Annotated in this window: 49 protein-coding genes and 3 pseudogenes (1 of these 52 only partly in view); 23 read left to right on the top strand and 29 right to left on the bottom strand. The window is 43.3% G+C overall.

Going from position 1 to position 57671, the window contains the following annotated elements; all coding sequences use genetic code 11:
- Positions 1–277: the 5' portion of an alpha/beta hydrolase fold domain-containing protein gene (locus ACLFKQ_RS15040; RefSeq protein ID WP_449000616.1), read on the bottom strand. It extends 902 nt beyond the left edge of the window; 277 of the gene's 1179 nt are visible here — the first part of the coding sequence; its start codon is at positions 275–277; the stop codon falls past the left edge of the window.
- Between the two features lie 86 nt (positions 278–363).
- Between ACLFKQ_RS15040 and ACLFKQ_RS15035 the strand changes: the two genes are divergently transcribed.
- Positions 364–1326 (top strand): SDR family NAD(P)-dependent oxidoreductase, encoded by a 963-nt coding sequence (locus ACLFKQ_RS15035; protein ID WP_449000615.1) that lies wholly within the window; start codon positions 364–366, stop codon positions 1324–1326.
- 169 nt (positions 1327–1495) lie between these two features.
- On the opposite strand, the gene ACLFKQ_RS15030 is transcribed toward ACLFKQ_RS15035, so the two are convergent.
- On the bottom strand, positions 1496–2278 hold the full coding sequence (locus ACLFKQ_RS15030; RefSeq protein WP_449000614.1) for a heparin lyase I family protein: 783 nt from the start codon (positions 2276–2278) through the stop codon (positions 1496–1498).
- Positions 2279–2417: 139 nt separating this feature from the next.
- Here ACLFKQ_RS15030 and ACLFKQ_RS15025 point away from each other — a divergent pair.
- From ACLFKQ_RS15025 to ACLFKQ_RS15015, 3 genes and pseudogenes are all read left to right on the top strand, one after another.
- Positions 2418–2797 (top strand): annotated as a pseudogene (locus ACLFKQ_RS15025) (IS1 family transposase); the annotation flags it as partial.
- 29 nt (positions 2798–2826) lie between these two features.
- On the top strand, positions 2827–3000 hold the full coding sequence (locus ACLFKQ_RS15020; protein WP_449000613.1) for a hypothetical protein: 174 nt from the start codon (positions 2827–2829) through the stop codon (positions 2998–3000).
- 346 nt (positions 3001–3346) lie between these two features.
- On the top strand, positions 3347–4333 hold the full coding sequence (locus tag ACLFKQ_RS15015; protein ID WP_449000612.1) for a WD40/YVTN/BNR-like repeat-containing protein: 987 nt from the start codon (positions 3347–3349) through the stop codon (positions 4331–4333).
- Between the two features lie 37 nt (positions 4334–4370).
- On the opposite strand, the gene ACLFKQ_RS15010 is transcribed toward ACLFKQ_RS15015, so the two are convergent.
- From ACLFKQ_RS15010 to ACLFKQ_RS15000, 3 genes are all read right to left on the bottom strand, one after another.
- The gene (locus tag ACLFKQ_RS15010; RefSeq protein WP_449000611.1) at positions 4371–4799 is read right to left on the bottom strand and encodes a hypothetical protein; all 429 of its coding nucleotides are present in this window, start codon (positions 4797–4799) and stop codon (positions 4371–4373) included.
- A gap of 157 nt (positions 4800–4956) precedes the next feature.
- Positions 4957–6885 (bottom strand): DNA topoisomerase (ATP-hydrolyzing) subunit B, encoded by a 1929-nt coding sequence (gene gyrB, locus ACLFKQ_RS15005; RefSeq protein WP_449000610.1) that lies wholly within the window; start codon positions 6883–6885, stop codon positions 4957–4959.
- A gap of 792 nt (positions 6886–7677) precedes the next feature.
- Positions 7678–7884 carry a hypothetical protein gene (locus tag ACLFKQ_RS15000; RefSeq protein WP_449000609.1) on the bottom strand — a complete coding sequence of 69 codons (207 nt, stop codon included), beginning with the start codon at positions 7882–7884 and terminating at the stop codon, positions 7678–7680.
- 119 nt (positions 7885–8003) lie between these two features.
- Between ACLFKQ_RS15000 and recJ the strand changes: the two genes are divergently transcribed.
- The 3 genes and pseudogenes from recJ to ACLFKQ_RS14985 all read left to right on the top strand — a co-directional run.
- Entirely contained in the window at positions 8004–10319 is a 2316-nt protein-coding gene (recJ, locus tag ACLFKQ_RS14995) for a single-stranded-DNA-specific exonuclease RecJ (protein ID WP_449000608.1), read from the top strand.
- A 554-nt stretch (positions 10320–10873) separates the two neighbouring features.
- A complete protein-coding gene (locus ACLFKQ_RS14990) occupies positions 10874–11116 on the top strand; it encodes a hypothetical protein (RefSeq protein WP_449000607.1) in 243 nt (80 codons plus the stop codon).
- Positions 11117–12112: 996 nt separating this feature from the next.
- Positions 12113–12757 (top strand): annotated as a pseudogene (locus tag ACLFKQ_RS14985) (efflux RND transporter permease subunit); the annotation flags it as partial.
- Positions 12758–12807: 50 nt separating this feature from the next.
- Here the strand turns inward: ACLFKQ_RS14985 and ACLFKQ_RS14980 are convergent.
- Positions 12808–13269 (bottom strand): SRPBCC family protein, encoded by a 462-nt coding sequence (locus ACLFKQ_RS14980; RefSeq protein ID WP_449000606.1) that lies wholly within the window; start codon positions 13267–13269, stop codon positions 12808–12810.
- Positions 13270–13291: 22 nt separating this feature from the next.
- Here ACLFKQ_RS14980 and ACLFKQ_RS14975 point away from each other — a divergent pair, with 22 nt between their 5' ends.
- The gene (locus ACLFKQ_RS14975) at positions 13292–13873 is read left to right on the top strand and encodes an Npun_F5749 family FMN-dependent PPOX-type flavoprotein (protein WP_449000605.1); all 582 of its coding nucleotides are present in this window, start codon (positions 13292–13294) and stop codon (positions 13871–13873) included.
- On the opposite strand, the gene cysE is transcribed toward ACLFKQ_RS14975, so the two are convergent.
- Positions 13870–14637, bottom strand: coding sequence for a serine O-acetyltransferase (cysE, locus tag ACLFKQ_RS14970; RefSeq protein ID WP_449001043.1), 768 nt, complete (start codon positions 14635–14637; stop codon positions 13870–13872). The two genes, ACLFKQ_RS14975 and cysE, sit on opposite strands and share 4 nt — an antisense overlap.
- A gap of 89 nt (positions 14638–14726) precedes the next feature.
- A complete protein-coding gene (locus ACLFKQ_RS14965) occupies positions 14727–15212 on the bottom strand; it encodes a hypothetical protein (protein ID WP_449000604.1) in 486 nt (161 codons plus the stop codon).
- Positions 15213–15455: 243 nt separating this feature from the next.
- On the opposite strand from ACLFKQ_RS14965, the gene ACLFKQ_RS14960 reads away from it, so the two are divergent.
- Positions 15456–15629: a hypothetical protein gene (locus ACLFKQ_RS14960; protein ID WP_449000603.1), complete on the top strand. Its 174-nt coding sequence runs from the start codon at positions 15456–15458 to the stop codon at positions 15627–15629.
- A 267-nt stretch (positions 15630–15896) separates the two neighbouring features.
- Here ACLFKQ_RS14960 and ACLFKQ_RS14955 read toward each other — a convergent pair whose 3' ends face one another.
- The 4 genes from ACLFKQ_RS14955 to ACLFKQ_RS14940 form a co-directional block, all read right to left on the bottom strand.
- Positions 15897–16826 carry a ChaN family lipoprotein gene (locus ACLFKQ_RS14955; protein WP_449000602.1) on the bottom strand — a complete coding sequence of 310 codons (930 nt, stop codon included), beginning with the start codon at positions 16824–16826 and terminating at the stop codon, positions 15897–15899.
- Complete coding sequence (locus ACLFKQ_RS14950) at positions 16804–18477, bottom strand: ABC transporter substrate-binding protein (RefSeq protein ID WP_449000601.1); 1674 nt, start codon at positions 18475–18477, stop codon at positions 16804–16806. The genes ACLFKQ_RS14955 and ACLFKQ_RS14950 overlap by 23 nt, the downstream gene beginning before the upstream one ends.
- A gap of 8 nt (positions 18478–18485) precedes the next feature.
- Entirely contained in the window at positions 18486–18755 is a 270-nt protein-coding gene (locus ACLFKQ_RS14945) for a hypothetical protein (RefSeq protein WP_449000600.1), read from the bottom strand.
- 216 nt (positions 18756–18971) lie between these two features.
- A complete protein-coding gene (locus ACLFKQ_RS14940) occupies positions 18972–19568 on the bottom strand; it encodes a hypothetical protein (RefSeq protein WP_449000599.1) in 597 nt (198 codons plus the stop codon).
- Positions 19569–19729: 161 nt separating this feature from the next.
- On the opposite strand from ACLFKQ_RS14940, the gene ileS reads away from it, so the two are divergent.
- The gene (gene ileS, locus ACLFKQ_RS14935; RefSeq protein WP_449000598.1) at positions 19730–22651 is read left to right on the top strand and encodes an isoleucine--tRNA ligase; all 2922 of its coding nucleotides are present in this window, start codon (positions 19730–19732) and stop codon (positions 22649–22651) included.
- A gap of 255 nt (positions 22652–22906) precedes the next feature.
- Positions 22907–23323 (top strand): CsbD family protein, encoded by a 417-nt coding sequence (locus ACLFKQ_RS14930; RefSeq protein WP_449000597.1) that lies wholly within the window; start codon positions 22907–22909, stop codon positions 23321–23323.
- Positions 23324–23619: 296 nt separating this feature from the next.
- Here ACLFKQ_RS14930 and ACLFKQ_RS14925 read toward each other — a convergent pair whose 3' ends face one another.
- Both ACLFKQ_RS14925 and ACLFKQ_RS14920 read right to left on the bottom strand, forming a co-directional pair.
- A complete protein-coding gene (locus tag ACLFKQ_RS14925; RefSeq protein WP_449000596.1) occupies positions 23620–23907 on the bottom strand; it encodes a TMEM165/GDT1 family protein in 288 nt (95 codons plus the stop codon).
- Between the two features lie 45 nt (positions 23908–23952).
- Positions 23953–24324, bottom strand: coding sequence for a TMEM165/GDT1 family protein (locus tag ACLFKQ_RS14920; protein ID WP_449000595.1), 372 nt, complete (start codon positions 24322–24324; stop codon positions 23953–23955).
- 548 nt (positions 24325–24872) lie between these two features.
- On the opposite strand from ACLFKQ_RS14920, the gene ACLFKQ_RS14915 reads away from it, so the two are divergent.
- Both ACLFKQ_RS14915 and ACLFKQ_RS14910 read left to right on the top strand, forming a co-directional pair.
- A complete protein-coding gene (locus tag ACLFKQ_RS14915; protein ID WP_449000594.1) occupies positions 24873–25820 on the top strand; it encodes a serine hydrolase in 948 nt (315 codons plus the stop codon).
- Positions 25821–25832: 12 nt separating this feature from the next.
- Positions 25833–26333, top strand: coding sequence for an N-acetyltransferase family protein (locus ACLFKQ_RS14910; RefSeq protein ID WP_449000593.1), 501 nt, complete (start codon positions 25833–25835; stop codon positions 26331–26333).
- A 360-nt stretch (positions 26334–26693) separates the two neighbouring features.
- Here ACLFKQ_RS14910 and ACLFKQ_RS14905 read toward each other — a convergent pair whose 3' ends face one another.
- Entirely contained in the window at positions 26694–29885 is a 3192-nt protein-coding gene (locus ACLFKQ_RS14905; protein ID WP_449000592.1) for an efflux RND transporter permease subunit, read from the bottom strand.
- Between the two features lie 114 nt (positions 29886–29999).
- Positions 30000–31436: an efflux RND transporter periplasmic adaptor subunit gene (locus ACLFKQ_RS14900; RefSeq protein WP_449000591.1), complete on the bottom strand. Its 1437-nt coding sequence runs from the start codon at positions 31434–31436 to the stop codon at positions 30000–30002.
- Positions 31437–31709: 273 nt separating this feature from the next.
- Between ACLFKQ_RS14900 and ACLFKQ_RS14895 the strand changes: the two genes are divergently transcribed.
- Positions 31710–32228, top strand: a complete 519-nt coding sequence (locus tag ACLFKQ_RS14895; RefSeq protein ID WP_449000590.1) for a MarR family winged helix-turn-helix transcriptional regulator — start codon at positions 31710–31712, stop codon at positions 32226–32228.
- Between the two features lie 165 nt (positions 32229–32393).
- On the opposite strand, the gene ACLFKQ_RS14890 is transcribed toward ACLFKQ_RS14895, so the two are convergent.
- Both ACLFKQ_RS14890 and ACLFKQ_RS14885 read right to left on the bottom strand, forming a co-directional pair.
- Positions 32394–32627, bottom strand: a complete 234-nt coding sequence (locus ACLFKQ_RS14890; RefSeq protein ID WP_449000589.1) for a hypothetical protein — start codon at positions 32625–32627, stop codon at positions 32394–32396.
- Between the two features lie 204 nt (positions 32628–32831).
- Positions 32832–33962: an LptF/LptG family permease gene (locus ACLFKQ_RS14885; protein ID WP_449000588.1), complete on the bottom strand. Its 1131-nt coding sequence runs from the start codon at positions 33960–33962 to the stop codon at positions 32832–32834.
- Positions 33963–34047: 85 nt separating this feature from the next.
- On the opposite strand from ACLFKQ_RS14885, the gene ACLFKQ_RS14880 reads away from it, so the two are divergent.
- Together ACLFKQ_RS14880 and ACLFKQ_RS14875 are read left to right on the top strand one after the other, a co-directional pair.
- Positions 34048–34296: a hypothetical protein gene (locus tag ACLFKQ_RS14880; RefSeq protein ID WP_449000587.1), complete on the top strand. Its 249-nt coding sequence runs from the start codon at positions 34048–34050 to the stop codon at positions 34294–34296.
- Positions 34297–34524: 228 nt separating this feature from the next.
- Positions 34525–35226, top strand: a complete 702-nt coding sequence (locus tag ACLFKQ_RS14875; protein WP_449000586.1) for a Uma2 family endonuclease — start codon at positions 34525–34527, stop codon at positions 35224–35226.
- Positions 35227–35296: 70 nt separating this feature from the next.
- Here the strand turns inward: ACLFKQ_RS14875 and ACLFKQ_RS14870 are convergent, their stop codons facing one another.
- The 5 genes from ACLFKQ_RS14870 to ACLFKQ_RS14850 all read right to left on the bottom strand — a co-directional run bounded on the left by ACLFKQ_RS14870 (position 35297) and on the right by ACLFKQ_RS14850 (position 38513).
- Entirely contained in the window at positions 35297–35713 is a 417-nt protein-coding gene (locus ACLFKQ_RS14870) for an ABC transporter substrate-binding protein (RefSeq protein ID WP_449001042.1), read from the bottom strand.
- Positions 35706–35882, bottom strand: coding sequence for a hypothetical protein (locus ACLFKQ_RS14865; RefSeq protein ID WP_449000585.1), 177 nt, complete (start codon positions 35880–35882; stop codon positions 35706–35708). Before ACLFKQ_RS14865 ends, ACLFKQ_RS14870 begins: the two co-directional genes overlap by 8 nt.
- A gap of 149 nt (positions 35883–36031) precedes the next feature.
- The gene (locus ACLFKQ_RS14860) at positions 36032–36190 is read right to left on the bottom strand and encodes a hypothetical protein (protein ID WP_449000584.1); all 159 of its coding nucleotides are present in this window, start codon (positions 36188–36190) and stop codon (positions 36032–36034) included.
- 251 nt (positions 36191–36441) lie between these two features.
- Complete coding sequence (locus tag ACLFKQ_RS14855; protein ID WP_449001041.1) at positions 36442–37476, bottom strand: DUF1611 domain-containing protein; 1035 nt, start codon at positions 37474–37476, stop codon at positions 36442–36444.
- Positions 37467–38513, bottom strand: a complete 1047-nt coding sequence (locus ACLFKQ_RS14850) for a dipeptide epimerase (protein ID WP_449000583.1) — start codon at positions 38511–38513, stop codon at positions 37467–37469. The genes ACLFKQ_RS14855 and ACLFKQ_RS14850 overlap by 10 nt, the downstream gene beginning before the upstream one ends.
- Positions 38514–38814: 301 nt before the next feature.
- Between ACLFKQ_RS14850 and ACLFKQ_RS14845 the strand changes: the two genes are divergently transcribed.
- On the top strand, positions 38815–39579 hold the full coding sequence (locus ACLFKQ_RS14845; RefSeq protein WP_449000582.1) for a YebC/PmpR family DNA-binding transcriptional regulator: 765 nt from the start codon (positions 38815–38817) through the stop codon (positions 39577–39579).
- A 350-nt stretch (positions 39580–39929) separates the two neighbouring features.
- On the opposite strand, the gene ACLFKQ_RS14840 is transcribed toward ACLFKQ_RS14845, so the two are convergent.
- Both ACLFKQ_RS14840 and ACLFKQ_RS14835 read right to left on the bottom strand, forming a co-directional pair.
- Positions 39930–40097 carry a hypothetical protein gene (locus tag ACLFKQ_RS14840; RefSeq protein WP_449000581.1) on the bottom strand — a complete coding sequence of 56 codons (168 nt, stop codon included), beginning with the start codon at positions 40095–40097 and terminating at the stop codon, positions 39930–39932.
- A 219-nt stretch (positions 40098–40316) separates the two neighbouring features.
- Positions 40317–41660, bottom strand: coding sequence for an IS701 family transposase (locus ACLFKQ_RS14835; RefSeq protein ID WP_449000580.1), 1344 nt, complete (start codon positions 41658–41660; stop codon positions 40317–40319).
- A gap of 338 nt (positions 41661–41998) precedes the next feature.
- Here ACLFKQ_RS14835 and ACLFKQ_RS14830 point away from each other — a divergent pair, with 338 nt between their 5' ends.
- Together ACLFKQ_RS14830 and ACLFKQ_RS14825 are read left to right on the top strand one after the other, a co-directional pair.
- Positions 41999–42433, top strand: a complete 435-nt coding sequence (locus tag ACLFKQ_RS14830) for a DoxX family protein (protein ID WP_449000579.1) — start codon at positions 41999–42001, stop codon at positions 42431–42433.
- Between the two features lie 4 nt (positions 42434–42437).
- Positions 42438–43175, top strand: coding sequence for a TIGR04283 family arsenosugar biosynthesis glycosyltransferase (locus ACLFKQ_RS14825; protein ID WP_449000578.1), 738 nt, complete (start codon positions 42438–42440; stop codon positions 43173–43175).
- A gap of 45 nt (positions 43176–43220) precedes the next feature.
- Here ACLFKQ_RS14825 and ACLFKQ_RS14820 read toward each other — a convergent pair whose 3' ends face one another.
- Together ACLFKQ_RS14820 and ACLFKQ_RS14815 are read right to left on the bottom strand one after the other, a co-directional pair.
- Complete coding sequence (locus tag ACLFKQ_RS14820) at positions 43221–51476, bottom strand: hybrid fatty acyl-AMP ligase/type I polyketide synthase (RefSeq protein WP_449000577.1); 8256 nt, start codon at positions 51474–51476, stop codon at positions 43221–43223.
- Between the two features lie 314 nt (positions 51477–51790).
- On the bottom strand, positions 51791–53413 hold the full coding sequence (locus ACLFKQ_RS14815) for a mechanosensitive ion channel (RefSeq protein WP_449000576.1): 1623 nt from the start codon (positions 53411–53413) through the stop codon (positions 51791–51793).
- A 309-nt stretch (positions 53414–53722) separates the two neighbouring features.
- Here ACLFKQ_RS14815 and ACLFKQ_RS14810 point away from each other — a divergent pair, with 309 nt between their 5' ends.
- The 4 genes from ACLFKQ_RS14810 to ispD all read left to right on the top strand — a co-directional run bounded on the left by ACLFKQ_RS14810 (position 53723) and on the right by ispD (position 57100).
- Positions 53723–54184 (top strand): SRPBCC family protein, encoded by a 462-nt coding sequence (locus tag ACLFKQ_RS14810; RefSeq protein WP_449000575.1) that lies wholly within the window; start codon positions 53723–53725, stop codon positions 54182–54184.
- A 215-nt stretch (positions 54185–54399) separates the two neighbouring features.
- Positions 54400–55224 carry a hypothetical protein gene (locus tag ACLFKQ_RS14805; RefSeq protein WP_449000574.1) on the top strand — a complete coding sequence of 275 codons (825 nt, stop codon included), beginning with the start codon at positions 54400–54402 and terminating at the stop codon, positions 55222–55224.
- Between the two features lie 221 nt (positions 55225–55445).
- Complete coding sequence (locus ACLFKQ_RS14800) at positions 55446–56189, top strand: LmeA family phospholipid-binding protein (RefSeq protein WP_449000573.1); 744 nt, start codon at positions 55446–55448, stop codon at positions 56187–56189.
- 221 nt (positions 56190–56410) lie between these two features.
- On the top strand, positions 56411–57100 hold the full coding sequence (ispD, locus tag ACLFKQ_RS14795) for a 2-C-methyl-D-erythritol 4-phosphate cytidylyltransferase (RefSeq protein WP_449000572.1): 690 nt from the start codon (positions 56411–56413) through the stop codon (positions 57098–57100).
- A gap of 17 nt (positions 57101–57117) precedes the next feature.
- On the opposite strand, the gene ACLFKQ_RS14790 is transcribed toward ispD, so the two are convergent.
- Positions 57118–57195 (bottom strand): hypothetical protein, encoded by a 78-nt coding sequence (locus ACLFKQ_RS14790; RefSeq protein WP_449001040.1) that lies wholly within the window; start codon positions 57193–57195, stop codon positions 57118–57120.
- An 80-nt stretch (positions 57196–57275) separates the two neighbouring features.
- Positions 57276–57671 (bottom strand): annotated as a pseudogene (locus ACLFKQ_RS14785) (IS701 family transposase); the annotation flags it as partial.

The following is a 57671-nucleotide window of genomic DNA, read 5'->3' as shown; positions in this document are numbered from 1 at the left end:
CAAACTGGCGATTGACTTGGGGCAACTGGATTAGGGGCAGTAAACTCAGACCTAGAGCCAGCAGACTAGCAGCTAATACCACACCAAATAGAAGATAACTATAATGAAGTTGCAAGATAGCGATAACTACGGCGATCGCATTAATTCCAACTAGCCAAGGACTAACTTCGGGAACTACTACACCTAGAGGTAGAAGAAAATAGTTAGGAGCGGGGACTATAATCCAAATACTGAGGAATAATCCTATGCCACTTAACAGTAAAGAGATAAACTGCAAGACCGCTAAAACCTCAAATCAATTTATCGAATAATTTGCTTAAATTATTTTGACACGGTTATCTATTATTACGCTCGACAGCAATCATGACCGACCTTAAAGATAAGATCGCATTAGTTACCGGTGCAACACGAGGCATCGGTAAGGGTATTGCCATCGGTCTGGGAGAAGCTGGTGCTACTGTATATATCACTGGTCGTAGTCTCGAACGCTCCAACGATCGCGAAGTATCTGGCAGTTTGAGGGAAACTCAGCTAGCTGTAGAAGAAGTTGGTGGTGTTTGTGTTCCCGTCCAGGTAGACCATAGCAACGATCGACAGGTGAGACAACTATTCGAGCGCATTCATGAAGAACGGGGACGACTGGATTTACTCGTCAATAATGTTTTTTCCGGAGTTCGGGCACTGAGAAATTCCTATGGCAAACCCTTCTGGAAGTCGGAGATCGGACTGTGGGATGCGGTAAATAATGTCGGACTTCGCAGTCATTATGTTGCCAGTGTTTTAGCAGCGCGTCTGATGAGTGAAGGCGGATCGGGACTGATTGTGACTATTTCCTCTTGGGGTAGCATGTCTTACATTTTTGGTGCTGCTTACGGTGCGGGTAAAGCAGCTTGCGATCGCTTGGCGGCTGATATGGCGGAGGAGTTAAAACCCGATAATATCGCTTCGATTTCGGTCTGGCCGGGAATTGTGGGTACGGAACATATTACTAATTTTGCCGCCCAAATAGATGAAGCCGATGCTAGTGCGACTTTTGGCAACGGTTACAATTGGGAAAGTCCTTTACTAGTGGGTAGAGCGATCGCCGCTTTAGCTGCCGAACCTAATATCATACGCCGCACGGGTAAGGTTTGCGTGGTAGCCGAAGTTGCCGAAGAATATAATTTGGTCGACCGAGATGGAGATCGCCCCGTTTCCCTGCGTTCTCTCAAGTTTTTGCTGCCTTTTGGTTTACCCGCACTAAGAAAATATATCTGGCTGATACCAAATATCAAGGTTCCCTGGTTTTTGCTACTTTGGGGAGTGCTTAAGTCACCAAAAATTTAATTTTTAGGCTTACCAATAAAATTCACAGATCGAGATTAATATGACTTAAGTAGTACTCAGGTAGTAAGCAGATACACCCGTTTAGAATGACATTCAAAACTTCACCCCACTTATCTCTCACCCAGCAGTAGCAGCTTAGGGAGCTAAATAAATTGATAGCAGATGATGTTTAGTCTGAGTTTATCCTCCTCAATGAGGATACTTCTTCATAAGAAGAACTGGCATCCCCTACTTTTACATCGTCAATATAGACAACCCGCGAGCCGTTTCCGGGATCCCCTGTATAAACGCCCATTTTCCACAAGCCTGGCGACCGCAGCGAATTACGTGTCAGCGGTCCAGTATACTTCATAAATTGCTTGCCATTTAGCCAGCCTTCCATGAAGCCGGTACGACCCGTACTTATCTTAAAATGGAGAATCATTTCATTCCAGGCATCGAAATTTATACTACTGCTATAGGACTTACAGAGCATTTTGTTTCCTGACCCCGGATAATAAAGCCGGTGGGAAAATTTCCCGTCCGGCGTAAAGCCATAGGTTATTTTCCTCGCAGGGCCACAAGTCCAGTCCTGCGTTTTGTCAGCATGTGCTGCGCCTACACTGACATTTTGATGAAAAAGAGTATAATCTTTTCTTCCGGGTTTTAGGTCCTCTCTTTTAACGTAGAAACTAAAGCCAGCCCAATATTCTTTCTCTTTTTTCGGAATGAAAATGGTTGCTTCGGCGCGTTCGCCGCAATTGTCGACGGCAGTACGCATGCTGTGTTTACCACTTTGCGCAACTTCGGAACTAACGTCGATACTGGCACATTCCGTAATCTGGGTACGTTCGAGCCCGGAAAGTCCGTTTTCAAAATCAAGAGATTTTAAAAGTTTTGCTTGGGTGGGGGTGGCTAGGTGAAAAAACAGTATCACCAACAAAGAGCTAAAGAAAAAAATTATGCGGGTCATGACAATGTCGGATTAACTGGAGACAAAGATTGTAACGAGATAATGATTCAACTATTGCCCAAACAGATAGAAATAGTCATCAGTAAAACTACACAATCAAATTAAATCAGAAATCAACTAGTAGGCCGCGTTCCATCAAAGTAGTGGCTTGATTTTAGAGGCTTGGGTGGGAAAGCATACGGATTGCTTTTTAGAAGAGTTAGTAGTTATCACTGAAGGGAAAGCTGACTGTGTAAATACTGGAACAGACAATGGTGGGGATACGAACGAGTTTTAGGAGAAAAATATGAGCATTATATGGGCAAAGATAAAACTCAACGTCTAGAACGAACTAATGGTATTGTCAGACAGCAAACTGATAGGTGGCATCGAGGACAAAATAGGTTTGGCAAGATATGGGAGCAAACAGAAATAACAACCAGATTGGTGGTGGGTTATTTCAATTGGATCCGATCCAATATTAAATGGGGAACCACAGCAGCACAAAGGGCTGGATTAACTGTTCAACAATGGAGTTAGAACGATCTCGATAGTTATCCAACAGTTTTTTGACTCAGGATCCGATCGCCGCTTTAGCTGCCGAACTCAACATCATGCGCCGCACTGGTAAGGTTTGCATGGTAGCCGAAGTTGCCGAAGAATATAATTTGGTCGACCGAGATGGGGAGCAGGAGCACCCCGTTTCCTTACGTTCTCTCCAGTTTTTGCAGTCTTTTGATTAGCCACACTGAGAAAATACACCTGGCTGATACCAAATATCAAAGTTCCCTGGTTTTTGTTACCTTGGAAAGTGCTTAAGTCACCAAAAATTTCATTTTAAGCTTACCAACGATCGAGGCTAAACCGCCTCCATATAGAGAACTGGAGTTTTAGCCAAATCCCTTTTCCCTTTGCCTCTTGCCCTTGTATCTTGAATTTAGTATCTCAGATATTGATACTTTAGAAAAAGTAGAAAAATAAAAAACTACTGGTTTCAAAGTAGACGCAGTTTAATACGACTCAGGTCGTAGTTTGTTGAGAATTTATATTACTACCATAGATATATAGTATCGATAAAAATTATTCAAGATGGTTACTACAAAACAACAATCGGGGGAAACTTCCAAACCTTCCTCAGGAAAAACTACTATTTTACAGGCGATCGCGGCAACGGCTGAAGGTTTGTGGTTTTATAAAGATTCTCAGCAACATCTAGAACTCTCTGGACATCAGATTAATGCCCTCGCCTATAATAACGATGGACTTTGGGTAGTGAGAGACTCTAAATCGGTCTGCTGTCGTACTGACAATGGCAAATGGACTGAAGTAGCTTCTGTTAAAGACCTACAACTGAACTGCATCCTACCACTAACAGAAAAAGTTCTCGTAGGAACCTCAGAAGCTCATCTAGCCTGGATTACGGATAGTGGCATCGATTTTATTGACAGCTTCGATCATATTGAAGATCGCTCTAAGTGGTACACACCTTGGGGCGATCCTCCCGCAGTTCGCACTCTTGCGATGTCGTCGCAGAACGATCTCTATGTCAACGTCCATGTAGGGGGGATTCTCCGCTCCACAGATTGGGGGAAATCATGGCAGCCAACGATTAACCTTGAAGCCGACGTTCACCAAGTGATAACCGTAGACAGTCATCCCAACTTAGTCTTGGCAGCTACAGGACGGGGTTTGGCTATTAGCAGAGATAAAGGTAATTCCTGGCAATTCGAGCGGGATGGACTTCATTCTAGTTATGCACGGGCTGTAGCAGTTTGCGATAACCAGATTTTGATGAGTGTATCTGACGGTCCTCGCGGCTGCAGAGCGGCAATTTATCGGCTTCCACTTGCTGGTTCGGGAAGATTTGAAAAATGCCAGCAAGGTCTACCTCAATGGTTTTCGGGCAATATCAACACCAAAAATCTAGTTGCCCTAGAAAATACAGCTGCTTTCGGTACTAATGAAGGTGACATATTTGTCTCGGAGAATGCCGGTTCAACTTGGAAACAGTTGGTAACGGGACTGTCTTCAATTAACTGCTTGGGTCTATACTTAAAATTTGGCGATCGCCAATAAGATGTGAAATAGAAAAATTTTTAACCAATCAGTCAAACTATTCTGCCATGAGGCGACGTAGCTTAGCTTGTTGTTCGGCAAACAGTTCCATTTGTTGAGATGTCTCTTTTAATGCCGACTGAAAGTGACTGACATCGCTACCGTAACCACATAATTTAGCTGCGTTTTCGACTCCAGAAGAGGCATTTGCTCTAGCACAGTCAATCAACTCAGAACCAGTGAGAGGTTCTGTTCCTGAAAGTAGCTTTTCTAAGGACTCGCCCCAAAAAGCACTAAGAGTACAAATTTGCTCATCTTGGCGGTCGCTTACCGACCAGCGGTACATCACTGATTGAGGATCTATGCCAACTTCAATTAACTTAGCTCCTATATAGTATTGCATTTGTTTTAAAGTTTTTTGCCTGACTGCCATTGGCTGGTTCTTTTTTATCGTACGGTTGAGATGAGCTTGAGTATGCTTAGACATTTATTAACTTGGCGTAGGTGAATGCGTAATGCTTTGAAGTAATTCGATAGCTCCACTCCAGCGGACAAAAAATAGCGCGATCGCAGACAAATAATCTGGTTTTCTTAGAGCTATCGGAAACATCAACAAACCATAGGCAATGAGATAATGACACAAATTAGATATCGAGATCGTCAAGGTCTAATTTAGGTGCATGAGTTTCGATAAACTCCCGTCTGGGTGCGACGCGATCGCCCATGAGAACGGTAAATATTCTATCGGCTTCGGCTGCATCTTCAATTTCTACCTGCTTCATCATCCGAGTTTCGGGGTTCATCGTGGTATCCCAAAGCTGTTCTGGCATCATTTCACCCAAACCTTTAAATCTTTGAATCGAATAGTTAGCATTTGCCGGTAACTCACTGATGCGCTGCTGTAAGTCGCGATCGCTATAGCAATAGTAATGATTGCGTCCCCGTTCTAGTTTGTACAATGGCGGACAAGCAATATATACATAGCCTTGGTCTACTAGTTCCCGTTGATAGCGATAGAAGAAAGTCAGCAGCAGCGTTCTGATGTGTGCCCCGTCAACATCGGCATCAGTCATAATGACGATGCGATGATAGCGTAGTTGAGAGGGATCGAATTCTTCTCCTTTAATACCCAGTCCTAAGGCGGTAATCATCGACTGAATTTCGGTATTTTTGTAGATTTTGGCATCATCAGTCTTTTCAATATTGATGATTTTACCTCTTAAAGGCAATATTGCCTGAAACTGTCGCGATCTTCCCTGTTTTGCCGAACCACCAGCACTATCACCTTCAACGAGAAAGATTTCTGACTCTCGAGGATCGCGAGAACTACAGTCTGCTAATTTACCAGGAAGGGGCGAAGATTCCAAAACCGACTTACGGCGGACTAATTCTCTGGCACGTCTGGCAGCTTCGGCGGCTTTAAAAGCTTGAACGGCTTTTTCAATAATCGCATCGCCAACATTCACATTAAAGTCTAAATACTCGTTTAACACTTCCCCTACTAGGGAGTCGACAATGCCTCGAACTTCAGTGTTACCTAGTTTGGTTTTGGTTTGTCCTTCAAATTCTGGTTCTGGAACTTTAACCGAAATTACTCCCGTTAGACCTTCTCGTACATTTTCACCGCCTAAGTTAGCCTCGCTGTCTTTAATTTTATTGCGCTTGCGGGCATAACTATTCATAGTTCTGGTTAGAACCGTTTTCAGACCTTCTAAATGAGTACCACCATCGATCGTACGGATATTGTTGGCAAATCCCAACAGGTTATCGCTATAGGCATCTATACACCACTGCAAGGCAACTTCAACGTTAACGCCATTTTTTTCTCCTGCCACATAAATAATGTCTTCATGGAGTGGCTGTTTTTCTCTAGTCATGTAGGTGACATATTCTTTAATGCCACCTTCATAACAAAATACGTCTTGACGGATTTCTGCTTCTCGCTTGTCGGTAAAAGTTATTTTTATTCCCGCATTGAGATAGGCTAACTCTTTTAACCGTTTTGCCAAAATTTCATATTCAAAGGTGGTAGTCTCAGTAAAAATAGTCCTGTCTGGTAAAAACCTGACTGAAGTTCCAGTGCGTTCGGGGTTTTGTTTATTGGGTGTTACTTTTAACTCTCCCCGAGCAATACCTCTTTCGTAGCGTTGGACATGGATCTGTTTTTCTCGCCAGACGGTTACTTCTACCCATTCCGACAGAGCATTGACTACGGAAACTCCGACTCCGTGTAAACCACCAGAAACTTTGTAGCCACCGCCACCAAACTTACCACCAGCATGTAATACTGTCATTACCGTTTCTAGAGCAGACTTTCCAGTTTTAGTATGAATGCCTGTAGGTATTCCTCTGCCATCATCGGTTACAGAGATCGAGCCATCGGTTTCTAGCTCGATTTCTATATGAGTGCAATAACCAGCTAGTGCTTCGTCGATTGAGTTATCTACTACCTCATATACTAAATGATGCAGTCCCTTTGGTCCCGTAGAACCGATATACATTCCCGGACGCTTGCGTACTGCCTCTAGTCCTTCTAAAACTTGAATCTGATCTGCACCGTAACTGCTAGTCATGTAGTGTCTCCAAAAATTGGCTTTAAGCTTAAGTTTGGCTGCATTATAATAAAATACTCAAAAATTTTAGCACAAAAGCTTTGTAGACCGCCTCAGACCAATCTGAAAAGGTTTTCAATTTGGGATAGACCCCTAATAAATTGGTACTCGAAAACAACTCGACCAATCCCTAAAGTCTCTCAAGACTATCACCCAAGCAATCGTAAATGAAATTAAGGAAAAATCCAAGTAAAATCTCAGAAATAACTTTAATTTAGCTACTTTTATTGCTAAAAAAATCCTAGCTGTTTTAATCTTAAGATTTTAGCTAGGAAATTATATAAGCTTGGAAATATTTATGCCGAATTTAACGGCTTGTTTGTCAATCAGAATCGTAACTGGCTCGTTACTAAATGTAATAACTGATTGAAAACTAATAGGCGGGGAAAACCACCTACTAAATAAAACATTTGAGAAACGAAAAGCATTAATCCAAGTATTTTCATGGTCGGCTAAATTCGTAATCGTGTGTAAGAGAGAACAAAACAAATCAAAATTTGTAAAAATTAGATAATTTTGCCTAAAATTCAGCACGAACATTTAAATGTTTATAGCGATCGCGATCGCATATATTAGCATTCATTCCAGACAAATCATCTATTTCAATCACATATTAACATTAAATTTAAGAACCGCTAGTATTAAATATACACAAATAACACAAATACAATAATCCTTTAAAAAAATAGGCAGCTTCTTTACAAAAACTTTATAAAAATAGTGATGAGTAAATGAAAAAATAGATTGAGAAAATTAGTTAGTAAACTTTACATTGAATTTATAAAAAAATAGCAACCAGGTTAATAAAATTATTTTGAGCGATGAAGGAGCAAAAAATAGACTGAGAACCAAACCCAGAGTAGCTACGATCGCCGCAGATAGCGCTTTGATTTCTTCAGTTAAAACTATATTTAAATAGCTAGCGATCGTAGTGAGAGATATAGTTACCAGTAAAACCATCCTACTTTTCACATAATTTTCAGAGAAAGACTTTAAAATTTATACGTTTGAGGCGATCGATTTATGCAGGGGAGATTTAAGATTGAGTTACGACCGAACGATGCTAGTTATTGTAGTTAATGAATTCTCAAACCCAATGGCAGTTAGTAACTCCTTCACCAATACCTCAGTGGTTTATCGATGCAGTAAAACCCTATACTCGTAACTCTGAAGGAAAATATGCGGCGCAATTATTGTGGCAAAGAGGTATTAGAGATTTAAAACAATTACTGGGTTTTCTCGATCCCAATTTATATAACCCTGCCTCTCCTTTTGAGTTTGGCGCAGAAATGACTGGAGCGATCGCTCGTTTACAGCAAGCCCGCGAAACAGGAGAAAAGGTGGCAATTTGGGGTGATTTTGATGCCGATGGCATCACTGCAACCAGCATTTTGTGGGATGGTTTGGGGCAGTTTTTTCCCCAGTATTTACAGCTTGAATACTATATTCCCAATCGCTTAAGCGAATCTCACGGTTTAAATAATTCCGGTATTGAAAGATTAGCAGTCTCGGGAACCAAGTTAATTGTTACCTGCGACACGGGAAGCATTAATTTAGCCGAAATTAACTATGCTCGCCAACTGGGAATCGATATTATCGTCAGCGATCATCACACCCTACCAGAGTCGCGCCCTCCAGTAATGGCAATTATCAATCCTCGCTATTTAGCAACCAACCATCCCTTATATCATCTTTCTGGGGTAGCAGTGGCATACAAACTCGTAGAAGCACTCTATCAAACTCTACCCGAAGTTCCCCAACAGCCTTTAGAATATTTACTAAATTTGGTAGCAATTGGACTGATTGCCGATTTGGTGGAGTTAAAAGGAGACTGTCGTTATTTAGCACAAAGAGGGATCGAGCAGCTACGCCAACAACTCGACCCCAAAACCGCGACTCGTCCGGGGGTGACCAAACTATTAGAATTATGCCGTCGCAGTGGCGATCGCCCTACCGATATTTCTTTTGGAATTGGACCGAGAATTAATGCCGTCAGTCGCATTCATGGAGATGCTAGTTTCTGTATCGAACTATTAACCAGTGGCAATCGCGATCTTTGCGCTCGACTAGCATCAGAAACCGAACTAGCCAATACTCGCCGTAAAGCCTTACAGAAAGACGTTGCCGAACGAGTCAAACAAAAACTAGTCCGACTCGACTTGTCTACTACTTCAGTTATCGTCCTCGAAGATCCCCAATGGCAGGGTGGAGTTTTGGGATTAGTTGCAGGACAAATTGCCCAAGAATACAGTCGTCCCACAATTTTATTGAGTAGCGGCAGTGATGCGATCGCCAAAGGGTCGGCGCGATCGATTGCCAATATCGATCTCTATCAGTTAGTAAAATCTCAGCGCAATTTGCTGCATAGTTTTGGCGGCCATCCTTTTGCAGCAGGATTGAGCTTGCCCCTAGAAAATCTACCTTTATTTACCGAAGCGATTAATCAAGAGCTAAGACAGCAAGAAGCAACAATGGCGATCGCACCCGACATCGTCGCAGACCTAACGGTTACCGTTGCCGAGTTGGGTAAAGAGTTATTTTACGAATTAAACTTATTAGAGCCCTGCGGTATGGGCAATCCCATTCCCAAATTACTAATCGCAAACTGCTGGTTTACCAACGTTTGGAACAGTAATATTACAGACTATAGCGGTCGCAAAATACAATATATCAAAACTAGTTTTAAACTTTGGGATGATTCTACCAATGAGGGTTTTCCTGGAGTTTGGTGGGGGCATTATCGCGACGAAATTCCTCAAACTCAACCTTGCGACGTTATTGCCGAACTCGACTTTAATAGTTATCAAAAACAATACGAAATTCGCTTAATTGAATTGCGATCGCGCTACGATGGGTTACCTAGAGAAACTGCAACTAAGGAGACAAATTTAATTATCGACTGCCGTCGTAATTCGACCGCTTTAGATTGCCGAGAAACTGCTTCTGCAATAGAAGTTCTCGAGCACTGCCCTTCAAGTTGGACGGAAATCCAGCGTCAATATCGCCAGGCTGTCGCCCGCAACCGTAAATTAGTTTTGGCTTATCGCGCACCTCAAGCTTTAAATGCTCGGGTTGTTTGGCAGCAGTTAGTCGGAATTGCTAAATATTTAAGTCGTACCCACAAGCCCGTTAGCCACCAGCAGCTCAAAGAAAAATTAAACCTCTGCAATCGCGCTTTAAATGTCGGTTTGCAAACCCTCTCTCAGCTTGGATTCCAGCTGCAGCAAACAGAGGATCTATATCAGTTTAATTGGCACAAAAGCCAACTCCAGGAAGATTTATCACTAGAATTACGAGAGTTCGAACTGGCGATCGCCGAACAGCAATTTCAACAGCAATACTTCGAGCAAGTTTCTCTGGCTACTATCGAGCGACAGTTATCAGTTCTCAACTAGGTAAAAGAACCGAAGAGATTTTGAGTCTATAAAGTAATCAGTAACGAGAAAGTATGCGAACAGAGCCAGAAGAAGAAAAGAGCAATAATTTATCTTCGCTCTGTCTTGAAAATGTTCTTTGTTCTTTGACTGTCAGACTTCAAATCCAAAAGCAAAACTTGAATTCTGTAATTGTCTACGGAGTTTGAGAAGGTCTATCTCAAGAGAGAAGGTGCCAGAGTATAACCCGAGCATGATGTGACTGAGTAGTCATCTATTTTAAATTAACTATATCGGTCGAACTTTCTTGGATTTGCTAGAGGAGAAACGAGAGGCAATGCTCAAAATTGGGAGCGATGAATTTGCCAACTACAACTAGATCTAGATCTAGATCGACCTTCTGTCTCAGTCATCCTGTCCCGAGCAGAATAGTTAGATCTCTAGGTCAAGACTCTATACCAATTTGAAAACAGAATGTTACACATCATTTTGGTAAGGGCAAAGTTTCGTTCGCGCTTTTGATTTGGTATTAGTTAGCAAGATTGCGATCGATCGGTTTTAATCAATTTATTTTTATGTCCTCCGAGGAAAAGTCCGCATCAACTAAACACAAACACGTTGCCTCAGATGACACCACTAAGGATGCTGTTGAGCAAGCATGGGCTGTAGAGCCAGAAGAGCTAAAAGAGCAAAACGGCAACGACAATTCTAACGAGACAAAGTTTCGCGAGCCTCCACCAGAAAAAATAAGAGCCGACGAGGAAAACCAGAACGAGTCTCCAGAAAATCAACTCAAATCTACTTTAAAGAAATATTGATGGCTAGTTCCGGTGCTGGGAATTGTCTTAGTAATTGGCGGCATAACGGTGATGCGTCTCCAGGAAAATTCCAGACAAGAAGCGACGACGACCGCAACTGCTCCCTTGTCGGTAAGGACGGCAACTGCCGAGCGAGAACCGATCCGAGCTTGGGTATCAAGCGAGGGCCATGTTCGGGCTGCCGAGTATCAGCATCTGACTTTTGAAGTAGAAGGCGATATTACTTATCTTGCCGATCGCAATGGTCGCAGACTACGAGAAGGTGACTTTGTCAGGGAAGGCGAACTGCTAGCACGGGTTGACGATCGCGAACTCGTTGCTGACCTGCAGCAGGCGCAAGCCGCCTTAGCCGAGGCACGACAACAGCGAGCCGCCGCCGCAGCTCAAGTTGCCCGGGCACGGGCTCAACTCAAGCGAGTCCGCTCTAGCCAGGATCTAGCTCGAACCCAACTCAAACGCTATCAATTTCTCTTTGAACAGGGAGCTATTTCTGCTGCCGAACTCGATACCCGCACCGGAACTCTCCGGGAGTCTGAAGCTAACGTACAGGCGGCACAGGCTGAGGTAGAAGCCGCTCGAGAACAGCTCCAAGCTACCCAGGCACAAATCGATACCGCTCAGGCGCGAGTGACGCAGGCGGAGGTAGCATTAGAAGGTGCCAGCATTTATGCCCCCTTCGATGGTGTAATTGCCTATCTTAACTACACCGAAGGAGAATATTTCACGCCTCAGCTGGTTACCACCCAACTAGGGGGAGATTACCAAGGTATTTTAGAGCGAATTCCCATGGTGATCATCGATCCGAGTGTGTACGAAGTAATTGTCGAGCTAGCAAGTCCCACGGGGGAGCGAGTTCGTCCCAATCAAGAAGCTTTTGTAGCTCCAGAAACTGCGATCGCCGAAACCGCAGTCGGCGATACCTATCAAGAAACCCTGGTCGCTGCCGCCAGAGCCAGAGGGGAAGTTTTTGCTGTCAACCCAGCGGTTAGTCCTGGCGGACGACGTACGGTGACGGTGCTCGCGAAAAATGAAGGCAATACCGTCGGTCAGATTTTGGCAGAGTTAGAACCAAGTCTCCAAGAAATGCAGCAGTCCTGGCCTCAAGGCTACAGCTATAGCTTTGGCGGTGAAACAGAAGACCAAGCAGAAACCTTTGGTTCGGCAGGACAGGCACTAGCGCTGGCGGTCTTTTTAGTGTTTGCGGTACTGGTGCTGCAACTGGGTTCTTTCCGACAGCCCTTTATTATTCTGCTGGCAATTCCCTTTACCACCATCGGCACGTTCGGGGGTTTTTTCCTGGTCGGGATTCGGTTTTCTTTTACTGCTTTTATCGGCATTATCGCCTTAGTGGGAATTGTGGTCAACGATGCGATCGTCATGGTCGATACCATGAACCGCTATCAAGAAGAGGGGATAAAAAAAAAGCAAGCGGCGGCTAATGGGGTTGCTGACCGCCTGCGACCGGTATTGACTACTAGCATCACCACAATTATCGGCTTGATTCCCTTAGCGTTGAGCGATCCAACCTGGATGCCGTTGTGTAGCGCGATTATTTTTGGCTTGATTGCCGCAACCCTAAGTGCCTTACTTGTCGTCCCTTCTCTATACTTGCTACTCACGCCGAAGACTGAAGTAGGATAGATTTATTAGGAGAAAGCTCGGTGGCGGTTACTCTAGATCGCGCTCGAGGATCATTCTTTTGTCGAGATAACTTGGCATTTTTCTTGAGTTATCTGATGGCGGTAGCGAAACATTTCTTTGAGACGAGAATCTACCCACCAACCCAAAAGCAATTCTACCAGCCAGCCTCCGGGTATTTGGTAGTCGATCGCGTCGGTCAATCTGGTTTGATTGCCTTCTGAACTAAACAGATGACGATGCTGCCAAGACTGCATCGGACCTTCAACTTGAATATCGGTAAATATTCGCTGGGGCTGACATTCAATATGTTTGGCTACCCATTTAACGAGAACTGGACCGAGATTTAGGCGAAACTCGCTAATTGCCCCAACATTTAATCCTCCCTCCCGGCGCACTATGGTAACCGGTTGCCAGGGTGGAGTCAAAATATCGAGAATATCTTGTCGTTCGTGAAATTGCCACACTATCTCTAGAGGCGCGTCGATCGTACTAGAATATTCAAAATGCAGCATGGCAGTAATTATAACTTTTTAAATGTCTCTTGCTTCTTGGCGATCGCCCCTAGCTCGGGCAATTCATCGCAATCGCTCTCAACCCCACTCTCGATACCTACAACTAGCAACCGTTACTCCAGAAAGTACTCCAGCCAATCGTACGGTGGTGTTTAGAGGTTTTCTCGTCAATACCAACGATCTCAAAATCGCCGTAGACTCTCGCAGTAAAAAAATTAGAGATATCGAGCATCTACCTCAAAGTGAAGCCTGCTGGTACTTTACCAAAACTCGGGAACAGTTTCGCCTCACGGGTAGTTTGACTTTAGTAACGGCAGACTTTGCCGATAAAGATTTACAGACGGCACGGCAAACAACTTGGCACGATTTATCCGATGGAGCGCGGTCGCAGTTCGCTTGGCCTCATCCAGAAAAGCCACGAGCCGAGCGGGGCGCTTTCGCGATCGCAGTTCCCGATAAACAAGCACCTTTACCTAACTTCTGTCTGCTATTACTAACCCCTACCAAAGTAGACCACTTAGAATTAAAAGGCGAACCACAAAATCGTTTTTTACACTGCTTACGAGGCGATCGCACTTGGTCGGTTCGCTCGGTTAATCCCTAGTCATATTCTCCTAAAAATTCTCTAATTTCTCGATCTCTGAGCAAACAGCTATTGTTAGAGCGATAACAGGGGTCTAATTCATTGTCATTTGTTTCTGACAGAGCCGTAACTAGAGAGCTACGATCGGATTGAGATTGTCTGAGTTGCCTTACTTCTCTTTCTAAAGATTCGATGCGGTCTAGCAGACTGCGAATGACTGCCGCTTCAGAATCGGGTAAATTGCCGTGTTCTAGAGGATCGACTTTAACTCCAGAACGATAGACTACTCTCCCAGGAATGCCGACTACCGTACAGTTAGAGGGAACATCTTTGAGAACCACAGAACCCGCACCGATTCGAACGTCATTACCGATTTGAATATTGCCAAGGACTTTGGCTCCTCCACCAACTACTACGTTTTCTCCCAAAGTTGGATGGCGTTTTCCCGTCTCTTTGCCCGTACCTCCCAGAGTTACTCCCTGATAGATGATTGTATAGTCGCCGACAATGGCTGTTTCGCCGATTACTACTCCCATACCGTGATCGATAAAGACTCCTCTGCCAATTTGCGCTCCTGGGTGAATCTCAATTCCCGTTAGAAATCGAGCCAAATGAGACACGAATCTGGGAAAAAAAGGAATGCCGATGCAGTACAACCAGTGGGCAAAACGATGTAAAAAGAGAGCATGTAGACCTGGATAACAAACTAAAACTTCTAACCAATTTCTTGCTGCCGGGTCGCGCTTAAAGACAATGCGAAAGTCTGCGATCGCTTGAGAGAACATGAATTTTGTTCGAACATTCAACGATTTTTATTTTACCTTTCTCTATCAATTTCGGGAATCTAACTTTTGAAGTGAAATCTACACTTGGGTTACTGCTTTACGGAAAGCCGATAGGTAGTTCTCTGATTGGGCTGCATCGAACCCACCCAAATATGATATTCCCCTCGTTGCCAGTTAGTATCTTGTAGGAGAGCATCTCTAATTGCTTTCTTCCCAAAAGCACAGCGAATATTCTCTTTACCCGAACCTTTAACTACTAGAGTGGTGTTTTTGCCGCCACTATTTACATGGAGAGATAGTTGCTCGAAATCATTTTGTAAAACCATAGTGTGATCTGGTTTGGGATCGCCATAACCCATACAGGGTTTGTCGTGTCGATCGCGATTGGCGATCGAGGCTAAGGAGTAAGAGCCGTTGGTATATCCAGTTACTACCGCTGTGGCTCGCTCGAAGCCTAATACTAGATTTAAGTGAGCGAGGGTATTTTGCGCGAGCGCGCTCGAAGTGGATATGGTAATTGTACCGATAGCTGTAGCGACCGTCTCTAGTCTACACCATCTTTTCTGTTTGGTCATTCTCCTAATTATTGCTTATTTCCTTAATGTCGATTAGATTATAATACTATTTGTGTTCTACCATATTAAAAACCTTTTTGTTAGTAACAGATATAGAACGGGGGAATTACAGGGATTTACGCGACATAACTACTAGTACAGTTTAGTTTCTCAATCTCGAGCGACTAGTTAACTTTGATTAATATCCCAGACTATAAACCAACTGCTGTAATAAGAAAAAAATTTCATCGGCAAGCACAGACTATGAATATTATGTTTTTTTTAACGTTCATTCTACTTTTGCTCGGAAATTGGTTACTGACAACAGTTTTAGTATTTATTCCCATGGGCATAATCGACCGAATCAGTTATCTAAGCTGGTGGGGTGTGGCTGTGGGATCGCTGCTATTTCTGGCTTGGTGTTTGGCTGACGACTAGTCTAACTAGACTAAGTTCTGGGACTTGCTGGCGAACTAACAGCAGTTTTCGTTTGGGTAGACTACATCTTGGTATTAGGCAGAAGTCAGGAGTCAGGAGTCAGGAAGCAAAAGAAAAAAGTCGCTCGGTTGTGTTCTATTCAACTGAAAAGCGCAGAAGATCGCAACTGCTTAATTGGTAACTCTTTGAGAGAGTCAAGCCTGAGTTGATGGTTAGTAGTTAATAATTAGGGAACATAATTCTTTGGCGATCGCTGGCGATCGCCAATTAGAAATTCCAGATAAAATCAGTGGGCTTGCCTTCGCCAGCTAGAGAGGAGTCATCGATCGCTCCCAATCTGACCGAAGTTTGTCGAAAGGAAGCATCATCAATTCTTCTGGCAACGCGATCGGGAATTCCGTAATCGTATACTACATGACCTTCTCCAGCTAACACGACGATCTGAGTCTGGGGGTTATCTCGATAGTATTGGGAGATCGCGGCAGCCATGGTTTCATCCCACAATACCTGGGCGGCAAAGAAATTGTCGAAGCCATCGCTGTTTCCGTGTCCGTAATGGTTGTGAGCCTGATAGATCTTTCGGCTTGCGGCACGATAATCTTGGTTGTCGGTGTCAATTTCACTTACTGGCGGAATATAGCGCAAATCGGCTTCGGTCAAACTTTCTAAACCATTTTCGGCGACCTTGCGAGTTATTTCTGTGGGTGTATTTATCGCTAATAAAGGTAGATTGTGAGCTTTAGCAAAGCGCAGAATTGGCGCGTAATATTCCCAGTCAAAACCCCAGCGTTTATCGTATTCGGTTTGCCTTCTCAATTGAGCTTCGTCAATTTCTCCAGCTAAATAGCGGTCTAAAATGGGCTGAAAAGGACGTTGAAACATTTCCAAGGCGATCGCCAGATTGGAATTTTGGCGATACAGTTTGGCGATGATTTCTAACTGTGCCCGATGATCTTCGATACTGTCATGATTTTCTCCCAGATAGACCACGTCAGCCTCAGTTAATGCAGCGATAATATCTCGATTGTCTACACTCTGTACTGTCGAAGAATTTGTCTGCGCCACCATACCAGTAGGCAAGCCACACCATAAGATAATTCCGAGCGAGAGAGCGCAATATATAGTGCGTCGGGTTGCCGAAGCTTTCTTGGCAATATGAGAGGCAGTGATTCCATCACTTAGAGGCTTTTGCTTCATCGTTTATTGGGTTAGTCGTGTTGCCAATCGTCCAAAAAGGAAAGTTTTGACTGGGATTAATCGTAACTCCGCTAATATTGTTTTGAGCGAAAGCATAGTCTTCGGTTTGCCATAGAGGAATATAGGGGACATCCCGAGCGAGGAGTTGTTGCAGTTCGACAAAAATAGCTTGACGTTTTTGGGAATCTCGTTCTCTTCTTTCTGCCTCGATTAGTTGATTGGCGCGATCGCTATAGTAAAACGAGCCTCGGCTTTGAGCCGCACCTTCTTGACAACCTACATCGGCAGAACCGCGACTACAGCTAAGAAAGGGTTGGAAATAATTATCTGGATCGAGAAAGTCGGGATACCAGTCTACTAAGGCTGAAGGATATATTCCTTGGCTGATATTGCTAAAAAAGGAAGCAGATTCGACGCTGTTGGGAACGAACTGTATCGCACCGTCTAATTCTAAATCGACGTAAGCTTGGATAGTTTCGGCGACAATACCCCGGGTAATCGAACCAGAAGGATACCAAATTTCGACGATCGCCGGATTGACTGAGGAATAACCAGAATTACGTAGAAAATCTTTGGCTTTATCTACGTTAGCATCGCCATAGATAGTTTCAAACGTAGGCTGATAAGAATCGAAGGCTGTCGGCAGCAAACTGTAAATCGGTTCTGCCAGTTCTTGTAATACTCGGCGATCGATTAAAGCGCGATTAATAATCGAAGCGATCGCTTGTCTTACTTCTAGACGATTTAATGGTTCTTGTTGCAAATTTAAGACTAAATAGTTGATTACCGTTCCCGAACCGGCAATTGCCTGCCACTTATCTTCTGAAGCACCTTCAATAAGGTTCTGAATCTGATTGGGATCTAGTGATTGATAGGCGACGGCGATCGCACCAGTGCGAAAGCTGTTGAATAAATTAGCCGAGTTCCCGGCATAAATTTGGAGATCTACTCCTTCATTAGTTGGTTGTTCTCCCCAGTAGTCTGGGTTAACGTTGAGACTAATTCCATCGCTACTAAAATCGGCTAGCTGGTACCTACCCGTACCCACCAAAATATTAGGATTAAATTCTCCCGCACCAATTTTATAGGCTTGAGGCGACACCGCACAAGCACCCGGAAAAGCAAGTAAGGCGGGAAAGGCGGCAAAAGGCTGTTTGAGAGTAATTTGCAGTTCGTATTCTCCAACCGCCTCGATATTTTTTACTACATCTCCCAATAAAAAAGCTGGCTTACCACCGTTAGTAATAAAGCGATCGAGAGAAAATGCCATCGCTTCGGCGTTAAAAGCAGTACCATCGTGAAAGGTAACCCCTTGGCGTAAGGGAATGGTGTAGGTCAAACCATCCTGACTTATTTGAGGCATTGCCGTCGCCAACAAAGGTTGAATTTCCGTCGAACCCAATTTATAGGTATAAAGGCTTTCCGCCACGTTATAGATAATATTCAATCCTGCCAACTCATAGCTATCAGCCGGATCGAGAGTACGCGCCTGGAGAGTAGTTCCTATGGAAATGCGGTTGCTGTTAGATGCCTGATTTGGGGTTTGACTGTTATTACAACCTACAGCTAAAGCAAAACAGAGTACCAACAAAGTTAGAAAGCGAGAAGTTTTACCGCGCCACAGTCTAGAAAAATATTCGGCGATCGCCATAGATATTGCTAGTTATTTTCTTCGAGATTACGCAGAAATAGACGTTTACTATGGGGTAAAGATTCATCATCTTCCGATTTAGCTTCTTCTGCTAGAGATTTAAGCTTTTTATTAGCTTTGCTGCGAGCATTATCTAGTAACTGGTCACCACTTTCCGATTTACCAAAGCGCTCCTTGACAGCATCTTGTTCTACTACCCGATCTGCCGCCGTTTCAGCCTTATCTGCTCCCTTATCGTATTTTGTATCGGCAAGCGCCGCTGAGTTAAAAGCAAACATGGCAATACTCGAAATTATCGCGATCAATAAGACAAATCTTAATACTCTACGCCTAAGCAATTGACCAGACTTCAACATAATTTCCCTTCGATAATTGCTGCTAGTACAAAATGAAGTCATCGGGCACTTACCGTTCCCAGGCTGCCTCGGAACTACGCCCCTCCAACTGAATCATACTAACAATAAAATAATAAGAATGTAGCTGATACTTTGGGTTCAGTCCGCTTCGGTAAACTGTTTTCTGCGTAACATGATTGCCAGCAGCACCATGAAAAGAGGCGCAGTAATACCCCAAGGAAAACCCAGAAATAGCAGATTTTGGGAGTACGTTGGATAGAAATATACGATGCCGATCGACGGAGTCACCAGGGTATGGGCAATAAATGAGATTCTGACCCACTTCTCAAAACCAACGCCAGTCAGTGCTGGAACGGCAACCAAGGTCGCCAACCCCATAAATATGTACCCCACGGCATCGTAGTCCCAAAACATGGAATGGGGAGTCTGTTCCAAGATGCCAATAGCCTCAGATGTTCCGACTAACTTGGCAGGAATCACTGTTGCTAGTTGGACGACATAATTCGCCGTCACAAAAACCGCATAAATGATGGTGAAAATCAGCGACGCATGGGTCCAGAATTGTTTGTCTTTCGCCGTTAGATAATGGAGCGCAAGCATCTCGATAAGGAAGGGGATGACGATACAGAGAGACGTTCCATAAATTAAGCTCTCGTCGAGCGGAAAACGGAGCAGTCCTATAACCTGTAATATCTGCACCAGATCGTATCCGATAGTTGACAGAAAGGCTGCCAAGCCAGACCAGTATCCAACTTCACTTATGGTTCCGCTCGTGGTTCTCATCTTTAATGAACTAGCAGCAAAATTTTAAAATAAATATCGAATGCTTTACATCGGGCGATCGAGTAATAATATACAAATAAACAATTAAACCCCTAGCCAGATCGAGATTGACTGTGACAGAAGCAAAGAGCTATAAAGATACCGTAAATCTGCCCCAAACTAATTTTAGTATGCGGGCAAATTCCAAAGTTCGCGAACCAGAATTACAGCAATTTTGGTCTGAACATCGAATTTACGAACAATTGTCGCAGAATAATCCCAAACAACCCTTTATTCTCCATGATGGTCCGCCATACGCTAATGGTTCCCTACATATGGGTCATGCGCTGAATAAAATTCTTAAAGATATTATCAATAAATACAAATTGCTACAGGGTCATAAAATTGATTATATTCCTGGTTGGGACTGTCATGGGCTTCCCATCGAACTGAAAGTCTTACAGAAAATTAAGTCCAAAGAAAGAAAAGAACTTACTCCTCTCAAACTGAGGCAAAAAGCCAAAGAATTTGCCCTAAAAGCACAACAAGAACAGTGCGATGGCTTTAAGAGATACGGCATCTGGGGGGATTGGCAACATCCCTATCTTACCCTCACTCCCGAATACGAAGCAGCACAAATTGGTGTATTTGGGGACATGGCACTAAAAGGCTATATCTATCGTGGTTTGAAACCAGTTCATTGGAGTCCTAGTTCTCGTACGGCACTAGCAGAAGCAGAATTAGAATACCCAGAAGGACACACTTCCCCTAGTATTTATGCCGCGTTTACAGTTACTGAGTTAGGAGAAGGTGCCAAAACATTAGAAGCATATTTACCCAATTTAAATGTCGCGATTTGGACGACAACTCCCTGGACTATTCCCGGTAACTTAGCAGTTGCGGTTAATAAGAACTTAGAATATGCGGTGGTCGAATTAAGTCCGCCCTTACCTACTGTAGAAGCAATGATGGCAAAGGAAGGGGTATCTTATTTGATAGTCGCTAAAGATTTAGTCGAAAGATTATCGGCAACTTTAGAACGTAATTTGACTATAAAAACTACCTTACTAGGTAAAGCCCTAGAAGGCATGACTTATCGACATCCTCTATTTGACAGAGAAAGCCAAGTCGTCATCGGTGGCGACTACATTACTACTGAATCTGGTACGGGATTGGTTCACACCGCACCCGGACACGGACAAGAAGACTACATCACGGGACAAAAATATAGTTTGACCATTCTTTCTCCTGTAGACGAAGGTGGAAAATTTACTGAAGATGCGGGTAAGTTTGCCGGTTTAAACGTGATTGCTAAAGGCAACGAAACAGTTAGCGAAGGAAATCAGGCGATTATCGAAGCCTTAACTGAAGCGGGCTCATTGTTAAAGCACGAACCTTACACTCACAAATACCCTTACGACTGGCGTACCAAGAAACCTACGATCTTTCGCGCTACCGAACAGTGGTTCGCTTCGGTAGAGGGATTTCGTGAGGAAGCTTTAAAAGCAATTTCTACTGTAACTTGGATACCAGCCCAAGGAGAAAATCGCATTACTCCTATGGTAAGAGAGCGTTCTGATTGGTGCATTTCCCGTCAGCGCAGTTGGGGCGTACCGATCCCCGTATTTTACGATGAGGAAACCAACGAACCACTGTTAACTGAAGAGACTATAAACCACGTCAAAGCTATTATTGCCGAACGAGGTTCTGATGCTTGGTGGGAACTGTGTGTAGAGGAATTGTTACCCGAATCCTATCGCAATAACGGACGCACCTATCGTAAAGGTATGGATACGATGGATGTCTGGTTCGACTCTGGTTCTTCTTGGGCGGCGGTAGTCAAAGGTAGAAATTTAAAATATCCCGTCGATATGTACCTAGAAGGTTCGGATCAGCATCGAGGTTGGTTTCAATCTAGTTTGCTTACCAGTGTCGCGATTAACGAGATTGCACCTTACAAAACCGTTCTGACTCACGGCTATGTCGTCGACGAACAGGGGCGCAAAATGAGTAAATCACTGGGTAATGGTGTCGATCCCAATACAATTGTTGAGGGTGGCAAGAATCAAAAACAAGAACCTCCTTATGGTGCAGATGTCTTGAGACTTTGGGTATCTTCGGTAGACTATGCTTCCGACGTTCGCATTGGTAATAACATCGTCAAGCAGCTATCGGATATTTACCGCAAGATCCGCAATACCGCTCGTTTCTTATTGGGTAACTTACACGACTTCGATCCCAAACAAAATGCCGTCGCTTATGCAGACTTACCCGAACTGGATAAATATATGCTGCATCGCATCACGGAAGTATTTGATGAGGTAACAGAAGCTTATTCGAGTTATCAGTTTTATCGTTTCTTCCAAACCGTACAAAACTTCTGCGTCGTCGATTTATCTAATTTCTATCTCGATATTGCTAAAGATAGACTATATATCAGCAGCATAGACTCATTCCGTCGTCGTAGCTGCCAGACGGTACTCGCCGTAGCGGTAGAAAATTTAGCAAAAGCGATCGCACCCGTACTATGCCATATGGCTGAAGATATCTGGCAATTTTTACCATATGAAACACCTTATAAATCGGTATTTGAATCTGGTTGGGTGAAAATAGAGGAGGAATGGAGAAAACCCGAATTGAACGAGTTCTGGAATACCATTCGTAATCTACGGGATGAAGTAAACCAGGTAATGGAAGAAGCGAGAAAAGCTAAAGCAATTGGTTCTTCTTTAAATGCTAAGGTACTGCTTGATATCCCCGATGCCGAGTTACGCCAAAAATTAGCATCTTATGATTCTTCCGATACTATAAGCGAAAAAAATGTAGACGAATTGCGCTATTTCTTCTTGGCTTCCCAAGTAGAGTTAGTAGACAGTTTGGATGCAATTCAACAGGCAGAGTATCGGAGTAATTTTAGTTTGGCTTCTATTGCTGTAGTTAAAGCCGATGGCGAGAAATGCGATCGCTGCTGGAATTATTCTCTAAGTGTAGGAAGTTTTGCCGACGATCCGACAATTTGCGATCGCTGTAATGCTGCATTGAAAGGCGAATTTTAATTAGTTCGAGCTTTAACGATAACGATCGTTATAACTTTGATACGCTCGTGCCATAGTAACCACACAGAATTAGCTAGTTGATTATGGCAGCAATTTCAATCGTAAAGAAGTTCGCTCTCTCAGTTAGCCTAAAGCGATCGCATCTAAATATTTTAACTTGCGCGATCGCGGCTATATAACCTGAGAGTGATTAATCTCAGACAAATATTACTTATACTCAATGGGGTTAATGAAAACAAATTTTAGATATTTTTGATGAAAAATCCCAATTTTGCTACTAATTTAGTTAACGGTGCGCGCCAACTAGTCGCTTTTGTAACTGCTCTAGCAATATTTACCGCAGTTCTCTTTAATGCTTTTACCGTAAAAACTGCTAGCGTTAATGCTGAGAATATTAATTTACCTGCAATTATTGCCTTAGAAAATGTATCTGGTGAAGGCGTTGGTGATAAAGTAGAAGGCACCATGGATAAAGGCGTCGGTACGGTGCAAAAAAACTTCGGCAAGGCTACGGATCGTCCCGGTGATGTGGTAGAAGGAACTTTAAAACAAACAAAAGGCGAAGCCAAACAGAATATGGGTGAAGCTAAAGCACAAGCCGATATGGCTCAAGAGAAAGCCGAAAATGCTTCTGAAAGCCTACTAGATTCGATTAAAGATTTCTTTGAGTAAAAATTTCAGACGTAGCAAACCCTTTAGGGTATCCAACAACTTCTAAAGGGTTTTGTAGTGTTTTTGTATTATTAGGCGACTTAGTATCTGCTCTAAACAAGTTAAGAACTTAAAATAGCAAATTTCTAGATGGATGTCCCCGTTCCTTATGTAGAAAATAATTTTCTTTCTTAGCGATTGGTGAAGCCAGTGCCCTTCGGGCAATCGCATTACTCAGACACTCATACCTTAATTTACTAACGCCGAAAAAATTTATAGCGATTTTTAGTTAAATAGAATATAACTAATAACCTCTATTATTCGTCTTCTAGGTCGCGATCTGGCCATAAAATTTTTAAAGCCATCGTGGCAAAGCCGATCGCCGCTAGAGCTTTGAGTAGCTTTTCTGGTAAAATTTGTGCTACGCTGCCTCCGGCAATAACGCCGAGAAAACTGGCTAAAATCAAGGCAACTGTAGAACCAAAGAACACGGCGCGAGGAAATTTAGAACTGCCTCCCAGAGCGATCGCTGCCAGCTGACTTTTATCGCCAATTTCGGCTAAAAATACGGTAATAAAACTAATTCCAATAAGTTGCCAATCCATTTTTTACTAAGCAATAAACGGTGGTCGGTAAATGAGAATCGGAGTCTAGGCTCCAACTATATCGCCAACTAGCCAGCCGGCGATCGACAAGAGCAGTACTGCTACAACTAGATCGAGAGCTTGGGGAGCCAGTCTTTTAGCTAGCCAATATCCAATTAAAACTCCGAGTAAACTAGTAAAAATTAGAGCCAGTGCCGCACCTACAAAAACAATCCAAGGGGAGCTAGATTCAGCACTCATCAACAAGGTTACTAGCTGAGTTTTGTCTCCCATTTCAGCAAGAAAAATAGTGATAAACGTAGAGCTAAAAACTGCCCAAAAGCTATATTTCTTCTGGCTCGACTCTAATTGAGGCTGAGATATTTTCAGATGCTCTATTGATTCACTTGATGTGCGATCGCTGGTCATTAAAGGCATAGTTTAATCGATTATGTTGGCTGAGACAGAGGTTTGGTGAAATTATTTTTCCTGCTATTGTCGCAAAGTTTCTTCTAAACTCCAAATTTAGGAAACTTATTCCATAATTGAGGCGATTGTCTGACGGTATCACGAATAATCACCTAGTTTGTTTGTTATTAGAAATAGCGCGATCGCCTTCTCCTTCTCAAGCTAGATCTAAGACGCAAGGAGCTTTAGCCGACAAATCGCAAAAACAAGCTAGCAGCACTACAAACTGAGGCTAACACATTTACTGGCTTGAAAACTAGAAGAAAAAATCATCAAGCTTTAAATCAACCATCATCATTATTTCGATTGCAAAATTTTATCGTTTAAGCCAGATCGCTCGCTCCCGTCCAAACCAGGACAAACTTTCATACCAAACTTAGTTAACCGCGAGGAATATCCAAGATTTATTTAGACTCGATGGTTGCTTTAAAATTAATTTTGAAATTAATTATGACCATAAAACCCAAGTTAAAATCGAGTTTATTGCTGAGCTAGAACTGAGAACTTACTTTATTTTTATGCCCTTTTTTCGTCCCGACGACCAGTTAGATAAAATTGCCCAATCGATTTTAGCAGCGGCACGCTCTAAATTTCCTACCTTAACTAGAGACAAAATCGCTCTTACTTGGATAATATACGACTCACCAGTATTCGTTAATACGGGTGGTGCTCTATCGGCAGAGGAATTTTGGCAACATCCAGTTAGGAGTTTTAGCTATCGGGGAATGGAAACAATTTATCCTGCCAGCATAGTTAAATTATTTTATTTAGTAGCAATTCATGAATGGCTGCAGAGGAACATGATTGCCGAATCTTGGGAGTTAAATCGAGCTATTCGAGATTCAATCGTCCTTTCTAGTAATGATGCTACTAGTTTAATCGTTGACGTACTTACGGGTACGACTAGCGGTCCCGAACTACCAACCGCACCTTTCGCTACCTGGAAGCACCAGCGCAATATCGTCAATCGCTACTTTAAATCTTTAGGCTGGAAAGAATTAGAAAGTATTAATGTCAATCAAAAAGTCTGGGGCGATGGTGCTTATGGCAGAGAAAGAGCTTTTTTAGGAGAATTAATGGAAAACCGCAATATGCTTACCACAGATGCGGTAGCCAGACTACTACACAGTATTGTCGGTGGGGTAGCAGTGTCGAGTCAGCGATCGCTAGCAATGATGCAGTTGCTCCAACGTAGTCTCAATCCTGACGATTTGGTCAATTTCGATGGCGAAGATCAGATTGAGGGTTTTTTAGGGCAAAGTTTACCCCCCAACGCTCGTATCTGGTCGAAAGCAGGTTGGATGAGTCAAGTACGCCATGATGCTGCCTATATTGAAATTCCCGATTTACAGCCTTATCTGTTGGTAGTATTTACTGAAGGAGAAGCTAACAGTCAAAACCGGGCTATCTTACCATTTATTTCTCAGGCTTTTATTAAGGGAATGCAAGATTTATCGGCTATGTAACCTCAATTAACCATGACTAATTCGATAAAAATACGCTCGGCTATTCCCAGTGACACGAAGACAATTTTAGCTTTTATTTACCAAAAATCTGAGTTCGATCGCTATATCGGTGCATTTTCTGGCAACATAAGAACCACGGAAGCTAAGATTCGCGAAACTATTTTTAATCAAACACCTTTTGCCTATGTTCTCATTGCCGAAATTGCGCAAAGGTCAGTAGGATTTGCATTATATTATTATCGGTATTCATCTTTTGTGGGAAGACCAAGTATTTGTCTTGACGACTTGTATATAGAAGCAGATATGAGAAGTCGAGGTATTGGCAACCAACTTATGAATTATTTAGCTCGAATTGCCGATGAAAATTTTTGTTCCCATCTGGCTTGGACTGCCGATGCCCGAAATATTCGCGGCTTGAATTTCTACCAACGTTTAGGAGCAAAAATTGTAGATAAAAACCAAAATGTTTGTTATTTTGAATGGGCATCTTTTAAAAAGCAACATAATAAATAAAATAAATAATAAACTTAATCCACCATAGCAGTCCTAAATAAAAACAGAGAAGAACTCCACACAGCTTAAGAAATAAACCTAGCATCTCGATCTAAAATCATCTGGGATTGCTATAGTAGCTATACTTATTGCTTTTTGCCTTCCTACATAGTATCAGGAGAAAACATGGGAGTTCGGCATTATTTTCTTTCCGAGTTTAAATCCGAAAGAAGATGCGGCTCATTTGCACCGTAAGATCTCATGCTATTTTTCATCTTGAAAAATGTTGCAATTTTAAAATCCGTCTTTTACTTGACTATCTCAAATTTAAAACTATTGTTGCGAGCACTCCATCATTAAACGCTCAGCAACCTCCTCTAATTATTTTTTAGCTTCACTAGAACCAGACAGAGCGACATTTTCTCGTTTGCCGTTTGCTGTTTCATTGTCGGTGGGAGGAGAGGGTAAATGTTTGGAAATGCGATCGCTAAATCCGGTAATTACGATATAGAGTACGGGAACGATAAATAAGCTCAGGAAAGTAGCGACGATCATCCCGCCAATTACCACTGTTCCCAGGGATTGACGGGAAGCAGCTCCCGCTCCACTGGCGATCGCCAAAGGAAACAGCCCGACGATGGTAGAAAATGCCGTCATTAGAATGGGACGCAAACGCTGTTCGGAGGCTTCTACGGCGGCTTTAACGATCGAATAGCCTTGCCCTCTGAGTTGGTTGGCAAATTCGACGATCAGAATCGAGTTTTTACTTGCCAGACCGATCAACATTACCAAACCGATTTGACCATAAATATCATTATCTAAACCTCTTAAAGACAGAGCCAGTAATGCTCCCATTACCGCTAGAGGCACTGCCATCATAATAATCAGCGGATCGAAATAATTTTCGTATTGGGCAGCTAATACCAGAAACACGACTACTATGCCCAGTCCAAAGATAATCGGTGCTTGACCGCCAGAGTTAATCTCTTCTAGTGCCGTTCCCGACCAAGCGTAGTCATAACCTGCGGGTAAGGTTGACTCTGCAACCTCCTCGATAGTCGAAATTGCTTCTCCCGAACTATAACCTTCTGCTGCCGAACCAGTAATTTCGATCGCTCTGAATAGATTGAAATGAGGAATGGTAGAAGGTCCAGAGTCGGGGGTCAGGGTGACTAAATTCGCCAGAGAAATCATCTCATCATTGGCAGAACGAACGTATAACTGTCTGACATCATCTGGTCGAGCGCGAAACTCACTATCAGCCTGCACGTAAACTCGATAGTTGCGTTGTTGCAGGGTGAAGTCATTGACGTACTGCGAGCCGAGAGAGATTCCTAAAGTGGAGAGAATATCGTCGATATCTACCTGTAATGCCTTTGCCGCATCGCGATTGATTTCTACTTGGTAGCGAGGAGTATTGGCAGTAAAAGTAGTATAGACCGATTCGATTGGCGATCGCTGATTTGCCTGTTGTAAGAATTGATTCGACACCTCAAGCAGACTACTAATATCTCTATCGGAATTGAGTTCTTGGAGATGGAGGGTAAATCCTCCAAAAGAGCCGAGTCCGCGAATTGCTGGCGGGTTATTAGGCAAGATTCTGGCTTCGGGAATGGCGGCAAACTGTTGTCTCAACTTAGCAATAATTGCCTGTGCCGACTGATTTGCTTGCTTTCGCTCCGACCAGGGTGCCAGGTTGGTAAACATCAAGCCACTATTGGCACCGCCACCGCCAAAACTGAAACCACCGACGGTAAAGACGGTATCGACTTCAGGTAGTTCCAGCATTTGAGCTTCTGCTTTTTCCAATACCTCTCTGGTGTAGTCGAGCGATACTCCAGGTGGTCCTTGAGCGATAGTAATAAAGTATCCTTGGTCTTCTTCGGGCAGAAATCCGCCAGGAACTTGGGTATAGAGGTAGGCAGTAAATCCCAATAAAAGAATGAATATACCGATGACGAGGCTTTTCAAACGAGTAATTCTTTCTAACGAGCCGCGATACTTACGGCACACCCAGTCCAAAAAGCGGTTAAATCGCTTAAAGAACCAATTGAGCCAACGAGGAGGCTGATTTTCTCTACGCAGCAAGAGTGCCGAGACCGAAGGTGCCAGGGTTAGGGCTAGAAAAGTAGATACGGCAATAGAAAAAGCCAGAGTCAGAGCAAATTGACGGTAAATTGCCCCCGTCGCACCGGGAAAGAAAGCTACCGGTAAAAATACCGCCATCAAAACTAGAGAAGTAGCGATTACAGCACTAGAAAGCTCCTGCATCGAGGCGATCGCTGCTTTACCCGGACTCTCTCCTTCCTCAATGAGGCGGCTGATGTTTTCCACTACGATAATGGCATCATCGACCACCATCCCCGTTGCTAGAGTTAGTCCAAAAAGGGTCAGAGTATTGAGCGAAAAGCCAAACGCCCTCACGAAAATAAAAGTACCAATTAAAGAAGTGGGTATGGTCAGAACGGGAATAATCGTGGTGCGCCAATCTTGCAAGAAGATAAAGATGATTAGAATCACCAGCAAGATCGCCTGCAGCAGGGTAAAAACTACTTCAGAAAGGGATTCGTTGACAAAATCGGTAGAATCAAAAGCAATTTGATATTTAATGCCTGGGGGAAAATTTTCCGCCAAACGAGCCAATTCTGCTTTTACCGCACTGGCAACTTCCAAAGCATTACTGCCAGGCAATTGAGTAATTCCCAAGCCAATTCCTTCTTGTCCGTTAAATCTTAAAAAGGTACTGTAGTCTTGTGCCCCTAGTTCGACTCGTCCCACGTCTTTAACCTGAATCAGCGCGTCGTTTTCCTCGGAACTAACCACGATATCTTCAAACTCTGCCACATCCGATAGGCGAGTGTTAGCTTCCAATTCAATTTGATAGAGTAACTCATCTGAAGAAGGCTGTTGCCCCAAAGCACCAATTGCTGCCTGAAGATTTTGTTCGTTAATCGCATCCACCACATCTTGGGGAGTAAGATTGCGCGTTGCCAATAAATTGGGGTTGAGCCAGAGACGCATCGCGTAACGACGCTCGCCGAAAATTTGGACATTTCCCACCCCATTTACTCTTTGCAGTGCCTCGGCAAGCGAGATATCAGCGTAATTACTCAAAAAAATCGGACTGTAGCGATCGCCTTCAGAGTAAATTCCAATTGCCATTAAAAAACCCGCGCTTTCTCGCTGCACGGTTACCCCAGTACGCTGTACGGCTTCGGGTAGTCGCGACTCAGCGATCGAGACGCGATTTTGCACGTCCACCGCAGCTAAGTCGGCATCCCTAGAAGGATCGAAAGTAATATTGATACTGCTGCTGCCGCTACTACTAGTCGAAGAGATGTAGCGCGATGCCTCGACTCCGTTAATTTCTCGCTCCAATATGTTAGTGACCGTATTCTCTACTACACTGGCACTAGCACCAATATAGTTAGCCGAAACCGAAACCTGTGGCGGAGCAATCTCGGGATACTGAGCGATGGGTAAGGTAGGAATACTAACTGCTCCCAATAACAGGATCAGCAAGGCGCAAACACTGCTAAAAACAGGACGCTTGATAAAGAAAGATGAAAACATATAGATAGCGGCAATTGATGAGATAAGATTTTTACTCTGGCTTCAGTTGATGGTTAATCGTTGATGATTGATGGATATTCCATCTTCTCGTCCTCCTCTACATCCCCTGCTTGGCTACTTTTCTGACAAAATTTCCAAGCGATCGCGCTCTTGGGGTTGAATCGGTGCCCCGTCGGTCAGATTGAGAATGCCCGAGACGATCAGGCGATCGCCTGCTTGGAGTCCTTCTAAAACCGGATAGTTATTATTTTGAATTTCGCCCAATTCTACGGGAACTTGTCGGGCAACTAATTGAGGTTGAGCTTGAGCTTGGCTGGGAGTTTCTGACTCGGCAGCAGCTGATTGAGATTCTGGTTCTGTGGCTAGATAGACAAAGGCTTGACCGCCGACGCGAGTAACTGCAGTTGTCGGTACTAAAATTCCTTGCCGCTCGTCCCAAACAATCCGAGCGCGCACATCTTGACTATCGCGCAACTGACCGTCGGGATTGGGAAAGCGAGCTTGAGTTAGAATCGTTTGGCTATTGGCATTTACCTGAGGCGAGATGAAAGTAATCTGTCCTTGACCAATTGGGTTGCCTTGGGTGTCTGCCAATTCTACTGGTAAACCCCTACGCAGTTCGGAACGGCGATCTACGGGAATTGCTAATTCTAGCTCTAGAGGGTCGTTTTGGGTTACGTTGGTCAGGGGAGTACCGGGGGCAACATATTCTCCTAGTTTGGCAATAATGTTCCCAACCTCGCCAGCAAACGGAGCATCTACACTAGTGTCTTGTAATTGCTCTCTGGCAACCTCGACATTAGCTCTAGCTTCTTCTACTGCTGCCTCTGCCCGATCGAGATTGGCACGAGCTGCTTGCACTCGATCGTCGAGAGAGTTTAGTTGGGCGATCGCTGCAGCGCGATCGCGCTCTACCAAATCCAGTTCTTCTCGCGCTAAGGCTCCTTGTTCGACCAGAAACTGGCGGCGACTGTATTGTTGGTTCTGTAATTCTACGTCTGCTGCTGCTGCCCCGCGTTCCGACTTGACCGATTGCAGTTCTGCTAGGGCATTAGCTCGGGCTGCCCGGGCAGAATTTAGGGCGGCTTGCAAACTGTTCAACTCTGCCCTTTGGCGGTCTGGTCTTAGCTGAAACAAAGGCTCTCCTGGGATTACTTCGTCCCCCTCGGCAACGAAAATTTGACTTACTCTACCTTCAATTTCGGGGCTGATGGTTACTGACCGAGGAGAAGTCAAACTGCCAATAAACTGGGAAGTTTCTCGCACGGTCGAAGATTTTAGTGTTATTAAATCTACGGGAGCAGCTCGCATTTGTGACTGTGCTGCTGGTGGCGCAGAACCTTCCCCTCTGCTTTGCCACCAACGCCATCCTCCGTATCCCAAAGCAATTAATAAAGCGACTCCTAGAACGACAAGCCAAGGTCGTTTGGGATTGGGAGAATTGTTGGAAGATTTACCATTGTGGTCGAATTTATCGCTTTTGGTCTGCTTGTCTTGAGACTCAAACAGCTCTTCGGTTTTGGATGAACGGTCGGAAGAGTTGGATTGCATTGCTCGGAATCAGGATTAAGGCTTAGAAGTTGGCTGGGACTAGGCTCGAGTTAGAAAAGTAACAACTAAATTTTGCTTCACAAATCGTTTAGAATTGTTAAGAGATATTTAATGGTTTGTTTGCCTAACTATTCGTTTGCCTAACTATACTCTAATTAGTATAGTCACTAAATAACCCGATCGCAGCGTAAATAAAAGTAATGAGCAGAAAAGATCGACCGATAGTAAGATTTAAGAACACGGCAGCAAGACAATATGCTAAATTAGATAGTTATGGCAAAAAATAATTCTCGCTCGATACCTTTGAATGATGCGGCGATCGCTTCACGACAGTGTGCCGACAAAATTATGAAGGTTATTCCTGCCATAACTCACTTTCTACGTAACGAAGTACGTCAGTATGAAACACAAAAGCACGAGAAACCTCAATTATCTCTATCTCAACTACGAATTTTGTGTTTTTTAGACCGTCATCCCCAATCTTCTTTGTCAGATGTTGCCGAATTTTTGGATGTAACTCGCCCTACTACTTCTGGAGCGATCGAACGTTTAGTGCAGCAAGGTTTAGTTGATCGCGTCCACGATCCTCAAGAACGGCGGCGAATTTTATTGTCTCTTACTTCAGCAGGCAGTGATTATCAACAGCAAGTGTATCGAGCTCTTTCGCGATGTATTGAAGAGCAACTGAGTTCTCTGTCTCAGAAAGAATATAGCCAATTAATGGAAGGATTGCTATTGTTGGAAACCGTGTTTTCCGAGGCGACTAGCTTTGAGGAACGGAGAGAGCAATAATTCAACTTAATTAGATGGCGATCGCCATGGATAAAACTTCTAATTTTACTCAAAAGACTGGGCACAATCGAACTTGGCAATATTTGGTAATAGTTTGAGACTACCACTCTGTCTACAATTCTGATGATTATTTTCAGTATTTAGTCACCAATTAGGCAGCTAAATCTAACCTGTTTGTTTAGGCTCAAATGATTCAATTCGATCGAGGCGAATTGTGGTATCGTCGCTTAATTTACACCAGTCTGCATTCTCGTCGGCATACACATCTACTATTTGACCACTTGCTCGAACTAGTTGACCATCTTCGTCTTGAAAAGTAATTTGACACTCTTGTTTGAGAGTTGCTATGGCTTCTAAGCGATCGTGTAGTTCGCAGCTTACAGGAGTGTAATTACTCATATGTTTTTCCTTAGCTTTGTGACTCTATTTGCATTTAATTCTATAAAGTAAATTGTCTTGCCACATCTATATAGAGTCAAATAATTTTAGACCGACCATAGCCAGTTAATAGTTCTTAAGTTAGAAAGTAAAATTCAAATTTTACAACATTATATCTATTGCGATCGCTTGAGAGCGAATTTTCTCATCTCGATTAACTATTAGCTAACTATTAGCCACATTTAACCAGCGTATTCCCAGACCAAAACCGATTAAGTTTGGTAGCCAAGCTGCTAAACGAGGAGAAACCAAGCCAACAATACCCAAAGTTCCGCTAGCAAAGCCTAAAAAGTAATATAAAAATACGACAATGATGCAAATACCAAATCCTTTAGCTCTACCAATTTGAGTAAAATTAATGCCTAAAGCCGAACCAATTAATGTAAACACTACACAAATAAAAGGAAAAGCAATTTTTTGGTGAATGCGGACTTGAAATAATTTAATTTCTCTATCTCTACCAGTATATTTAATAATATCTAGGTATTCTCGTGCTTGACTGATATTCATCGCTTCGGGTGTGCGTTCCCGATTGATCATTTTAAAGATCGCAGGAGATAGTTTTAACTGTAATTGCTCGTGTTCTTGAATTTCCAACTCGGTAATATCTTCGGCGAGGAAATTGATTTTTACTTTAGTTAACTGCCAAACTTGCTGTCGATCGCTCCACTGAGCCTGTTCGGCAGTAATAATTCTTGCTAGACGATCTTTCAACCAAGATAAGATAGTTATTTCATAAAGTTTTTGATTACTAAACTTTCGAGCATAGTAAATATTTTTAAGTTTTTTTTCATTTTCAAAGTTTTGATATTCGGGATAAAATATATCCGTTTGAGCTAGACTGAGTTGAGTTTCGGGAATAAAGTTATTTTGAATGATACTGACACGATAGTTAGCAGCGGGAACTACTAATTCATTTAAGAAAAAAGTCAAACAGGTAACAAGCGAACTAACAACTAGTGCTGGAACCACTAAACGATAGATACTTATTCCCACACTACCCATTGCGATTAATTCGCGATCGCCATTCAAACGACCATAAATTACTAAAGTCGTTAGTAACATCGATATGGGCAAAGCATATCCAACGTATTCTGGTACTTGATAACAAAAAATTAGAGCGGTAATATAAATTGGGATATTGTATTCAGTAGTTTGATAGACCAAGTCAGAAATAGTGCCAACTGCTACCCCCACAGAAGATAATAATCCGACACTGAATAAAAAAAAGATGCTTAGTTCGCTAGCAATATAGCGGTCGATTACCGATAGCTTAAAAGATAAATATTTAGCCAACAATTTGCAAGTTAATTTTCGATTAGCAACGCTATATTATCTCAGTTGATACTAGGTTGGTTGATTTTTAGATGTTGAATGTAAAATGATAAAACAGTTAACATTTGTAGAGCGATCTTTGATAGACCCAGATTATCCCAATGCCATTCTCACTTTTACCTATCGTGGTTTTAACATTCAGGTTAGCCGCGATCGCTGGGAAGGACGATATATTTACACTGCCTGGGCGAATCACCCTCTCGGTAGTGCGGTTGCCGTCCCCTGCGCGGTGAATACTAAATTGGCAATTAGAAATGCCAAGCGATGGGTCGATCGCCGAATGTCAAATAATTAAAATCGAATGCAAGCTCTAAGCTACAGGTTTTAAGTTCTAAGTAGGTGGAAATGGAAGATAGGTGTCTCCAGGTGCAGTCAGTGAGTAAAACCACTATTTCATACGCTTTACAGTTTACTAACCTCTCGCTTTTTCACTTTTTGTAGAAAATCAACACAATAGCGCTACATCGCTTCTCAAAACCGAATTTGCTAGAGTTATGGTATTCGCGACTTCCAAAATCTAAGTATGGTTCGGCAACGACGCAACCGACAATCGAGTACAGTCAATGGACAATTACCGCCTCTAGAAAGTGGCGATCGCTTGACTCGTCCTGAGTTTGAGCGTCGCTATCTAGCTGCACCTCACATTAAAAAAGCGGAACTGATCGAAGGTATTGTTTACGTGGCATCTCCCTTACGTTTTCAACAACATGCAGAACCTCATAGTCGTCTGCATGGATGGCTCTGGACGTATCAAATTTCCACACCAGGACTGCGTTTGGGTATTGAGCCAACGATTCGTCTCGATTTGGATAACGAACCTCAACCCGACGCTGTATTGCTAGTTGACGAAAATGCAGGGGGGCGATCGCGCCTCGGCGATGATGGCTATCTTGAAGGCGCACCAGAACTTGTAGCCGAGATTGCTGCTAGTAGTGCTGCCTATGACTTATACGATAAGAAAAATGCTTATCGTCGCAATGAAGTCAAAGAATACATCGTCTGGCAAGTTTTAGAGCAAAAGCTGGACTGGTTTATCCTGCGAGAAGGTTTGTACGAATCATTGATAGCTGATGATACTGTAATTATACGGAGTGAAGTATTTCCAGGATTATGGTTGGCAGTCTCAGCCTTACTAGCAGGGGATATGGCAAAGGTGCTATCAGTGCTGCAAGCAGGATTAAATTCCGCCGAACACGCAGCATTTGTAAAACAACTTAAAAGCTAAAGTAGTAATTGCTATTTGCTACTTGCTAATTGCTACTTCTCTACGAGATACTCAAACAAATCGTCGAGGACTAAGTTAGCTGCAATCGGACCCATGCCCATCCAGTATCGAGATAGATATTAATTCTGTCTTGAGGGACGCGAACGATCGAAACTTCTGTTTTTTGTAGGCGATCGTCCATCTGTGCCTGAAACTCCTCGATTCGGGCATGGTAATCCGCCATTATTTGCTCCGCTTTGTCAGTTTTCCCCAGTGCTTCAGCGTATTTGTTCAGCAATTTTTTCCACTCACCGCTAGATTCTACGTTAGCGATTACAGTCGGCGCAATCTGCGACAACAGCTTGTATTTGTTTTGGTCATCCCACTTAGTCCCCAAAATTAAGTCTGGTTTTAGAGCGACAATCTCCTCAAAGCTGGGATTATTAAAACTACCAACACTTTTTATTCCTTCTAATCTGTTTTTGAGGTAGTAATTTCCTTCAGTAATTTGAATGCTGCCAATAGTAACGATCGCTCGGTCTAATTAGATGCTCTAGTCCCATAGATGACAAATCACAATCGCCCAAAAAAGTCTGAAATACTTCTGGCTCAATGTGGACTTTGATCGTCACAACTACTTCTGCTGCCGAACTTTCCGCACTTCTAATCGGAGCCATGCCACTGCCGCATAGTAAATACTGTCTTGCAGCAGTTGAAGTAGAGGAGGATTTTTCTGCAATGCTAAAGGCATATTCTAAGGGATGCGATCGCTTAGGACATTGTACAACGATATCATTGTGTACTTGGGAACGCTCGATTCCCAGTTCTACTCCCTGTCGCAGTTTAGCCTCGCGGTATGTCCTTGCCCTAACTGTTCTGGGTACTGATAGGTAACGTCAAACTTGTCGTTGTGGTTTAAGTTTCGCTGACAACGGGTTTCATGAATTAAATCCCAATAGTCTTGATGTGAAATGGTAACGGGCATTTTTTAAGTAGCAGATAGCAGATAGAAGTGCGACCCTGCGTCGACGAAAGGCGCAAGGGAATGCGCACTTCCCGAAGGGCAAGTCGCCAAGAGAGCCGAGGAAGCAGAGGAGGCGAAGTGAGCAAGGGATTATTTATTAATGCTAATGGTTAAAACAATACCTTAATTGCTCATTATTTTCAATATGTTTAAAAATAGCGATCGCCTCACCACCGTTCGCTATACAAATTTGCCACTGGAAACTTCTATGGCTACTCTATTGCCCCAGATAACAGCAATTCGCCACCAAATCTAACTGCATCGGTACAGGGTAATCCCGTAAGCCGTCCCACCGAGTCGATGGCAGCTTTAGCCTCTGTGGTATTTAGCCCAAAAGTATTGAGAGCGATTCCTTTAACTTCAATCTTGCCAAAAGTTCCTCCCCCACTGGCTACAGTTTCGTATAGTCGAATTACTTCTGGTAGAGGGGGAATTAAGATATTTAGTAAATTATGAATGTGTTTGGCATGGGCGCGATGTACTAAAATCAGGGCTGTGGGTTGACTGCCGCGAATTAAAGGTAAAGTAGCGGTAGAGCCTGGATGCAGCAACGAGCCTTGTCCCTCCACAACCACTAAATTACTCTTCTCGCCCAGTTCTAAGATGGACTTTTCTACCGCACCCGCAGCAAAATCTACCTTAACCGCATCTAGAGCAATTCCCCGACCGGTGATCGCAATTCCCGTTTGTCCCGTAGCGAGAAATTCCGCTTTAATTCCCCGTCTGATGGCGGCGCGATAAATTTCTAAGCTAGTAGACATTTTACCGACGCCCATATCCGTACCGACAGTAAGTATTCTCTCACAGGAAAGCGATCGCGCTTGCGCCGTAGCGATACTTAAGCCTGGAGGCTCTCGGCGAATATCCCAAATCCACTGGGAATGTTGTAAGTTACCAAACTCAGAGGCTAGGGGAGTATGCAAGCCGTTGATAATAGATAATCCTGCTCCTACTGCCCGTTCGATTTCCGAGTGCAAATCCTCTGGTAATTGTCCCCCAGAAGGAGCGATACCGATCAACAACACATCGGGGTGATAGGCGAGAGCTTGGTCGATGCTGGCGACAATAGGAACATTTTGCTCGATTCCCGTCAATTCAGCTAGAGATTGACCTACATGAGAGCGATCGATAACAGCGACAACTTCATTGGCACTATAGCGGAGAAAAGCCAAGCCAGTTTTACCACGTGGTGCGCCAATGCCATCATGAAGTAAGATAGCGACTTTTTGTTTAACTGTTAACACGATAATTTTACTCCCAAACCCGGGCGTTCATTGGGTAACAAACGTCCATCTACTATAGTTGCACCTTCAAAAGGATCGTCTAGCAAATTTAAATGGCTGTCTAGATCTAAATAATCGGCTAAAGGAGCCAGATGAGACATGGCAGTATTAGCCAAACTACTGTCAGAATAGCAGCCGAACATAACTTTCAACCCGCAGGCTCGGGCGATGTTAACTGCTCGTCTGACTTCGCTCAAGCCACCCGTTTTCATAATTTTAAGATTTACTCCCGCTACCGAACTTGCCAACGGCGGAATATCCCAACTAGTAAAACAGCTTTCATCGACAAAAATCGGCAGGGGAGAATTACTCGATAGACTTGCCAGTTTGCTTTCTTCTCCTACTGCCAGTGGTTGCTCGATATACTCCACGTCAAATTTAGTCAACCAATGGGACATATAAACCGCATCCTTAAAACTCCAACCTCCATTGGCATCTACGGTAAGTCTTACCTGAGGTGCTGCTTGTCTTACTGCTTCTAGCATCGCTTTGTCTGCTTTAATCCCTTTAGGGTTGCCTAACTTTACCTTGAGGAGCTTAAAAGCGATCGCCTCCCGCCAAGCACGAACTCGCTTGACGGCTCCTTCTGGAGAATCGATTCCCACCGTAACCGAGATCGGTACGATGCAGTCTCGATTCAATCCCCATAATTGCCATAAAGATAAACCAGCTTTCTTTCCTACCCAATCATGAAGTGCCATATCGATCGCTGCCTGTAGCGAAGATGACAATTGTAACTTATCGAGCGTGGCAAAAATTTCTTGCCGCTGTAGGGGATGAAACGATTCTAAGCTGGGAAGAGCGCGTTCTAACTCCTGCTGTAGTTTAGCGGTGCTGCGATTTTTGGTCTTATCGATCGAAAAAGGCGAAGCTTCTCCCCAACCTTCGAGATCTTCTGCAGAGATACGCAGCCACAAATTGGTATTTTGAGTAGTCGTACCGCGACTGATTTTGAGGGCGAATTTTTTGCGAACGGTAAAACTTGCTAGTGTTATTTTCACCTGAAAATCCCTCCAAAATTTTTCTCTTCTCCATCTTCCTATTTTCAACCGATTTTTAAAGTCTTCTTAATCCAATCGTTACCTCTATGTTGCACATTAAATTAAAGACATCATTAGAACGAACAGCTCTTACACCTGCTAAGTTGTAGATGAAATCAGATTTTAGTCGAGATTAAACTCGGCTTTTTTTGTTGGCAGTTCGCTCTAATTTGGCGCTCGCCATCGATGAAACTCTGTTCTAAAGCCTGTAAATTGGTAGAATTAATCGAGGAGCTATTATCCAAGAGGTACGAACCTTACAGTGGCAGGTCATAGTAAGTGGGCTAATATCAAAAGACAAAAAGCCAGAGTAGATGCCAAAAAAGGCAAAACTTTTACCCAGTTATCCAGAGCGATTATTGTCGCGGCGCGAAACGGAATTGCCGATCCCGATGGCAATTTTCAACTGCGTACGGCAATTGATAAAGCTAAAGCCGCAGGAATTCCTAATGATAATATAGACAGGGCGATTGCCAAGGGTGCCGGTACTTATCAAGATGACGAGGCTGTTTTAGAAGAAATTCGCTACGAAGGTTATGGTGCTGGTGGTATAGCTATTTTAATCGAAGCTCTTACCGATAATCGCAATCGCACTGCTGCCGATATTCGCGCCGCTTTTAGTAAAAATGGCGGCAATTTAGGGGAAACTGGCTGCGTTAGCTGGATGTTCGAGCAAAAAGGAGTGGTTAGTGTCGCAGACGTAGCAGAAGAAAAGTTATTAGAAGCTTCAATGGCGGGAGATGCGGATAATTACGAAATAGTTGAAGATGAAACTGATATAGCTGCAGAAGTTTTAACCGAAGTTGCTAACTTAGAGCATTTAAATCAAACTTTACAAAAACGGGATGTAGCCGTGCGCGATGTAGAATTGCGCTGGATACCCAACAATACCATTGAAGTGAGCGATCCCGAACAGGCACAATTGCTCCTCAAATTAATCGACACGCTAGAATCTCTCGATGACGTACAAAACGTTACTGCTAATTTTGAAATCTCCGAAGAGTTAATCGATTCTAGTATGGTTTAAATAGATCGAATTTGATGGTAATTAATCTACGGTAACAGCGATCGGAGAATAAATTTTCTGTCTAAGCTCGACTTTATCCAAGTTCAGCAGCATAGATAGCAAGATTTCCCGAACGATTAAATAAAGCGATCGCCAGAAACTCAAAGTCAAATATCATACTCACCAGATCTCCTCTGAAAATAGAAGCTGAAACAACGCAAATTCGTTGAGGACTCTATTTTTATTCCTGGGTTGTGAACGCTAGTTCATGGCATCTCTTGCATGAATAAATAAATAATCAAACCTTTTTTCCTTTGACCTTTCACCTTTTTCCCTAGCTTGAGTAGTTAATGATGATTCATGCAAGAAGTCTACTTACTATTATCTAGCTGGCGTACCGTTCCGCCGTGAACTTTTGCCATGATTTCAGCCATTTGCAAAGAGGGAAATTGATTGGCTTTGTCTTTTCCTGGTTGGAACTTTCCCGAAGTAGTTAAATAATGAACGAAAATACCTACTTTTTTCTCAACTATCCACATAATAAAGCGATCGCGATCGATGAACCTACACGAACCATACCATAATCATATGAGAAAGCATTGCGGTAGAAAATATTAATGCGAGGTGGCGCAGTATTCAATCTAAACAAAAACTGCTGTAAGAAATAAACTTTAAATTCAAACCAGTTGGTTAAAAACCACCGAGCAACTATCCCTCTTCTGTCACTCTCCGAAAATAAAAAATAGTAGAAACGTAGTTTATCTACTGAGAAAGTATGGTGAAAATTGATTCATCAAGGCAATTAGTTGATGAAAACCCAACAATAACTGACGATTGGGAAAAATGTCTAACCAGGGAACAATTAACCAGAGTAAAGTAATTGGTTGAATAATTAAACGAAGGTTATTTAAAGTAGTTTTCCATCCACCTTGATTAGACCACTGTTGATGACGAGTAAAATTTGCCTCAAACTCATCTTTACCATCAGAAAAATTCGAGTGAGTTGCTGAATAATTGAGACTACAAAGCACTTTTGTTTGAGAGCTAATCATCCAGTAAGCTGAGAAAATAATTTCCCACCACCTTTCAATTTGTTCGAATTTAGTGAAACGGTAATCTGTCCAACCTAACTCTTGTTTGCACTGTCGAAATCCATATTCAACCCAGGTTCTCAATCCATAAAGATTACCAAGACGTTGCTTAATTTGACTTCTTTTGTCAGTAAGATTAGTCATAACAAAGGATGTAGAATTCTCTGGCATGGTTTCGGGGTTAGTAGTTAATTCCCAGTAGGTTCTCCAACATCTGCGACCAAAAACAATTTCTCTAACATATCTGATTTCTGAATTTTGATTACTAAAAATTCTTTCAAATTCACACCATTTATTAGCTCTAACTTTTTGATTATGAGGCATCCAAACCCCGTGATTATTCCTAATTGCTAAGACCCAAGGCAATTTAGGTTTGTCTAATGTCTGTATGAAATAACTGCTTTCTCCATACAAACTGTCTGCTAATACTAATTCAATCTCAAACTCAAAATCTATTAGTTCTTCGATTATTTCGGCAGCTAATTCAATCTTGGTTTGATATTTATCCCCTGGTTTTAATGTTCCTTTCGGTTTAAAAACTTTCAACATTAAAGGAAAAGTAATATTGTCGTATATCCCATAGCTATTTACTGTAACTATCCCCTGGTCTATCTTGCCAATACTTCCTAAGTATTGCCGCGCTACGTAGTCGGTTTTTTTTCCTTTCTTTCTATCTCCTGTTTCATCAATGACTACTGTTATTTTCTTCCCTGATAATGCCGAAAGTGTTTTTGATAATCTTCGTTTTCGAATCTCAATTATTGACCAAGGGGACTTAGCTAAAAAATGATGTAGTGATTGCGCTGAATTAATACCTACTATTTTCGCTATTTCTGGGAGTGATTTTCTCTTAATTGGTGAGACAATTCCTAAATGTAAGTACTTAAAACACTCGTAACTTCTTACTTCAGGGAATAAGTCTTTGTAGCTGCTACAATATTCGTCAATCACCGATACTGTCGGTCGTGCATCTCTGGCTAAATGTTTGAGAATTTGTAACTCTACATCCATTGCACTATGTACTCTCTAGCAATTTTGTTTTTCTAGTCCTTTATTTTACTACTCGGAGAGTGACATAAGAGGGCTATAGTGGTTCTCATATTAGTAAGGTACAAATCCATACAAGTAGAGGAGCGCTCTAGTCCTAGTGCCTAGTGCCTAAATTGATCGAGGTGTATCTCACTCAACCGAGAATTGCTATATTGCCTACTAAAATTAGTCGCTCGCGTCATTAAAACTTTCAAATTAGTCATAATGTAATTGCTCGATCTGGGTTTATTGAGTTTTGCATCGGCTCTAATTCTCTTTTGCCGAGATGCGATCGCGCTGATTACAATTGTTCGACTGAGATGAAAAATCTAATCTTATCTAACAAAGAATTACTCAGAGTTATTTTAGCTGTTTGCTTGATAGTTGTGGGAACGTTACATTTTGTCGTACCAGAACCATTTATTAAAATAGTTCCCGATTTTCTTCCCTATGCAGCCGCTTTAGTCTACATTAGTGGCTTTTTCGAAATTTTAGGTGCAGTTGGACTGCTAGTTCCCCCGGTCAGTCAAGCGGCTGCATGGGGATTAATACTATTATTTATCGCGGTTTATCCTGCCAATATTAATATGGCTGTCAATCACATTCAGATTGCCAATATTCCTAACAGCAACTGGTTTCAAGCAATTAGGCTCCCATTTCAATTCGTCTTAATTGCCTGGGCTTGGTGGTATACTCGCCCCGATCGAAATCCCAACCAAGCTTCAATTATTCCCGGTTATCCTCGCCAAGATTAAGCTAATGTCGGAGCGGATTTCGATTATTATTCCCACTCTCAATGAAGCTGCTTATCTGGAGCATACTCTACGTAATTTGAGTTTGTTAATGCCTACTGCCAAAGAAGTCATCGTCGTCGATGGTGGCAGTCGGGATGATACTTTAAAGATTGCGCGTCAATTTGGCAGTTCGACTATAGTATCCGAGCGTGCCGGGCGATCGATACAAATGAACTTAGGAGCTGAGGCAGCTAGGGGAGAAATTCTTTGTTTTCTCCATGCCGATACTATAGTGCCCTACGATTTGGTGTCCATTATCGAAAAAACCTTAGCCGACTCTGCTACTGCTTGCGGTGGTTTTATCTCTATCATGACGGGAACCCATACTACTCGTTGGGGAATAGTTTTAAACAACTACCTTAAAACCTATTACGCACCCTTGCTATTTCGACCCCATTTATTTCTATTTAAAGGATTGCGGATTCTGTTTGGCGATCAGGTAATATTTTGTCGTCGCCGTGATTTTTGGGATTGTGGCGGTTTCGATCCCAACTTGCCACTTTTAGAAGATGCAGATTTGTGTTTAAAGCTACTGAATAAGGGTAGAATTCGCCTAGTCAATCGACTGGTACGAACCTCAGACCGCCGCGTTGCCAAGTGGGGAGTACACAAAGCGCACGCTATTTATTTTTATGTCGGGTTTTTGTGGGGATTAGGGGCAAATGCTACTTATTTAAAGCAGTTTTACGATGATATTCGCTAATTTGAAATATTTTCTTCCCGATCGGGCAAATTTAGATCGGGATTACTAAGGAATCAACTTATTGGTTAGAGCGACGGCACCACTAATAATTTTGGCTAGAGCTGAAGGAGTTTCTAAAGGTAGATTGTGTCCTCCAGACAAAACCACTTTTTCGGCTGTAGGCATGGCGTTTTGCTGTGCCGATAGGTCTTCACTGCGATTAAAGTTGCTTTTATCTCCGTAAACTAGAGTAATGGGAATTTTAATCTTTCTCAATAGTTTTAAATAGCGCGATCGCCCGATACCATTAAAGCCAATACCCGCTCTAGTTCTCAGTAAAGGCTCCCATCGCCATCTCACTCCCCCTTCACAGGGTTCGGTAATGCGTTCTGCTAGTAACATTGCTAGAGACCGAGAAAGAGCCGGAGTAGCCTGGCGCAGACGTTCGGCAGCGGCTTCGACATCGGGAAATACAGGATGTTCGGGAGGAGATGCTAGATAGTCTAGCTGAGTAGTTAACTGTTCGACGGCATCATCATCTTCGGAAATGGTGGGTAAAATTGTTTCTACCAAGACGATGTTTTTGATTCTTTGAGGGCGAATTGCTGCAAAAATCGCCGCAACTACCGACCCTAGAGAATGACCGACTAAAGTAAAGGCTTTTCCTGCCAAATTCTCCGCGATCGCATCGATATCGCTTAAAAAGTCAACTAGATTATAAGAACCTCCTTTACCGACGCGATCGCTCCTGCCGTGTCCTCGCAAATCTGGGGCAATTACTCGATAGCCTTTTTGAGCCAGACGAATTGCTACTTCCGACCAAGCCGCACCCTGTTCGAGAATACCGTGCAAACAAAGTACGATCGGTCCTTCTTCTGGACCCCACATACAGAGGCAGATTCGCAAGCCGCGAATATTGAGTAAAATTTCCTGCATGGGTAAATCTGCAGCAGATTCGGTTTCGTGGGGCAATTGGTAATTAAGCCGACGGGCGATTTGTTGGGCGTAAGTACCTAGCAGGGAGGGCAACTCGATTTCTTGCCATGCAGAAGCTAGTTTTGCCTCAATTTGCCTGCGGTTGCCAAAATTAGGATCTCCTAGCGACAGAGAATTACTGTATACTCCATCAGTTAGGCGATCGCCTCGATAGGGCGTGAGCACGGCAGGATCGAAAGGAACTCCGAGAAATTCGCACACTCCTTCCATTACCTCGCGGGGTCGGCTGACTAATTCTTCATAACGCACTAGATAGTGACGGTTGGGATCTAGTTCGCTACAAAAATCAAAAATGTTTTGGTTGCTTTCTTGCCAAATCGATTCAGCTAAAAGGTAGGGATCGCTATTTTTAGAACCAATTAGCTTATCCATCCGCATTCGCGCAAAAGATTCGATTACCGCATAGGGATGGCGGACTAAATGGATGTATTTAGCGTTGGTAAATAGTCGTTCGGCTTTGTCTAAAGTTTCTCGGTTACTGGCATAGGTGGGAGATTTATCGATTAACAAGCGATCGCCCGTTAGCTGTTGCAGCATTTGATAGACTTGTTTAATCGAAAGATTATCTCTGATTAGGTCGTTAACCAGTTCACGACCTCGGGCAGCATCGAGATTTTTTAAAGCCATTAAAGCTCTAGTCAAGCCTTCTCCTAGCTGCGAGACTCCTAATTCTCGTTCTCGCTCCTGCATAGTCTCGAACGGCAACAGATGTAGTTCTGGAGGTGAAGAAAGTTGGGGATGTCCTGCCAGCATTACTCTGAGTAAGGTAGAACCCGATCGCGGACTGGAGAGGATAAAGGCAATTGGTGTGGTCAGAGGGGATTGAGAAGAATTAGCAATCGAACGTTTGACAGTTTTGCGAACGGTTTTCCCATGAGTTTGGCTAAATTCTGCCGCTAAATAGGTTGCCAAGCTATCGATCTTGGGATGTTCGTATACCTCTCTGGGATAGAGCATCAACTGGAGATCGGCTTTTAAACGAGCGATCGCTTCGACGATCATTAATGAATCCATACCCAGATCGAGCAAGTTAGCATTAGTATTCAAATTTTCAGAGTCGCTCTGTAAAATTTCGGCGATCGCCTGCTGTAAGTAGTCGAGTAGATAAGCTTTTCTTTGCTCTACTGGAGTTGCTAGTAGTTCGGCATAAACTCGATTTCCTCGTTTGGAAGCTTGGTTTGAAGTGGGTAAATCTACCAGTTCGGCAAAATAATTGGACTGGCGTAGGTAGCTAAATTGCTGACTCAACTGCTTCCAGTCGGCAGCAATCACTCCTACTTGAGTTGCATTGCTGACAATAAGTTTTTCTAAGGCAGCTAATCCCTGCTGTGGCTCGATCGGGTCTAATCCCGACTGATTGAAGCCGCGATCGCTTGCCATACCGCTATCTGCCCAAGGTCCCCAATTAATACTCAAGGCGGGCAGGTTCTGACTGTGCCGATAACGGGCGATCGCATCTAACCCAGCATTGGCTGCCGAATAGTTGCTCTGTCCTGGGGAACCTACCAGAGAAGCTACTGACGAACACATTACGAAAAAATCTAAAGGTAGATTTTTAGTAGCCTGATGGAGATTGCAAGCACCGATTACTTTGGGAGCGATGACTTTCTCAAACCTTTCCCAGGTTTGATTGTGCAGGATCCCGTCGTCGAGTATTCCCGCAGCATGAATGATGCCTTTTAGTTGGGGAGAGGCTGTAGGCAGATGCCAATCGAGCTTAACTATTTCCTCGATATGTGACATTAGAGTTACATCCGCTGATACCTGCTTGATGACTGCGCCGTTTGCCTTAAGTTCGTTAATTACCCGTCGGGCAGTGGGAGAAGGTTCGCTTCTGCTAGCTAAGATTAAATACTTTGCTCCCTTATCTACTAACCAGCGTGCCAGATGTAAACCCAGCGCACCCAAGCCCCCCGTAATTAGATAGGCTGAATTGGGAGTAATTTTAAAGTTGTGATTAGTGGGTATCTCAGTTTTGACTAGACGGGAAACGTAAACGCGATCGCCTCTTAAAGCCAGTCTGTCTTCGCGCTCTTTACTAGCGACAAGCTGGATGAGATGATTTATTTGCTTGTCTGTAACTTCCCCAGCAAGATCGATGATGCCGCCCCAATATTCGGGATGTTCTACGGCGATCGCCTGTCCGATACCTACTATAGAACTAGCAGTAATCGCATCTATGTCGATCTCGTTCTCAATCGCCCAATTACCTGATGTTACCAACCAAATAGGGGCGATGGTTCCCTGTCGAGTTAATCCTCGAACTAAATCTAGCAGACCATTACAGTTTGTTTTCCACTGTTGGCTTAGTTCTAGAGAATCTGAATTCTCTCGGTCTAAACCCCAAAGATAAATTATTCCACCTAAATCAGAGCAGTCGGCTAAAATGCTATCAATTTGGTTAGCGTCTTGGCGAGTCACTAACTGACAGGTATTACCCCTCGCCCTTAGTTCGGCAGCGATTTTGGCTCCAATCCCTTGGCGATCGCTAAAAATTAGCCAACAATCGGCGAGATTCACTTTTGAATTGGGGACGATTAATTCCTTTAATTCCTTGTTTAACTGCCAGTAAATTTGATAGAAGTCTGGTGTTGTAGAGGCAGTAATATTTGGAGTCTGATTAGTTGTCAGGGGATGGAGTAAATTATTCCCCGACCCTTTCTCCAACCAGTAGCTTTGACGTTGGAAAGGATAGGTAGGTAAGCTAATTTTTTTTCTAGGATAACCGCGCTCAAACTCATGCCAATCGATAGCGAAACCGCGAGCGTACAAAGTAGCTAAAGTCTGCAACACTTGTTGCCAGTCTGGTTGTTTGGGGCGCAAACTGGGCAGCCAAAGGAAGTCACTATTGCGGTCATTAGCTAATGCCGAACGTCCCATTCCCGATAAAATCGGTTTGGCACCAAGCTCTAAAAAGATCCTACAGTGTTGGCTCAATAATTTGATACTGCGAGCGAATTGGACTGGAGCGACAATGTGCTCTACCCAATACTCTGGTGTGGCGATCGCTGCTGTTGCTAATTCTCCCGTAACATTGGAAATAAGCTTTAATTTGGGCTTAGAATAGTCTACTTCTCGAGCCACTTCCTGAAAATCTTTTAATAGCGAGCGCATCAGAGGAGAATGAAAAGCATGAGAAACCTTTAACTGTTTACTTTTAATGCCTCGCTTTGTTAGCTTCTCAATTACTCGAGCTACGTCCGTCCCTTGCCCTGAGATTACCAGATTGCGATCGCCATTAATTGCCGCGATCGCCACCCTACTAGCAAATGGCGCGATCGCTTCTCTAACTGTTGCTTCAGAGGCGAACACTGCAAACATCGTTCCCCCTTGAGGCTGAGCTTGCATTAACTTCCCTCTGGCAGCAATTAGTTTTAGTCCCGCTTCTAAACTAAACACTCCAGCAATGGTGGCGGCGACATATTCTCCAATGCTGTGTCCCATTACCGCATCGGGAACGATTCCCCAAGATAGCCACATTTGGGCGAGGGCATATTCAAGGGCAAATAAAGCGGGTTGGGTGTATTGAGTTTGGTCTATATGTAGGGGCGAACGGTCGTTTGCCTCTAGGGAGGGATAAATTATTTCTAATAACGGTTTATCTATATAGGGTTGTAAAATCTCCCCACAGCGGTCTAGAGCTTGGCGGAAAATGGGTTGAGTCTGATAGAGTTGATAACCCATTGCCGAATATTGGGAACCCTGTCCGGTAAACAAAAAAGCAACTTGGCGGCGATCGCCAGATTTGAACTTACTGCGGACTATTCCCGTAACTGAATTACCCCGGTTATAGTCTGCCAGTTTTTGCCGTAGTTCTGCCGTCGAACCAGCTACTACCGCCCACCGACAATCGAAATGAGAGCGTCCCGTATTTGCGGTATAGCAAAGATCTGTTAGGGATGTTTCGGGATCGGTAGCAAGATAATTTTCGTAGCGCGCCAGCGAATCCTCTAATGCAGCTTCGGTTTTTGCCGATAAACCAAGCAAGTGTAAGGGACGTTCTGATTCTGAAGCTAACTCGGTTGCTGCGACAGGAAATTCTTCAAGGATGAGATGAGCGTTGGTGCCTCCAAACCCAAAAGAACTCACTCCAGCCAATCTGGGTTTGCTTGACTTCCAGGGCTGTAGCTGGGTAGCAATAGATAGAGACGATCGCTTTAAATCGATGTGGGGATTTAGCCGCTCGAAGTGAAGATTGGGGGGAATAGTTTGATGTTGTAAGCAGAGAATGGTTTTGATCGAACCAGCTACACCGGCTGCCGCTTCTAGGTGTCCGATATTAGTTTTTACCGCTCCCAAATAACAGGTGCGGTCGTTAGGGTTTTGGGACAAAACCGACTTTAAAGAATTGACCTCAATCGGATCTCCTAAAGAAGTACCCGTGCCGTGAGCTTCTACGTAGCCAATTTCTTCAGGAGCTACGCCAGCATTAGCGATCGCCCGACGAATTACTTCTCGCTGCGCCAGTCCGTTGGGGGCAGTCAGACCGTTGCTGCGTCCGTCCTGATTGACTGCCGAGCCTTTAATTACCGCCAGAATTCGGTCGTTATCGACGAGCGCCCGCTCCAAAGGTTTGAGAATCATGATCCCACAACCCTCACCCCGAACGTAACCATCTGCCGTGGCATCGAAAGTCTTACAGCGTCCATCAGCTGCCATCATTCCGGCTCGAGAAAAGGTTTCGGTAAGTTCGGGAGTTAGGATCAGGTTGACCCCACCGACAATGGCGCGATCGCATTCTCCGTTTTTCAGGCTTTGGCAAGCCAGATGAATTGCCACTAGGGAGGAGGAACAAGCAGTGTCTACTGCTAGAGAGGGTCCCCGCAGATCTAAAGTATAAGAAATCCGATTGGCGGCGATACTGTGGGCATTGCCCGTACCCGCGTAAGCATCCAATTCCGTTCCATAATGCAACTGCAGTTGAGAGTAGTCGTTACTGCTAGCACCAATAAACACTCCGGTATTGCTACCTGCCAAACTATCGGGTGCGATCGCCGCATTTTCTAAAGCCGACCAACAGACCTCCAACAATAACCGCTGTTGGGGATCCATGCTTTGGGTTTCGCGGGGAGTAATCCCGAAAAACTGCGGGTCGAATTTATCTACATCTCGAATAAACCCACCCCAGCTAGCTGCCGACCAGCGATCGCCTTTGCCGATGGCATCTTTACCATCTCGCAGCAGTTGCCAAAATTCTTCTAGGTTATTCGCCCCCGGAAAACGACAGTCCATCCCGATAATGGCGATGGGAGAATTAAGGACAGAATGTGAAGAAATCGCAGCAGAAGCTTGGGATTGAGAATTAGATCGGCGAGAGTTTAATTGGGAGAGATAGCGAGCGAGTTGGGCAATAGTGGGATAGTCATAAATTAAAGTCGGAGCTAGTTCGACTTGCAACCAATCTTCAAGATCGGCAGATAATCTCACTGCCTGAATCGAACTGAGTCCGAAATTAGCCAGGGGTTCGTTAAGGTCTATTTCTGCTGGAGACATTTCCAGAGTGCCTGCTAGGTTATCCCTCAACCAGCTAACGATTGTTGCTTGTCGTTCTCGATGTTGAGGGAGCTTGAAGGCGATTGGCTCTCGACTTGGGGTAGGCTCGGCTGCAGCTTGCCATTTGCCTACTAGGTTGAGGTTTCCCCCTAAAAAACCCTGCTTACAGGCGTGGCGTTTGATTTTACCGCTAGAAGTTTTGGGAATGCTGCCAGTTTTGAGTAAGACAATTGATTCTACCTGCAGTTCGTGCTGTCGAGCGATCGCCTGACGGATGGCTCTAGATATTTCTGCAGTGTTTAATTTGCGCAGATAAGTCCGCTCGACTTCGGTAGTAATGACTAATTTTTCCGTCCCTGCTGTTTCAATGGCAAATGCCGCACAGTTACCAGCTCGCACTGCTGGATGAGCGCGATCGACAGTTAACTCGATGTCTTGAGGATAGTAGTTGCGTCCGCGAATAATAATTAGATCTTTTAAACGTCCGGTAACGAATAACTCCCCGTCCTGAAGAAATCCTAAATCTCCAGTACGCAGAAAACCATCACGTTCAGTATTAGCGATTCGAGCTTGAAAGCTAGCGGCAGTCAACTCTGCCTGCTGCCAGTAACCTCGGGCGACACTGTCGCTTTTCGTCCAAATTTCGCCAATTTCTCCATCGCGACACTGTTGTCTGGTGTGGGGATTGACGATCGCCAAAGTTTGACCGGGGAGATTGCGACCGCAACTAACTAAACTAGTAGTATTTTCCCTTGGTTTAACTTCAATAGCCCGATCTGCTTCTAAAGCTTTACGGTCGAAATTCTTAATCACCGGCGCTGCCGACTTTTTTCCTCCAGTAATTATCAGAGTAGATTCTGCCATGCCGTAGCAGGGATAAAATGCCGCTCTATCAAAGCCACAGTTTTGAAAATGCTGGCTAAAGCGTTCGATTGTTGCGGCTCGTACGGGCTCGGCACCGGTAAAAGCCAATTCCCAAAAGCTCAGGTCGAGGTCTGGTATTTGTTCTGGTTGCAGGCGCTCGACACATAAATCGTAGGCAAAATTCGGTCCCCCGCTAAAGCCAACCCGATAGTGAGAGATTGCCTTAAGCCAACGATAGGGACGCTGGAGAAATGTTACCGGAGCCATTAAATACACTGACATTCCTGCATATAAGGGCTGAATCACTCCCCCGATTAGTCCCATATCGTGATAAGGAGGCAGCCAAGAAAGCCCGATTTGTTCGGCATGATTTTGAAAACAGCGATTGATCGCCAGGGAGTTGGTCATGATATTTTTATGAGTGACCATCACTCCTTTAGGTTTGCCCGTAGAACCGCTGGTATACTGCAAAAAAGCGAGATTATCTTGCTGAATTGAAGGGTAATTCCAGTCTGAGGCACGATCACTCGAGATGCTATCGGTGGGGATAAACTGTAGCTGTTGCTCTGGTGCTTCTGAGGTAAATTTCTTGGCGATCGCTTCGTGCCAAGTTTGAGTGGTTAGAGCGAATTTTGCCCGAGCATCTTGGGCGATCGCCAAGAGACGAGATATAGATTGATTGGCACGAGGAGGATAAGCAGGTACTGCTACTACTCCAGCATACAAGCAGCCCAAAAAAGCTGTAATAAATTCTAATCCCGGCTGATAGAGTAGTAATGCTCTTTCTCCCCGAGTATTGTCGATTTGTAATCTGGCGGCTATCGCCCGGGCTCGCTCGTCTAGCTGTCGGTAAGTCAGACAATCTAATTCAGTTTCGCCATCAGCAAGGAAAACAAATGCCCGTTTCGGAGTAGGCTGGTTTGCTACTTGCGTTCTTAATCGTTCTATCAGAGTTATTTGCTTGCTCAATCGTTTCCTCTCTCTGCCACCCACTAAGCTAGATATCCTTAACTAGCTTATCCAAATAGCGAGGATTTTTGTTATTTTCGTCCTTTGGATCGCGATTCTCTGAAAAAGAATAACCGATCCAAGTCAAAAAATATAGACTGCTTGCCAAATTCTCACAGCAGTTTTCGTTTGGGTAGACGACATCTTGGTATTAGGCAGAAAAAAATAAGACGCTTTTTAGCTTTCAAAAAAACTCCTAGTAAAATAAATAAATACTAGGAGTAAGCGCGAACTCGCAATTCCAGAAATATTTGAACTAGAAATCAAAATACTTCTTAGCGGTTTTTAAATGAATTAAACCAATCCCGGAGCTGTTCTCCAGCCACTTCTCGTCCACCCAAACCAAAGGAAAGTGCGATCGCTACGGCAATACTGCCCAACAGCAGTCCAAAAGCTAGGTTGACTAAATTGGGTGCTAGCCCAATTTCAATTAGGGCGATGGAGGCGACAAAGACAATAGTGACGATGCGAGCAGTTTGGGCGAGTAATTTTGATTGAGTAGCTCCCGAACTTAAAATGAGATTGTAGGCAAGATTGGCTAAATACAAACCAATGGCAAATACGATTATGCCAATTAGGATCTGAGCAGCAATCTCCAAAATCACTGCTACTACAGAAGCTAGAGCGGGAATATTAAGGATGTCTACCGCAGTCAAAGTGCCGATTAATATGATTCCTACCAGAACGATAATTCCCACGAACTCCGAGGGTGTTTTGGTAGTTGGAGTTCCATCTTGAATGACAGTAGGTTGTTCGGTAGTTTCGGCGACAAAAGGTTCTCCTTCAGGGGGTTCGACGCTTGGCGCGGTAGATAGTCCCAACCACTGTAGCAGGTTGTTAAAGCCAATACTGGTTAAAATATTAGTAACCAAATCGGCAACAAAGCGACCTGCAACGTAGAAAAAAGCTAAAACTACTGCTGCAGCAAATAATTTGGGCAGTAGCTCTAACACCTGATTGAGCATCGCGATCGCCGGATTGGAAATTGCCTGAATCTGTAGCTGTTCTAGTACCGCGATCGCCCCAGGAATCAAAATTAGCACGAAAACCAAAGTACCGAGAATCGAGGAAAGAGATTGTCTTCCCGTTCCCGTGGCAGATAGACCAAATCTTTCAGCGAAGCTGTCTATTCCAGTGGCAGCCAGTAAATTGGTTACGATTCGCCGTACGATCTGAGCGACAAACCAGAAAACCACGCCGATAATTACCGCTCCCAAAATATTGGGGAGAATTGCTAGAATTTCGTCTAGCAAAGTTTGTACGGGCTCTAAGGTTCCCTCTAAATTTAGAGTACTGAGAATTGCGGGTAAAAACAACAGAAAGATAAACCAGTAAAGCGCGTTGGCGATGGTATCGCTGAGCATATAGGTCGACTCTGTCGTCTCTACACCCAAGCGGCGGTCTATATCTAAAGCCCTCAAACCTCTAGAAACTAAGGACTTCACCAAAGTTGCAATTATCCAAGCAATACCTAGTAAAAAGGCAGCACCGATAATTTGCGGGATAAAGCTAGTAACTCGCTCTAGCAGCGAGTTTAGCGGTTGTGAAACTGCATCTAGCTCTAGGGTATTGAGAAAAGCTACTACCGCAAATAAAATAATCAACCAGTAAAATAAATTGGCAATCCAATTTTCTACTGGAATTGACTCTCCTCCTCTTTGTCCCGTCAACCAAGCAGCAATACGGTTATCTATATCGGTTTTATTTAGCAGTCCTTTAATAAGACTTCTAACAATAGAAGCAATAATCAAACCTAAGATAAAGATACCGATAGCTTTTAGTAGGTTCAGCAACGAGGAACCAAAGTCACTGCCTATGTCAGAAAATATTGGATTGGTATTTGTCTGGGCTAAATGATAAAGGCCCGATGATGAAATAGCACTAATTATTTGTGTCATGTTTTTAGTTGTGATTCATCTTGTTACTACCGCCATAAATATTACCTTAAGGCGATCTTTATATCTTACTTGTCGATTTAGCAAGCAAATATATTTTCTGGGTCAATTATGCCAAACTAACTCCGAAATGCTTAAAAAGTTTATAATTTCAATGCATTTCTCTGATGATGTCTAGTCGATATCGGACTATAGATAGGATTGACCTTCAGGTATTATCGAGTATCGGCATAATTTATTTAGTAATTTTTTTGTTAAGAATGAATTAATAAAATCGTCTAAAATTTTAATTTTATCGCCAGTGTTTTTGGGATGTCTTCGCCGCAAGTTTTCGAACAAACAATTTACATTCAAGCTAGTGCTACTGTCACTGAAAGTTGTCTGACTGACTTAGAATTGATGCACCGCTGGCTTAACCCTCTTTTGCGGTGCGAGCCAATTGGTAACTGGAGTACGGCAAAAGGAAGCCTGAGTCGCTTTACAATTAAAATTCCTTGGTTGCAACCCAGTCTGAGAAGTACGATTGTCGAACGAGAACCAGGGTTAATCGTGTGGGAATTTAAAGGTTTTTTTCAGGGGCGCGATCGCTGGGAATGTCAACCGACTGAAAAAGGTACCATATTACTCAATCGCTTTGAATTTACTATTCCCAACCCAATTGTCAGTTGGGGATTCGCTCTTTTTGCCACCAACCTAACTAGAAAAGATATGCAGGCACAGTTACGGCGACTGAAAAGAGTTGCTGAAGAAGAATATCTTAAAAGCGATCGCTGAGCTGGAGAAGTTAGAAGTAGTAGAAAACAGAAGGTAATAAACCGAACTTAGGTTAAGAGCGATAATGCCGTCCGTTCTTTAGCCATCCAAGACAGAAAGAGCGCGGGCTTTCTCTAACTCGATCGATCTGTCGATGACATTTAATCTAGACTTTATCAACTCTTTCTAAAATCGTTTTAGTGATAGCTGAAAATCTAATTTAGGAAGAAAAACAAATGAGTCAATCTAGTCAAAATAGCTTGAATAGCAAAGTTATCGAAAAAACTATTTCTGCCAGCATCAAAAAAGAAATCTCCGCCGCCAGCATTAATAACGCTACTCGTAAAGGAAACAAGGAACTAAAATTCTTAATCGGTCAAATAGCCAAATATCCTTTTGATAATTTAGAACAGGCAGAAATGGCTGGTGCCAATTTAGGAAAATATATCGCTGAAGCTTCCCAAAAAAGCGGTAAGCAAAATCTAGATGCAGGTATAATTCATCAGATGCGTTATCAAGGAGAATTATTTTCACTAGCCGGGCTTTCAGAGGTAAAACCTCAGCCAGAGGATCGAGCAGCACCGGTAGACTCCACTGCAACCACTTCTAATACTTCGGAGTCTTCAACGCGAGAAGTTTTACCTTCAGTTAGCCAAGTGCGATCGCCAGAAGTAACCAAGTCTCAATTAGACTCTGCTGGTGAGGATGTTTCTGCTTCTGAACGAGAACGACAAGTAGAACAAACTCCAGAACTTCCAGCGAGTGATGAGAAAGTTGCCGCACCTGAAGTAGACGTTGGACAAGCAGCCTCCCCATCACCAGCGCCAGAGGTAGATCTAACTTCCGAGATTCAAACGAATGATGAGACAGTTCCTGCTTCTGAAGTAGATCTAACTTCAGAGACTCAACCAAATGACGAGGAAATTCCTACCTCTGAAGCTAGTTCTATGAACACACCTGAAGTAGCTGAAGATTCTCAAGAAACTGCTTCTGTCCCCGAACCGGCTGAGGAAGATAAGGTAAATACAGAAGAATCAACACCACAATCGCAATCTTCTTAACTATCGTCTAGCTTTCACGCGACGAGAACTAAGTTAAGAACTTTAATTAAATTATTGGCAGCCAAAGGCAAATTGACTCTTAATCCCCTTGAGTTACGCTCGCCAATTGTTGCCAATATTTACAAATTGTTACTTTTGTTACTTTTAGTTGATGCGATCGCTTGAGGTATTTGACTTTAATAAAAAATATTAGTAGTTAAAAATATCATCGAAATTAGACCATGAACTCACCGGATATTGGCGAACAGGCAATCAGCAAAGCTGTAGAAATTGGATTGGAAACTCAGTTCGATCGATTAGAAGACTTAAATATAAATATTTGCACCAACCCCATAGATATCGTCCAGGGAAAATTAGATTCTGTCGATGTCGTGGGTAAAGGGTTAGTAGTGCAGCGAGATTTGCGTACCGAGGCATTAAATGTCAAAACTAACAGTATCGAGATCGATCCTCTTAAGGCTACTGTTGGCGAGATCGAAATGAAGCATCCCACCGATGCCACAGCAAAAGTTAGCCTAACCGAAGCCGATATTCAGCGAGCGTTTAACTGCGAATATATCAAAGAAAAAATCAACAATCGAAAAGTAACTATTGATGGTGAAACATTGACAGCTAATGCCCAACAGGTGAATTTTTCCCTGCTGGGAAAGGGAAAAATTAGCCTAGAGGCAACAATTGCCCTAGCTGAAGTTGCCGAAACCAAACAAATTGCCTTTACAGCAGTACCCAAAGTGGTCGATCGCGGCAACAAGATCGTCGTGGAAGATGTAGAATTTGTTTCTGATAAGAATGAAGCACCTGAATTTACTCAGGCTTTGTTAGAAAGTACCAAAGAGCTATTAGATCTGCGCAATTTTGAGTTAGACGGTATTGCCATACAGGTAAATAACCTCGACGTACAAAAGGAAAGAATACTTTTTGATGCTAAAATTCGAGTCAACCAGTTTTCTAAAAATATCGATTAATGATTGATGGTCAATTGTCGCTAGTTAATGCCAGCAAAAAATTTAATAAAATTGTGAATTTAGGGGAAGATAAGTAGGTAGACAGAATTAAATGCAAAATAACAAGAGTTAGTAGCTCGCCCAAAACCTTTATTACTCCTGTCTCCTGTCTCCTAACCTTCACAGTTAACTTTAATTTGGTCCATTTACTTATAGCCCGAGCAACTTAATTTTAGAAAAGAATGTATTTATTGATTCCTGCTGCGGGAGTAGGACGCAGAATGGGTAGCGATCGCAATAAGCTGTTATTAAAGTTATTAGACAAACCACTGCTAGCTTGGACTCTAATTGCTGCCAACAAGTGCGATCGTCTAACCTGGATGGGTATTATCGGACAACCAGTAGATTTTCCCGATTTCAAACAAGTGTTGGCACAGTTAAACCTCAGCAAACCAGTAGAGTTAATTCCAGGGGGCGAAACTCGCCAACAGTCGGTAGATAATGGTTTGGCGGTTCTACCTACCGAAGCAGAACGAGTTTTAATTCACGACGGGGCGAGATGTTTGGCAACTCCCGAACTATTTACCCGTTGTGCCGATGTGTTGCAAACCTGTCGAGGCGCGATCGCGGCTGTTCCCGTTAAAGATACGATCAAGGTAGTAGATTCCGACAAGTATATTCAAGATACTCCAGACCGCAGCAATCTGTGGGCTGCCCAAACTCCCCAAGGCTTTGAAGTTAAGTTACTCCAAGAGTGTCACGCACGGGGTAGAAAATTAGGCTGGCAAGTTACCGACGATGCAGCCTTATTTGAAAAGTATCGCCTACCCGTAAAAATAGTCGAAGGTGAAGAAACTAACTTAAAAATTACCACTCCCGTAGATTTGGCGCTCGCCGAGTTTATCTTGCGGCAGCGACTAGAAATAAATTAGAAGTACATTTTATTAATTTACGTCCAATAGAGAATTTTGGCTTGAGGAAACCTGCTAGTAATTTGGTATTCGATATAGCTACGTAACCCCTCCATTGTTTCTTGCTCGTAAACGTATTTTACCCCACCAAACTTATTGCGTTTCTGGGTGCGTTCTAACGGTACTTAAACAAAAATCAAGCCCAAACAAAGCCCAAACTAGCTTTATAAGCTACGAATACGTCGCGATTTTGGTTCAACCATTGGACAAAACGATAAGATATACCTGTACGAAAAGCTTCTAATGCTTCAGGAAATGTCTCCAAAGGTTTGTTCGCCCAACGTCTTCTTAAACCTCCAGTAAGCTTATGCCAAAGGATAAAAGTATAGGCACAAAAAACTAGAATAAAATGTCTTTCCAAACTCTTCTTATCTCTAACTTGATACTCTTTTAATCCTAACCATCCCTTGGCTTCTCGATAGAAAACTTCTATCCAGTTTCTCTGAGCATAAGTTTGAACTATCCATTGCTCGGTTACTATTTCTCCCTCAACATTTGTGAGTAAGTAGTCAATATCTTCAGCATCTTCAAA

Source organism: Myxosarcina sp. GI1(2024) (assembly GCF_053543375.1).
The sequence above is the reverse complement of the archived record's forward strand: the minus strand, read 5'-3'. Positions and strand labels throughout refer to the sequence as shown.

What these genes read in the sequence shown, in the direction of transcription:
- ACLFKQ_RS14875 (WP_449000586.1), top strand. Translation starts at nt 34,525, where the DNA reads ATGGTTCGGCAACGACGCAACCGACAATCGAGTACAGTCAATGGACAA.
- ACLFKQ_RS14955 (WP_449000602.1), bottom strand. Translation starts at nt 16,826, where the DNA reads ATGAAGCAAAAGCCTCTAAGTGATGGAATCACTGCCTCTCATATTGCC.
- ACLFKQ_RS14835 (WP_449000580.1), bottom strand. Translation starts at nt 41,660, where the DNA reads ATGGATGTAGAGTTACAAATTCTCAAACATTTAGCCAGAGATGCACGA.
- ACLFKQ_RS14965 (WP_449000604.1), bottom strand. Translation starts at nt 15,212, where the DNA reads ATGACCAAACAGAAAAGATGGTGTAGACTAGAGACGGTCGCTACAGCT.
- ACLFKQ_RS14920 (WP_449000595.1), bottom strand. Translation starts at nt 24,324, where the DNA reads ATGCCTTTAATGACCAGCGATCGCACATCAAGTGAATCAATAGAGCAT.
- ACLFKQ_RS14825 (WP_449000578.1), top strand. Translation starts at nt 42,438, where the DNA reads ATGTCGGAGCGGATTTCGATTATTATTCCCACTCTCAATGAAGCTGCT.
- ACLFKQ_RS14860 (WP_449000584.1), bottom strand. Translation starts at nt 36,190, where the DNA reads ATGCCCGTTACCATTTCACATCAAGACTATTGGGATTTAATTCATGAA.
- ispD (WP_449000572.1), top strand. Translation starts at nt 56,411, where the DNA reads ATGTATTTATTGATTCCTGCTGCGGGAGTAGGACGCAGAATGGGTAGC.
- ACLFKQ_RS14910 (WP_449000593.1), top strand. Translation starts at nt 25,833, where the DNA reads ATGACTAATTCGATAAAAATACGCTCGGCTATTCCCAGTGACACGAAG.
- ACLFKQ_RS15030 (WP_449000614.1), bottom strand. Translation starts at nt 2,278, where the DNA reads ATGACCCGCATAATTTTTTTCTTTAGCTCTTTGTTGGTGATACTGTTT.
- ACLFKQ_RS14990 (WP_449000607.1), top strand. Translation starts at nt 10,874, where the DNA reads ATGTCCTCCGAGGAAAAGTCCGCATCAACTAAACACAAACACGTTGCC.
- ACLFKQ_RS14800 (WP_449000573.1), top strand. Translation starts at nt 55,446, where the DNA reads ATGAACTCACCGGATATTGGCGAACAGGCAATCAGCAAAGCTGTAGAA.
- ACLFKQ_RS14865 (WP_449000585.1), bottom strand. Translation starts at nt 35,882, where the DNA reads ATGGCTCCGATTAGAAGTGCGGAAAGTTCGGCAGCAGAAGTAGTTGTG.
- ACLFKQ_RS15000 (WP_449000609.1), bottom strand. Translation starts at nt 7,884, where the DNA reads ATGGTTTTACTGGTAACTATATCTCTCACTACGATCGCTAGCTATTTA.
- cysE (WP_449001043.1), bottom strand. Translation starts at nt 14,637, where the DNA reads ATGTTCTCTCAAGCGATCGCAGACTTTCGCATTGTCTTTAAGCGCGAC.
- ACLFKQ_RS14980 (WP_449000606.1), bottom strand. Translation starts at nt 13,269, where the DNA reads ATGCTGCATTTTGAATATTCTAGTACGATCGACGCGCCTCTAGAGATA.
- ACLFKQ_RS14805 (WP_449000574.1), top strand. Translation starts at nt 54,400, where the DNA reads ATGAGTCAATCTAGTCAAAATAGCTTGAATAGCAAAGTTATCGAAAAA.
- ACLFKQ_RS15035 (WP_449000615.1), top strand. Translation starts at nt 364, where the DNA reads ATGACCGACCTTAAAGATAAGATCGCATTAGTTACCGGTGCAACACGA.
- recJ (WP_449000608.1), top strand. Translation starts at nt 8,004, where the DNA reads ATGAATTCTCAAACCCAATGGCAGTTAGTAACTCCTTCACCAATACCT.
- ACLFKQ_RS15010 (WP_449000611.1), bottom strand. Translation starts at nt 4,799, where the DNA reads ATGTCTAAGCATACTCAAGCTCATCTCAACCGTACGATAAAAAAGAAC.
- ACLFKQ_RS14945 (WP_449000600.1), bottom strand. Translation starts at nt 18,755, where the DNA reads ATGTTTGCTTTTAACTCAGCGGCGCTTGCCGATACAAAATACGATAAG.
- ACLFKQ_RS14790 (WP_449001040.1), bottom strand. Translation starts at nt 57,195, where the DNA reads ATGGAGGGGTTACGTAGCTATATCGAATACCAAATTACTAGCAGGTTT.
- ACLFKQ_RS15015 (WP_449000612.1), top strand. Translation starts at nt 3,347, where the DNA reads ATGGTTACTACAAAACAACAATCGGGGGAAACTTCCAAACCTTCCTCA.
- ACLFKQ_RS14880 (WP_449000587.1), top strand. Translation starts at nt 34,048, where the DNA reads ATGATAAAACAGTTAACATTTGTAGAGCGATCTTTGATAGACCCAGAT.
- gyrB (WP_449000610.1), bottom strand. Translation starts at nt 6,885, where the DNA reads ATGACTAGCAGTTACGGTGCAGATCAGATTCAAGTTTTAGAAGGACTA.
- ACLFKQ_RS14890 (WP_449000589.1), bottom strand. Translation starts at nt 32,627, where the DNA reads ATGAGTAATTACACTCCTGTAAGCTGCGAACTACACGATCGCTTAGAA.
- ACLFKQ_RS14905 (WP_449000592.1), bottom strand. Translation starts at nt 29,885, where the DNA reads ATGTTTTCATCTTTCTTTATCAAGCGTCCTGTTTTTAGCAGTGTTTGC.
- ACLFKQ_RS14960 (WP_449000603.1), top strand. Translation starts at nt 15,456, where the DNA reads ATGAATATTATGTTTTTTTTAACGTTCATTCTACTTTTGCTCGGAAAT.
- ACLFKQ_RS14815 (WP_449000576.1), bottom strand. Translation starts at nt 53,413, where the DNA reads ATGACACAAATAATTAGTGCTATTTCATCATCGGGCCTTTATCATTTA.
- ACLFKQ_RS14810 (WP_449000575.1), top strand. Translation starts at nt 53,723, where the DNA reads ATGTCTTCGCCGCAAGTTTTCGAACAAACAATTTACATTCAAGCTAGT.
- ACLFKQ_RS14900 (WP_449000591.1), bottom strand. Translation starts at nt 31,436, where the DNA reads ATGCAATCCAACTCTTCCGACCGTTCATCCAAAACCGAAGAGCTGTTT.
- ACLFKQ_RS14950 (WP_449000601.1), bottom strand. Translation starts at nt 18,477, where the DNA reads ATGGCGATCGCCGAATATTTTTCTAGACTGTGGCGCGGTAAAACTTCT.
- ACLFKQ_RS14895 (WP_449000590.1), top strand. Translation starts at nt 31,710, where the DNA reads ATGGCAAAAAATAATTCTCGCTCGATACCTTTGAATGATGCGGCGATC.
- ACLFKQ_RS14915 (WP_449000594.1), top strand. Translation starts at nt 24,873, where the DNA reads ATGCCCTTTTTTCGTCCCGACGACCAGTTAGATAAAATTGCCCAATCG.
- ACLFKQ_RS14840 (WP_449000581.1), bottom strand. Translation starts at nt 40,097, where the DNA reads ATGTGGATAGTTGAGAAAAAAGTAGGTATTTTCGTTCATTATTTAACT.
- ACLFKQ_RS14930 (WP_449000597.1), top strand. Translation starts at nt 22,907, where the DNA reads ATGAAAAATCCCAATTTTGCTACTAATTTAGTTAACGGTGCGCGCCAA.
- ACLFKQ_RS14925 (WP_449000596.1), bottom strand. Translation starts at nt 23,907, where the DNA reads ATGGATTGGCAACTTATTGGAATTAGTTTTATTACCGTATTTTTAGCC.
- ACLFKQ_RS14975 (WP_449000605.1), top strand. Translation starts at nt 13,292, where the DNA reads ATGTCTCTTGCTTCTTGGCGATCGCCCCTAGCTCGGGCAATTCATCGC.
- ACLFKQ_RS14830 (WP_449000579.1), top strand. Translation starts at nt 41,999, where the DNA reads ATGAAAAATCTAATCTTATCTAACAAAGAATTACTCAGAGTTATTTTA.